Raw genomic sequence first — 52,211 nt, forward strand, 5'->3', positions numbered from 1 at the left:
CCATCGTCGGCGGGCTTCTGCTCGGCGCGGACAAGCGGACGGCGGCTGAGTTCTCTTTCTTCCTCGCCATGCCGACGATGGCGGGCGCCTTCGCCTTCGATCTCTACAAGAACTGGGGGCTGCTCAAGGTGGCAGACGCGCTTCCCATCGGCATCGGCTTCGTGACGGCGTTCCTCACGGCGGTGGTGGTGGTCAAGTTCGCACTCGACTTCATCAGCCGCCACGGGTTCGCCCCGTTCGCCTGGTGGCGCATTGCGGTGGGCTTCGTCGGTCTGGCCGCGCTCGCGGTCTATGGCTAGGGCTGCCTGCCCAAATATCCGGCAAAAAAGCAAAAATGGCTGCCTGTTAAATCAGGCAGCCATTTTCTTTTGTGGGTGCCGCGTCTTCACGTCGATTGTGAAGGCGGGGTACTTGGCCGGCGCTCAGGCGGCGTGAGAGGTCGCGGGCTGGAGAAGCGCGCGCTTCAGGCTCGCGAGATCCTTGGCGGTGCGCAGGCGCTCAAGGGCAGCCGGCTCGCGCACCAGGCGGGAGATGCGCGCCAGCGCTTTCAGGTGGTCGCCGCCCGCGTGCTCGGGGGCCAAAAGCAGGAAGATCAGGTCGACGGGCTCGCCGTCCTGGCTCTCGAAGTCGATCGGCTTCGTCAGCCGGGCGAACAGGCAAACAATGCCCTGAATTCCATTGAGTTTGACATGGGGAACGGCAATGCCGCGACCCAGGCCCGTGGATCCCAGACGCTCGCGCTGAAGCAGCGTGTCGTAGATCGTCCGGGGATCGAGGCGGGTCACCTCGGCCGCGTGCGCGGACAGGTCCAGGAGAGCCTGCTTCTTATTCGTTGCTTCGAATGCGGGGTAGATTCCGCCAGGTGCCAGAAGATCGCCTAAGTCCATGTGTCCGGTCCCATCGGGTCTGTGATCGCCAGTGTTCGGCTGTCGATCAACGTTTTCTCTTTGGCGCCTCGGTGCCCCTCGCTAGACGGGGACGCCGTCGTGCGTCTTACCGATCAACGCTCGATTTGCATCAATTTATGCACCAATCGTGCCGCCCGGCAGGCCGGGGCGGCCAAATCGATGTCTGCTGTCAGCTCCAAGACCGCGCTGCCCCTACCTCACTCGTAATGACGCTCAGTTACACGTCCGTCTCGACGAGATTTCAGGTGCTTCAAACGCGTGAGGCCCACCCCACAGTTTCCCCCGACATTGGATCAATCCAGCCGCTTGCCGGCTCGTCGATTTACAACGTTCAGTTCGCCGTGACCTGCGTTCCCTATCCGCCAATCATGGCGATTTGAGTAACATCGAATTCCGCGTCCGGTTCCCGCCGATCTTTTCGGCCTCTGGGGCTCCGGTGCGAAGAGGATACCAGTGTTCGCGGCTCCCGTCTCTCGGGTCATCCCCCGCTGTCTAGCATCAAAATCGGATAGCTTTCCAGCGGCGTCTCGCGTCTATTTTCTTTAATTATTCCAATTCTTTAGTTTTGGGTGTCCGCCTGCGCGGCGCACGATTGCGTCACGCTAGGCCGGGCTGCGGGGGGAGTCAATCTTGCGCCGCGGAACAGGTGATGTGTCGCGGCAACTCATGCGTACAAGCGGCCGTTCGCTTGAAACCAAGCCGGTTCGATTTACGCGCGAACTCAGAATCTTACGCAGTGGCCTGCGTATGTGTTCGCAGGCCCTGGGCGTCTGCGACTTGCGGTTGATAAGTCTGGGATACCCTTTGGGTTTCTGACGCGGGTCAGCGCGCCATGCGCTCGGCGAGCTGTTTTTCGCGCCGCCGCTGCACGGAGGACGGGATGCGCATGGCCTCCCGGTATTTGGCGACGGTGCGCCGGGCGATGTCGATGCCTTCCGCTCTCAGCTTCTCCACCAGCTTGTCGTCCGAGAGGATCGATTTGGCGCTTTCGCCGTCGATCATCTGCTTGATGCGGTGGCGGACGGCTTCCGAGGAATGGGCCTCGCCTTCACCGGATGCCTGGATGGCTGAGGTAAAAAAGTACTTGAGCTCGAAGATGCCGCGCGGGGTCGCCATGTATTTGTTCGAGGTGACGCGCGAGACGGTGGATTCGTGCATCGAGATGGCGTCGGCGACGGTCTTGAGGTTCAACGGCCTCAGATGCTGGACGCCATAGGTGAAAAAGGCGTCCTGCTGCCGGACGATCTCTTCGGCGACTTTCAGAATGGTGCGGGCCCGCTGGTCGAGGCTTTTGACGAGCCAGTTCGCGGTCTGCAGGCATTCGAGCAGATAGCCGCGATCCTTCTCGGTGCGCGTCGTCTTGTTGACCTGGGCGAAGTAGGTGCGGTTCACGAGAACGCGCGGGAGCGTGTCGCTGTTGAGCTCGATGATCCAGCCGCCGTCCGAGCCCTGGCGGACGAGCACGTCGGGCACCACAGGCTGAAGCTGGACGGAGCCGAACTTCAGGCCAGGCTTCGGATTGAGGTGCTTGATCTCCTCGATCATGTCGGTGATCTCGCTCATGTCCGCGCCCACGGCCTTGCGCAGGGCGGGCAGATTGTGAGCGGCCAGGAGATCGAGGTTGTCCAGCAGGGCAGCGATCTGGGGATCGTAGCGGTTCTGCTCCTTGAGCTGGAGGGCGAGGCACTCGGCCAGAGAGCGCGCGAACACGCCAGGGGGATCGAGCGTCTGCAACGTGGCGAGAACTTTCTCGACGAGAGCGAGGGGTGCGCCGAGCTTGGTGGCAAGTTGGTCCAGGTCGGCGTGCAGGTAGCCCGCCTCGTCGACCATGTCGATCAGGTGCTGGCCGATGAGGCGCTCGACGTGATCCTTGACGGCCAGCGGGAGCTGCTCGCTCAGATGATCGCGGAGCGACGGCTCGCTCGAGACGAAGGCTTCGGGATTGATGTCGTCGTCCGAGAACGAGTTGCTGCGCTGGCGCAGGCTGGCCCAGCCCGACTCGCCGCCGTCGGGGCCGTTGGGCGAGGCACCGTTGTCAACGAAAGCGCCGTCATAGTCACCGTCGATGCCGCCGTCGGCTTCGGCCACGGGTTTGCCGAGATCCAGCCATTCGTCGTCGCCCGCCTGCTCGCTGCGCTCGGACGGCGTTTCGGGCTCTGCTTCGCGCTCGGCCTTGGGGGCCGCCTCGGGCGTGTCGTCCATCTCCAGGAGGGGATTGCGTTCAAGCTCGGTTTCCACGAACTGGCCGAGCTCGAGATTGGAAAGCTGAAGCAGGCGGATGGCCTGCTGCAACTGGGGTGTCATCACCAGTTGCTGGCCTTGCCTCAGCTCGAGCTTTGCCGTCAGCGCCATGCTCAGACTTTCAATTCCGGCGGTCGCTCAGACAGCAGCCGAAGGCGCGATACTGCACGAAGAAAGCCCGGGGCGAATTTGTCCCGAGATGCGATGCGCATGCATCGCGGTGTCTGGGTGCGCAAGGCTTCGGGCCTATCCAGGCTCATCAGTCCACGGTCCAAGGCTTGTCCAAGGCCCAGGCTATACTCAACGTGTGTTAACGAACATATCTCCCAGATAGACGCGCCTGACATCTTCATTCGCTATGATTTCCGCGGGCTTACCTTGTGTCAAAACCTGACCATCGTAGATGATGTAGGCGCGATCGATAAGGCTCAGTGTCTCACGTACATTGTGATCCGTGATGAGGACGCCGATGCCGCGGTCCGTCAGGTGGCGGACGAGCTGCTGAATGTCGCCCACCGCAATCGGATCGATGCCCGCGAACGGCTCGTCGAGCAGGATGAACGAGGGGCGAGAGGCGAGTGCGCGCGCGATCTCGCAGCGGCGGCGCTCACCGCCCGAAAGCGCCATGGAGGGCGACTTCCTGAGGCGGGTGATGTGGAATTCCTCAAGCAGGCTGTCGAGCTGCTCTTTGCGCTGCTTGCGGTTCGGCTCCACCAGCTCCAGCACGGCCATGATGTTCTGCTCGACCGACAGGCCGCGGAAAATGGAGGCTTCCTGAGGTAGATAGCCGATGCCGAGGCGGGCCCGCCGGTACATCGGAAGCCGGGTTACGTCCTGGCCGTCGATGGAGATGCGTCCGGCGTCGGCGGGAACGAGGCCGGTAATCATGTAGAAGACGGTGGTCTTGCCGGCGCCGTTGGGGCCGAGGAGGCCGACGGATTCACCCCGGCCGACCGCGAGGCTCACGCCCCGCACGACCATGCGCTTCTTATAGCTTTTCTGAACGTTCTCGGCGACGAGCCATCCCTGGTGGGATGCCAAGGTCTGATCGTCGGCCGTGTATCCGTAGGGGTCGCCCGCTCCGTTTTGCGCGCCGTACGGATCGGCGTCCTGTGCAACGGGTGCGGAGCGGAAGGGCCACAATTTCATGCTGGCAATCTGCCGTGCTCAAAATCCAAAATAGGGCACCATCGACCTCGATGCTCGGTATTCGAGCCGGTTCCGATGGCAGATGTCAATTCGCCGGCGCGGTCGCGGAGTTGGGTTCCGCCGTCGCAGACCAGCCGTCGGTCGCCGCGCTTGGGGCTTTCGCCTTGCTCTTGGCGCCGCTGTCCTCGTCCTTCTTCAGCTCCTGCGGGAAGAACACGGCGCTGGCGCGGCCTTTCCCTTCGCCCGCGGGTTCTGCCGGTGTCTTCGTCACCCATCCGCCGCCCGAGGGGGCCGAGACGGTGTTCTGGGGCGCGGTGTCGATCTTGCTCTCGCCCGTCGTCATGTCGATCAGAAGGCGGGTGCCGCGTACCATGCTCTTGCCTTTCGACAGCACGACGTTGCCGCCCATCGTCACCTTGTTGGTCTTGGTGTCGAAATCGGCCCAGTCGCCGGTCGCCGTCTGGCCGTCCTTGGAGGTGACCTGAACGTCTTTCCGAGCCTCGATGCGGGTCAGCTCCGCACTCGATTTCTCGCCGTTGCCCGGGGTGGCGCCTGGGTTGGCGGCATCCATGAGACCGGCGGCGCCCTTGTAGTAGGCGGAGAGCTGCGCGCAGCGGATCTTGAACGTGTCCTGGGAGGCGTCCACGTCACCGCGGAAGACGGCGACCTTGCGCTGCTCGTTCACGTCGAGGCTGTCGGCGGTGATTTCGACGGGGGCGTTCGGATTGGTCTTGAAGGAGCCGAAAGCGCCTGCGCCATCCGCTTCTGCCTGATCGGATTTGGCCGGCTGCTTCTTGCGATTGGGCGTGTCGGGTCCGCGCAGAAGACGCGCGCTGATCCGTCCCGGTCCGTAGGAGGCTTCGGGAGGGGTGGTCAGCTCGGCCGTTCCCTGCGTGCGGTTGATGGCGAGGCGGCCGCCCCTCAGCTCGTTGCCGCCCTGGGTGACGACGACATCGCCGGTCAGCAGGATGGTTCCCGCCGTCTCGTTGATCTCGACGCGCTCGCTCGCGGCGCGCCGGTCGGTGCCGGAGGTCATGATCACCTCGCCGGTGAGAACGGCGGTTTCGGCCTGGGCATCGAAATCGGCGGTGTCGCTGGTGACGACGTCGCCGTTGGCGCGTTTCATCACCACGGGCTTCTTTGCCACGATACGGCGCACCTTACCGGACTGAGCTGCCGGGCCGGACTGAGACGGCGCGGCGCCGTCGGCGGCCTGCGGGCTCGGCGCCGTTGCGCCCATCATGCCCTCCCCCTCGTAGGAGACCTCGAGCTCGGGCGTGGTGATGTGCGAGTCGCCCTGGCGTGCGCGGACGCTTCCGGTGAACAGCGCGGTCTTGCTGCCGTCGTTGAGGTCGAGGCGGTTGGCGTCGATGTTGATCGGGCCGTTGGCAGGCGTGAACAGCGCGCTGTTGTTCGGATCCTTCGGGGGCGCGGCCTCGGCAGCCGGGTCTTTCTGTTTCTCGTCCGGCGGAGGCGTGAGCTCAACCAGGACGTCTCCGACGAAGGTGGCCTCGCGCGCTTTCTGGCGCAGCGTCATCTCCTTCGAGCGAACGGAGCCGCTCGGAAATTCCACCACCACCGGCTGGGGCGATTTCAGAAGATCCTCGTTGATAAGAATAGTCGCGCGCGTGAGCTTCGCCTTGAGGCCGCTTTGCGAGACGACGTTGATTTCGTCGAAGAGATCGAGCACGCGCTTGGTGTTGTTGAAGATGCCGCGGCTGGCGGCGATGTCGGTTCTTGTCTTGTCGGCCTGGTAGACCTCGCCCGTGATGCCGTTGAGCTTGATGACGTTCGGGGTCTTCAGATCCTGCTGGGCGGTCTTCGCCATGAAGACGTAGCTACCGCCGTCCTTGTTGTAGCCCTCGTAGCGCGGGTTCTTCATCGAGAGGTCTTCGGGGAGGATCTTGCGGACGGCGATCTCTGGCAAAGTCTCGCTGCCGACGAGCCCTGCGGTGCGCGCGATCGTCAGTCCGTAGATGCCGAGCAGGCCGATCGCAAGGATCGGACAGGCGAGGCGAAGCGTGCGAACGACAATGGTGCGGCGGCGTGCCTTGCGAAACTCGCGCGTGCGGTCGACCTCGGCCATGACGAGGCCATCGCCGGTGCGGCGGCCTGCCATCGGTGTCATGTTCTGGTCGGCAGTCATAACCATCGGGGTTTCCCGCGTTCGGACATCACGGACCTTGTCCGCGAGCAAACCGGCGGAGGGCTCCTATGCTCAAGTCCCTGGGTACACGCACACAGCCTATGGCGCGGCGGCTCAAGGCGGGCAGTGTTGCACGTGCGAAGGCTGGCGGACAATCGCGTGAAATTGGGGTGAGATTGGGACTGTAAAAGCGGCCAGCCCCCTGAAATCCTCAGATGTTTCCTTCTTTCAGATGCAACGCCTCCGCCGAGGCGGTACCCCCGCTCAGTGGGAAAAAATGTCCATCTCGCCGTAGCCTGCCAGATCGAGCTTGGCTTGTGTGGGCAGGAACTCGAAGGCGGCTTTGGCAAAATGGGTGCGGCCCTCGCGCTCCAGCATGGCGTCCAGTTTCGCCTTGAGGGCGTGCAGATGCAAAACGTCGGCGGCCGCATAGGCCAGCTGCTGCTGGCTGAGCGTTGCGGACGCCCAGTCCGAGCTCTGCTGCTGCTTGGAAAGCTCGATGCCCAGGAGCTCGGAGGTGATGTCCTTCAGGCCGTGACGGTCTGTGTAGGTGCGAACGAGCTTGGAGACGATCTTGGTGCAGTAGACGGGAGACACGGTGACGCCGAGGTACTTCTCGATGACGGCCAGATCGAAGCGCGCGAAGTGAAAAATCTTGGTCACCGAAGGGTCGGTGAGGAGGGCCTTGAGACGCGGGGCGTCGTAGCCGCCGGGATCGAGCTGCACGAGATGGGCGGTGCCGTCGCCGGCGGAGAGCTGGATGAGGCAGAGCCGGTCGCGCTGGGGGTTGAGGCCCTGCGTTTCCGTGTCGATGGCGACGCTGCCCTTGAACGTGACGTTGGCGGGAAGATCGCCTGTGTGGAGCGTGATGGTGGGGGCTGACATGGCTCGGGCCTCGGGGGTCGGAATGGCGGCACACCCACGAATACTCAACCCATTGAAATTTATCGTGGATTTTGCCCGGATCTGTTGCCGGGTGTAGCGGTTCTGCCGGTCAATTGCAAGGGAATGGCGCGCTTCATCCGCTAAATCCCCGTGCGGACGCAGTTATCCTCGCCGATGCGCGCGCCGCCATAGTGTCGATCCAACGCCCTCGCCGATGAGTTTTTGCGACCCATGGATCAGACCTCGAATCTCAAGCTGCCCTACATTCTCGCTGCGCAGTCGCAGAAGCATGTGACGCACAACGAGGCTTTGCGCGCGCTGGATGCGCTCGTGCAGCTGTCGGTGATGGACAAGGATCTCGCTGCGCCTCCGGGCTCGCCTGCGGAGGGAGCCCGCTACATCGTCGCGGGGGCTCCGACGGGGGCCTGGGTCGGTCATGCGACTCACATCGCGGCTTACCAGGATGGCGCGTGGGCCTTCCATGTTCCGCTCGAGGGCTGGCGGGCCTGGGTGGCGGACGAGGATACGGTCTACGCGTTCAACGGCACGACCTGGGTGGCGAGCGGCGGAGGCGTGAACCCGGTGCCGCTCGTGGGCGTGAACGCGACCGCGGATACAACCAATCGCCTTTCGGTCGCATCGCCCGCGTCTCTCTTCAATCACGAGGGGGCGGGCCACCAACTCAAGATCAACAAGGCCGCGGCTGCCAATACGGGAAGCGTGCTGTTCCAGACGGGGTTCTCGGGACGGGCGGAGTTCGGTCTCACGGGCGACGACGACTTTCATGTGAAGGTCAGTGCCGACGGGAGCGCCTGGCAAGAAGCCATCGTCATCAGCAGGAGCACGGGCGGCGTTGCGTTCAAGTCCGGTCAGGTGGATGTGGCGTCGGCGGCGACGTGCGACGTCGGGGCGGCGGGCTCTCAGCGCGTGCGCATCACCGGCTCGACGACGATCACGAGCCTCGGCACGGTTCCGAACGTGCTCCGCTGCGTTCTGTTCGCAGGGGCGTTGACCCTCACGCACAATGCGGTGTCGCTCATCCTCCCCGGTTCCGACAACATTCTCACGGAAGCGGGTGATACGGCCGTGCTCGCCTCCGACGCATCCGGCAACTGGACCTGCCATAGCTACACGCGCAGGCGGCAGGCTCCGCGCGCGAATCTGATCTCGAACTTCGCCATCAATCTCTATGCGGATAGCGGCCGCTTCGGCGGAAACTCGGCGGCATCGGAAACCATCGGAGCCTTTTCGTTCCCGTCCTATCTCTCCGTCTACAATGGCTCGGTTGCCGCCGATGCCGGGAAGTTCATCACCAACAACAACGATTATGGCGGTGCGGCAGGAGCGCTGAGCGCGAACATCAAGGCGCTGATCGACAAGATCCGGGGGGCTTCCTATCGCCGCTACGGCGTGGAGTTTCGCGTCGCGCAGATCACGATGGGATCCGGCACCGCGTCGTCGCCTCAGACGCTCGCGAGCACGAACTATTATCTCTCTCTGTTCCCGTCGTTCGGTCCCCGTCCGCCGGCCGCGACCTTTCATATGTACCTGCTCGCGCTCGATGCCCCGGTGCTGTGGCGGGTCGTCGACAATCAACGATCGTACAAGGATGGCGTTCTGCAGTCGGCGGGCAACTATCTCGTGAGCCCTGCCGATGGCTGGGTTTCGCTCTGCAATCAGGACAGCCAGCCTCCCTATCTCACGACCGGCTATCAGCCGTCGGCGATGAACATTTACGCAGCGCTGTCGGGGCACCGCTATCTCATTGCGTGCCCGGCGCTCATGGGCGGCTTGACCGATGTGGACACGAACATCGGAGTCATTCCGGGTGTCAATCGTTGGCTGGTGTAGGAGGCCCGAATGCAGAGACTGTGGGACGTGGACTTCGGCGGCGGCGCGAGCAACCTTTACACGGAGGAGCAGTATCTGGGTCTCGCGGCTGCGGGCCTGCTCGAAGGCGTTTCAGCGCAGGCGGTCGTCACGGCGGATACGGTGCGGGCCGAAGCTCAGCGTCGGATCATCGCGCTCACGGGCGGAGGCGACCTGCAATCCTGCATCATCAAGCAGCTCAACGCGCAGATGCGTGCGACAGAGCTCGTGAACAAGCGGGCGCTGGGTGACGTGCTGAGCTCAGAGGAGCTTGCGGAGGCCGCCGCGCTGCAGGCGCTGGCGGATGGGATCAAGAGAATACGCGCGCGCTCGAATGAGCTCGAAGCCGATCCGCCCTCCGACTACGCCGACGACAGCCACTGGTCGCCGTGACGGGCCAATAGCGGAGAGTTGGCTAAGCGTGTTAGATAAGGGCTTCGAGCGGAGACGCGAAGGCCTGTCATACTGAAGTTTCTCGACGATGCGCCTGTGCCGGTTTGGCTGTTTTTCTTGATTTATTTCGCGGGCTCACGGGATCAGCGCTGGCTGCCGTCAGAAGCTTCTCGGCCGATCAAGTTCTGACGGCGTTCGAAGCGGCTCCAAGGGTTCGGACTGATTGCCCGCTTACGCCGGCGGGCCGCGCGTCAGGCCCGTGAGGCCCGAGGGTCCGCTCGCCTATGGAGACGACTATGCGCGCTGGTCTTGCCGTTTTCGCGCCGCGTGTCCTGCTCTTGGCGCTGATCGCGTTCGCCGCCGGCCCGGCTTCCCTCCGGGCCGAGGACCCTCTATCGGATTTGCTGCCCTCCTGGAACGACGGCAAGTCGAAGACGGCGATCGTCGATTTCGTCGACCGCGTGACCCAGGAAGGCGGGCCGGATTTCGTGGCGCCAGCCGAGCGCATCGCCGTGTTCGACAACGACGGGACGCTGTGGGCGGAGCAGCCTGTATATTTCCAGCTCGCTTTCGCGCTGGATCGGATTGCTGCGCTGGCGAGCGAGAATCCTGAATGGAAGCAGAAGCAGCCGTTCAAGAGCGTGCTCGAGGGTGACATCAAGGGCGTCGCGGCGTCCGGGGAGCACGGGCTGCTCGAGATCATGGCGGCCACGCATGCCGGGCTCACGACAGAGAAGTTCGGCGACATCGTCGACGGCTGGCTCGAGAGCGCCGAGCATCCGCGCTTGAAGCGTCCCTACACGTCGCTCGCTTACCAGCCGATGCTGGAGCTTCTTTCCTATCTGCGCGCTCGCGGCTTCAAGACCTTCATCGTCTCCGGCGGCGGAGTGGAGTTCATGCGCCGCTTCGCCGAAAGGGTTTACGGGATACCGCCCGAGCAGGTGGTGGGCTCGTCGGGCGTCGTGAAATTCGATATCGGTCCGGATGGCATCGCGCGGCTGACGAAGGAGCCGAAGATCGAGTTCGTCGACGACGGTCCTGGCAAGCCGGTCGGCATCAACCGCTACATTGGGCGCCGCCCGATCCTCGCCTTCGGCAACTCGGACGGCGATCTGCAGATGCTGCAGTACACGGCAGCGGGACACGGTGCGCGGTTCATGGGGGTCGTCCATCATACCGATGCGGATCGGGAGTGGGCCTATGACCGCGCGTCCCATGTCGGGAAGCTCGACAAAGCGCTTGATGAGGCGACGGCGAAGGGCTGGACGGTCGTCGATATGAAGAGCGATTGGAAGACGGTGTTCCCGGACAAGTGAGACTGGGTTTCCTGACCGCCGCGCATGGCCGGCACGAATGGCGAAGTCTCGAAAATGCTCTCCAGGCTGCCGCTCGCGGGCGCAGTGCCAGAGCGCCGTGTTGAGGAACTGGCCGTAATAGCGGACTCCCAGAAAAAGAGTGCGCCTTCAGGCGACGCGCGCTGAAGTTCGGGTGCGCTCGCCTCTCAGCTCCCTTGTGTCACGCAGGGCTTGCGTTCCGAATTTATATCGTAATACGATATTTATTTCGAGGTGGCGCCGTGCGCGACAGGCGCGTGGAGGGTTTGAGATGATCAACCAGCAGTATGACGAAGATGCCAGCGAGCACGGCCTGTTCGCCTCCCCGCCCTGCCTCATGCACGATATCGATCCCGCGAGCGGCATGATCATGCCGGATGCCGCACAGGCCAGGGATGTCGCCCGATGGCGCAAGGGGGAACGAGAACGTCTCATTGCCGCCCGGCTCGCCCTCTCCCCGCGCGATCGAGAGCTCCATTCCGAGCGCGTCGCCCGTGATCTCGATGCACTCGTACCACGTGCGCGGCACCTGATCGTAAGTCTCTATTGGCCGTTCCGCGGTGAGCCCGATCTCAGGCCGTGGATGGAGAGGGCGTACGCGGCGGGCCTGCGCCCGGCCTTGCCGGAAGTGGCGGGAAAAGGGAAACCTCTACTGTTTCGCGCGTGGGCACCCGGCGCGCGGCTCGAACGGGGCGTCTGGAACATCCCCTATCCGGCCGACGGCGATCTGGTTGCTCCCGCTGTGATCATTGCGCCGCTCGTCGGCTTCGATCGCGCCTGTTACCGGCTGGGCTACGGCGGCGGATTTTTCGACCGCACGCTTTTCAATCTCAGGCCGCGACCGCTCGTCATCGGTGTGGGGCACGAGAGCGGTGCAGTTGCCACCATCTATCCTCAGCCGCATGACATTCCGATGGACTGGATCGTGACCGGGAACTCCGCTCCGCAGCGGCGGCATTTTCCATAGATTACAAACGGAAGGCGAAGGGCGATGTTTAACTTGGGGACTGACTGCTTCGGGGCCGGCTGATTATTTGCCGGCGTCCGGCAGCGAGCCGGTGTCGAGCAGATACTGCTGCAGGCCCGACGCGAAGTTCAGCGCCGCGCGAGCCGATGCAGGAGCCTGCTCGGGCCTGAAGCTCTCCCGGCTTACGAGGCGCGGGCCCTGCACAAGCCGGACGCCCCGGCTCACCGGCCGCGGGGGTGAGCGCAACATCATGAGCTCGCGGGCGAGCGACGGGGAGACAGCAAGTCTCGGCTTCGGCACCAGGGCGGCAATGTCGTCTGCCGCGTCCGCGGGCTGCTGCTCGCCATCCTCACGAACGTCGAGGCGCTCTTGCGCGGCCTCGATAGCCTTGTCGAAGGTCTCGTACTTGCCGAGATGGCCCGGAACGCTCGGGTAGACGCGCCGGCGCACGTAGCTCGCCTCGGCCTCGGTGGGAGATTGCAGAACGCTGATGACGAGTGCCGCCACTCCCTGACTGCGGAAGCCGAGCTTTTCCGCGGCCGCGCGCGAGACGTCGAGCTTGCGCTTTCCACTGTAGGGGCCTGCGTTGGTGATGCGCAGCACGGAGGCGTCGCCGGTCTTGGGATTGTAGGCGAGGATGACGGTGCCGTCCGGCAGCAGCGGGCTTGCGGCGTTGTCGGGAAGATCGGGGCGAAACACGGCGCCCGAGCTCGTCAGTCCGCACGGGTTCAAGCGGTCGAGCCGGCAGCTATCGTAGTAGGAAGCAAGCAGGTAGCCGCGCCATCCGACGAGTGTGTCGGTTTGCGCAAGCGTGCCTACGCGGTGACATAGGCCGTGGAAGCAATAGCGCGAGCCGGGAGACTTGGCATCGGCGGTGGTCACGGCGGCAGTTCCGCCGGTCAGGGCCGCGGCGACAGCTATCCAGGCCGGCAGCGTAAGCCGCCGATGCGTGGCAAAACCCGAGGCTGCTCTACGCAGCGGATGCATTTCCCGTGGCATGTGACGCGGGCCCGCTCGCTAAGACGAGTTTCTGACTTGCGAGACAACCGTGGCGAATGTTTGAGCAGCCTCGCTCACACACAGTAAACGCGCGCTTAACGGCCTCGCGCCAAGGCCTTCGTACATGGCCTCAAGTGTGCGGATTGCTGGCCAATTCCGGTGACGACCCCTGCTCAGCCATCCTGGCGGCGCGCCGGGGTGTCACTGCGGTAGGCTGATTGCCGACTTTCCGCTAGACTGGCAGCACACTGGACGAGTTGAGCGCAACGGGGGGCTGCCGATCGGAGGTACCGATGCTTCGCCGGACTACTCTCCTTGCCGCCCTTTTTTGTCTCACGCCCGCTGCCTACGCTGCCGAGCCGCCGGCCCTCACGCTCTTCGAGAACGTTCGTGTTTTTGACGGTAAGAGCGAGCGCCTCGAAGAGGGCATGAATGTCCTTGTTCGCGGCAACACGATCGAAAAGATCTCGAAGGACCCTCTTTCGACCGATGGCACTCCATCTGTTCAGGTCATTGCGGGTGGCGGGCGGACGCTCATGCCAGGTCTCATAGACGCGCATTGGCATGCGATGCTGGTCCGGCCAACGCCGGCCGCGTTGCTCACGGACGATGTCGGCTACCTGAACCTGGTCGCAGGCGCCGAGGCTAGGGATACCCTGATGCGCGGGTTCACCACGGTTCGCGATGTGGGCGGGCCCTCGTTCGGGCTCAAGCGCGCGATCGATGAAGGCATTGTCGCCGGGCCCCGCATCTTTCCATCTGGCGCCATCATCTCGGTCACGAGCGGTCACGGCGATTTCCGCCAAGCCAACGAGCTGCCCCGCGTCGTCGGTGCCCCTCAGTCACGCCAGGAGCAGACCGGGGCTTCCATGATCGCCGACAGCCCGGACGAAGTCCGCGTGCGTGTGCGCGAGCAGCTTCTGAAAGGCGCGTCACAAATCAAACTCACGGCGGGCGGTGGCGTCGCGTCACCCAACAGCCCGCTCGACGTCTCCACGTTCACGGAGGCCGAGCTACGTGCGGCGGTGGAGGCAGCCGAGAACTGGGGCACCTATGTCACGGTGCACGCCTACACGCCCGTCGCGATCCAGCGCGCGATCAGCGCCGGGGTGAAGTGCATCGAGCATGGCCACCTCATGGACGAGGCGACGGCGAAGCTGATCGCGGAGCGAGGCATCTGGCTCAGTACGCAAGCATTTCCGGATGAGATGGCGGATGCCTTTCCTCCGGGGTCTCAGGAGCGAGCCAAGGCATTCACGGTGTTTGCCGGCACGGACACGTCCATCACGCTGGCCAAAAAGTACAAGCTCAAGACGGCGTTCGGCACCGACATCCTGTTTTCAAAAAGGCTCGCGCAGCGCCAGGGCGAATTGCTCGTCAAGTTCACGCGCTGGTATACGCCGGCCGAAACGCTCGCCATGGCGACCGGGACCAACGGCGAGCTGCTGGCCTTGTCGGGCAAACGCAATCCCTACCCGGGCAAGCTCGGCGTCGTAGAGGAAGGTGCGCTCGCCGATCTTCTCCTGGTCGACGGCGATCCCGTTTCCAACATCGAGCTCCTTCAGGACCCGGCGAAGAACCTTCTCGTCATCATGAAGGACGGAAAGATCTACAAGAACAGCCTAGCTCCTTGAATGCGGTTGTTCGCCCTTGCTTCTGTATTGATCTGGCTTCGGGGCGTCCTGCGGACAAATCGCTCTCAGAGTTTTGAAATCCGCCCGTCGACAAGCTCGATGATACGGTCACAGCGCCGTGCCAAATCCAAGTTGTGCGTGACGATCAGGAATGCGGTACCTTCCCTTCGATTGACCACCCGCATCATCTCAAACACTTGATCGGCTGATTTGGTGTCGAGATTTCCAGTCGGCTCGTCGGCGAGGATGAGAGCCGGGTTCATCGCGAGAGCGCGCGCGATAGCGACACGCTGCTGCTGCCCTCCGGACATGTTGTTGGCGAGGTTGTTTTCCCAGGGCGTCAGGCCAACCTCGTGCAAGAGGGCCCGGGCGCGTTCACGGATCTTCTCGCTGGGGAATTCGTTCTCGACGAGCAGCGGCATCATCACGTTCTCGAGGGCCGTGAATGCGCTGATGAGATAGTGGTACTGAAACACGAAACCGAGACTGCGACCGCGGAGCCTGGTAATGGCCGCATCGTCGAGCGTGCTCGTTTCGCTTCCCTCGATAAAGAGGCGGCCCGATGTCGGGCGATCCAAGAGGCCGATGATGTTCAGAAGCGTACTTTTTCCCGACCCTGACGGACCCATGAGTGCGACGAACTCCCGGCGGCGGAGCACGAGGTCTATGTCGCGCAGCACCTCTACCTCGACAGGCGTTCCGACGTTGTAAGATTTGCAAACGCCTACGAGGCGCAAGACTTCCTGACTTTCCTCATCCACGGATCGCGACCACAGGATCAAGCTTTGCGGCCCCGAAGGCGGGGAACGCCGCTGCGGCCACTCCAGTCACGGCCGCTATCAAAATTGCTTCCACGAACAGCATGGGGTCGATGACTAGCGGAAACAGCTCGGTGCCGTCCGGTTGCCGCAAATAGCTGTGCCAGAAAACTATGGCGCATCCGCCTGTCGATGCTCCGACAATCGCACCGGCAAGGGCGAGAAGGCCGCCCTGCAGCAGAAAAATCCGGAGAATCTGACCCTGGGCTGTACCCATCGCACGCAGGATCCCGATATCCTTCGACCGCTGGATGACCGAGACGACGAGGACGCTGGCAATGCCGAAGGCAACCGACAAGCCGACGAATATCCGGATTACCGTGTTCGACAATGTCTGCGCGTTGACCGCGGTGAAGAACTGGGAATTAGTCTTGATCCAGCTGTCCGCCTCCACTCCGGTGGCCGCACCTATGGTATTGGCAATTTTGTCGGCCGCGTAGACATCCTTCACGGTCAGGTCGATTGTCGTAACGCCGCCGACAAGATTCGATAGGGTCTGGGCCGTTCTCAAGGCAACGAACGTCGAGCGCTGATTGGCGGCCTTGTTGCCAAGATCGAAAATGCCGGTAATCGTCAGAACGCGAGAGGCGCCGGTGGCCGCCGAGACGATCATCTTGTCGCCGAGCTTCACGCCAAGGTCGCGGGCAAGCTCGGTGCCGATCAAAATGTCGTCAGTCAGGACACGCGTCTGCCCCGCTACGATGTAGTCGGGGATCTTCACGATCCTGAAATAGATATCAGGGTCGATCCCGGTGACTGTAATCGACCGGTTTGAATCACCCCGGACGGCGAGTGCGGAGGTCACCATCGTTGGCGACACATTGGTGATATCGGGCCACGTCTTCAGCAACGCGGCGATCTTTTGCCACTGCTCGATGGAGCGAATCCGCTGCGCGGGGCGCTGGACCGTTGCGGCTACGGCCAGCCCTGGTCGATCAAAGCGCTGCGGCCGGGCGATCTCGTCGGGCGGAATAAGCTGGATATGCGGCTGAGATGTCAGCACGCGTTTGATGAAATTGGCTTGCAGGCTGGCCAGCAAGGCCGACATGAAAACAATGACGGCTACGCCAATCGCCACCGCGGTGATGATGAAAAGCGTCTGCGTTCGACCCTCCTTGAGAAAGCGGATCGCAGCAATCCATTCGAAGGGCAGCCATCTATTCATGTGGAAGGAGCCGCGATCTTTGCCCTCACTCGGCGCCCATCATAGTCCGATGGGACAGTCGTGGGGACGATCAGGTCATTCACGCTCAGACCGTCGAGGATCTCTGCCTTGCCGTCGCTGACGATACCAACCTTCACCCTTTGCCGCTTAACCCGTCCCCCGTCGATCTTTAAAACAAACGGCTCGATGTCAACGTTCCGCAAGCAGGCCGCAGGAATGATCAATGTGTTGGGATGCTCTGCAACAGCTATATCTACGGAGATCGTCATGTCCTCCCGCAGGTAGCTTGGCGGGTTTTTCACTCCGAGCTTAACCTCGACCGCTGCTGTCTGCAGATTGACCCCCGGATTGATGTAGACCACCTCGGCTGGGAATGACTGCTTGGGATAGGCATCGGCGGAGGCGATTGCCTTTTGGCCGAGTGCGAGGAGGCCGAGATTTCTCTCGTCTATCTGAACGACGAGCTGAGTATCGCCGAAAGGCGCTAGCTTCATGAGGACATTGGAGGGCTCGACGACATTGCCCTTTTCGACGGAGCGGGAAATCAGGGTGCCGTCGCGGGGCGCAGAAATGACGGTGTAGCTGAGGCGCGACCGGGCTGAAGCCAGATTGGCCGTGGATTGGTTGAGGAGCATCTCGGACATCGTGTAGTCGCTTCCCCCAGGGCGATTGGTGGCGACTTGAAATTCGGCATTGCGGGCCTGGGCCTTCGCGACATCGAGAGATTTCGTCGCGTCATCCAGGGCCGCTTGTGTCCCAAAGCCGTCTTTGGCGAGGGCTTGCGCCCGATCAAAGGACTGCTGTGCGTTGACGAGGTTTGCCTGCGCCTGCTTCAGAGCCTCCTCAGCTTGCGGCAGCGATAACTCGCGCAGCTGTCTCATGCGCGCATCGGCTGCCGACACGACATTCTCGGCCTGACTAACCGCGGCGCGCGCGTCCCGGTCGTCGAGCTCGATCAGTGTATCGCCCGCCTTGACCGTCTGGCCCTCCGAAACGGGAACATTGGCGACGACGCCGGTGATCTGGCTTCCAATATTGATCCGGAAGGGCGCTTCGACGTGGCCGCTCGCGACGACCGTCTGGACGAAATTAGCCCTGACGACGGGCCGCGTCTCGATCAGGGGGCCAAACAGCAAGAATGGGACCGCGTAGATGCCGGCGCCAAGAGCGGCGATTGCAGATGCCACTCGCCAGCGATGTGACCATACGCCTCGCAAAATACGCAGAGCAACGTGGGGGTGCGGTGGAGACGCTTTTGAAGGCTCCTGGTCGGTCCTAAAGTGCCGGCTCTTGCCGGGCGCCTCGATTTCCAGCCTCTGGTTCATGGCCAGCCGGTCCTGCATCGCTGCGAAACGCCCCGCTCAATGTTTCAATTAGCAATCGGCTCGGAGCGCTCTATTGACGTCGATCAAGGAGTGCCGCCGATGGACTGCATCCGAGCAGTGTGTCGGCAGCCTAACGTCCGACGCATAATGTCTTTTGTTGGGATCGGGATAGGCCGCAACGGCACGTTCGAATTGCTCCACAGAAACGCCGTGCCGAAGTTGGATCAGGGCCGCGTGTTCGGTGCGGAGCGACATCAGAATATCGGTTCCGGTCTTCGCACGGCAAGCCGCAGCAGAACGCGTTTGTCGAGAGTTTCAACGGTCGGCTTCGCGACACGCTCTTGAACGAGACGTTGTTCTCCACGCTCGACGAAGCGAGAGCGCTGCTGGCGGCATGGCGCGACGATTACAATCGTGTCTCACCCTCTGACTGGATGAGAAAAGGGCAAAAAGAAGGAATGGCGGCGAGTGATGCCGCCAATCCACTTCCTTTACTCCCAGCTCAGTGCGCCACCGTTCTGGTACTCGATGACGCGGGTCTCGAAGAAGTTCTTCTCCTTCTTGGGATCCATGACCTCGCTCATCCATGGGAACGGGTTTTCTGTATCCGCGAACACTGGCGCGAGGCCGAGCTGGCCGCAACGCCGGTTTACGATGAAGCGCATATACTGCTCGCAGAGCTTGGCATTAAGACCGAGAAGCCCTGTCGGCCATCGACGTCATCAATCAGATCAAGGCCGAAAAACCCCATCTCGCTGCGCGCGAGGGCGCGTGTGTCCGGTGACATACCATAAACTCATATTGCTCATTGCGTTGGCGTGACCTCTCGTGGCGCTCGGCGTCGGCAGGGTGACGATGGATGACGGTCCCAAGAACGGAAGCTGGTTCGCCGCGATCGGGGACGCCGCAGCCATCGCCCATCACGTCAGCTTTCTCGGCTTAGCCGTATCGAACTCCGGCACGGTCCATCGGCCACATCGAGGACGACTGTGCTGGCACGTGATCCAAACCAAGTGGCGGGGCGTTGTTGTGAAAACGACAAATGAGGTCCGCCGTGAACTATGCGCTCGCGTATGTCGCCTCTCTTCTTCTGTTTGCCGCTGTCGACATCACTTGGCTCATGACGATGGGCGCGCGTCTTTACAAGCAGACATTGGGCGACATTCTCCTTCCAACCGTCAATATTGCGCCGGCCATTGCCTTCTACGCTATTTATCCGGTCGCTCTCGTCTATTTCGCGATCATGCCGGCCCTGAAGTCGGGCTCGGTAGCACTCGCCCTCTTTAATGGCGCGCTGTTCGGATTTGTCGCCTATGCGACCTATGAGCTGACCAACTTCGCTACACTGCGCAATTGGACGCTCCAGATCACGGTAATAGATATCGTCTATGGGGCGGTTGCCTCTGGCCTGGTCTCCGCGGTTGTGGCCGCGGCACTTATGGCGTGGCGAGGCTAGCGGCGTGCAAGTGCCGGCTTGAGGCGGTAGTGGCTGACGCCCCATTCGCGGCCGCTGTCGAACCCGAACAAGCCAGACGTTGCCAGGAAGAAGTAGCGCCACCGGCGCTGCCAGATGTCCTGCTCTGTGCCGTAAGTCTGATGCAGGATCTGTGCGGCGGCATCGCGCCCCCCGTCCAGGTTCTTGAGCCAGTCTTCAGCCGTGCGCGCATAATGCGTTCCGGCCCAGTACCACTCTTCCTCCACATCGAATAGGTCTGGGAAGCTGCGGATGAGTGTGCGGCTCGGCATGCAACCGCCCGTGAAAAAGTGCTGTGCGATCCAATCGTCCTTCTCGGCGTGATCGAAGCGATACGGCGTGCTGCGGTGGGTAAACACATGCATGAACATGCGCCCGTCAGCCGCAAGCCAGTTCCGGCAACGTCTCAAGAGTTCGCGCCAGTTGGCCATGTGCTCGAACATCTCGATCGACACGACGCGGTCGAACTTTCGCTCGGTATCAAAATGGTTCATGTCGGCGGTGACGAGCTCGATATTGTCCAGACCTTCGTCACGCGCCTTGCCCTCGATGAAGGCACGCTGTGAATGCGAGTTGGAGACCGCCAGGATGCGCGCGCGCGGATAGGTCCGCGCCATCCAGAGGCTGAGGGAGCCCCATCCGCACCCGAGCTCCAGAATAGTCTGGCCGTCGCTCAGACCAGCGTGCTCGGCCGTCAAAGCGAGCGCGCGCTCCTCGGCTTGGGCGAGCGTCGTGTCTGATGCTTCGTAATAGCAGCAGGAGTATTTCCGTTGGGGGCCGAGCACGAGCTCGAAAAAGGAAGCAGGCACCTCGTAATGCTGTTCGTTCGCAGCATCCGTGTGTACCGCGATCGGGAGCAGCTCAAGCTCTCTGGCAAAGCTCTCGGTTGCGGTTTGCCCGGCCAGCGCAAGCTGGCGGCTCGTCCGACCGACAAGGGCCCCAATTCCGAGCCGGACGATGGCGTCAGGAATCGGGACGCGTTCTGCGAGATCGTATGCGCTTTTCCAGAGCGTCATTGAGATGCGTCTCCGTAAGTCGTCCGCTGCGGTAACGGAAAAAACGCGCTTGTGCGCGCCTGATAGCGGCGATAGGCGTCACCGCGCGAGCGGAGCATGTGCTCCTCGAGCGGGGGAACGCCGGAGACATGTCTGAGAAGCCAATACATGCAGATAGGCCCAGCGATGGCGACCCAGCCCAGCGGGTAGCCGCCCGTGATGTCGATGGCGATCAGCGGGTAGGCAATCCAACCCAGCCACTCGAAAAAATAGTTCGGATGGCGCGACCATCGCCACAAGCCCGCGTCGCACACTTTGCCGCGATTGGCAGGAGACGCGCGAAATCGGCGCAACTGATGATCGGCTAAGGCGGCTCCCGCGATTGCCATTAGAAACACGGCTACCCCGAGCCAATCCTGTGGGCGCAACTCTGCGGCTGGGTTGTGCGCAGCTAGGAGCATGGACGCTGCCAGCGGTATCGTTACAAGCGCCTGTTTCTGCAGCAGCCAGAACATCTGCCGGCTCGCGTCCGCACCCCAGCCCCTGATGAGTTCTGCGTACCTTGGATCGTCGGTGATGCGGAGAGACCGGTTCGCAATATGAACGCCGAGCCTCAGCGCCCAAAGCGAAACCATCGTGGCGACGAGAACCTGCCGCGAACCGGCTTCGCTGAAGCCATTCGGAGCGAATGCTGCGATGACGCCCACCAACCCAAGGCCGAAGGTCCAGATCGTATCCACCCAGCCCGAGTTTCCGCTTTTCTGCTGGACGATCCAAGCGCCAGCCATGATGGCCGATAAGGCAACCGACTGAAGCAGAACCGCGATGAGGACTGTCGAAATGGACATCGGTTCGTCACATCCGAACGAACGGCTGCATGATACGTCCCAACGGCCCCAGAAGCCTCAACTGCCCTTCCATCGCGACAAGACAGATACACTCCTCGCCCGGTTCGACGACCGGCTGGTGATCGACCGTTCCGTCCGCTTCTTCGAAGTCGCCGGCGCCGAACCTGCCACCCTCGTGCGCGTACGCGCCTTGCAGGATGAGCGTGAGTTCGGTCCCCGTATGCGTGTGATTAGGCAGGCTCGTACCCGGCGCCGCTTTCAGCATGAACACGCGCGCGCCGCGGTCGGCTGGCACCGAGACCGACCGCCAGTGCACACCAGGACCAATCCAGCGCCACGGACCGAGTTCATAGCTCGAAAGAGCGTTGAGGCCGAATGAGACGCCTTTTGCATTCTGCGCCGCTGGCCGACGCTCCTGGCCAGCCGCATTGGCGTCGATACGCGCGAGCGCGGTTTGCAGGGCATCGCTCCGAAGGGGCGCTGGCTGCGCTGCCTCCAGAATGGATCCCGCAATGTGATCGGAAGCCGCGACTAAGGCTGCACAGGACGCACAAAGCTCGACATGCGCGGCAACGAGCACATGCCTGCCTTCGTCCAGGCTGCCGCGGATGTATGCCGCGAGGGTCTCGTCGGAGGGATGGCGATGTGTGGTTTTCATTGTTCGTCCAACAATTCGCGTAGCCTCTGCATCGCGAGCCGTATGCGCGATTTCACGGTACCAAGCGGAATGCTCAACTCTTTGGCGATTTCTGAGTGAGGCTTCTCTTCAAAAAACGAGAGTGTGATCACGCGGAGCTGTTCGGGGCTGAGTGCTGCGATTGCAGTCCGTACGCGTGCTTCCATATACCGGTCCGAAACGATCGCGTCCGGCTGCGGGACGTCATCGTCCTGCACCGGCAGGTCGGCTATCGCGGCAGCGGATCGGTGGTCGCGGCGCAGTTCGTCGACATAGAGATTTTTCGCAATCCGATAGATCCATCCTGACGCGCTCGCTCCGGCCGGATCGAACAAGCCCGCCTTCCTCCAGACAGCAAGCATGGCGTCTTGCGTGATCTCTTCGGCCCGTCCAGACGACGCGCCGATACGCATGAGGAGCGTCTTGAGGCGAGGCGCAAAATATTCGAAGAGCTGCGCAAAGGCGGCCCGGTCCCCGGTCTGGGCGATCGCCACAATCAACGCCGCGTGGTCAGCCGGCACAAACGCCCCTTTCTCCTGGCTAGATGTCACCACCGGCCTCGCCTTTTTGACGCCCCAAACCATGGGTGTCGCCCCGGGCCGCTCGCGCGTTCGCGCTCGCGTTCGAGGTCGCCGCGGACCGATATGTCTTGCCTGAGACCACATGCGCAAAACAACGCTCGGGATCGTAACCTGGATCACCGGGCGCTTGTGATCCAACCCCCGCCGCCATTCGTTGGGTTTCTAGATTGTGGTACCGTGCGAGCATAAATGGACGTCTCATCAGCACCAGCTCTCCGGATCGCCGTCGTGGGATCTGGTGTTTCCGGGCTTTCCGCTGCGTGGTTGCTCAGCGCTCGCCATGACGTGACGCTTTTTGAGCAAACGGACCGGCTGGGAGGCCACGCCAACACGGTCGTCGTGGACGGACCCCAAGGGCAGATCGAGGTTGATACGGGCTTTATCGTCTACAATCATCAGACCTATCCAAATCTCGTAGCGCTATTTGACTGCCTCGGTATCGACTCCTACGAAACAGAAATGTCGTTCTCCGTCTCCCGGGATGCTGGGAGGCTCGAATACGCTGGAACGAGCGTTGCGGCGCTGTTCGCCCAGCCCGCAAATATCGTCCGGCCGGGGTTCTGGGCCATGCTGCTCGAGCTGCGCAGGTTCTACGCGAACGCCCCGCGCGACTTGCCGGAACTCGCCGTCCGGCCGCTCAGCCTGGGAGAATACCTCGATCTGCGAAAGTATGGAGCGCAGTTTCGCAACGACCACCTTTTGCCTATGGCGGCAGCAATCTGGTCGGCACCACCCGCTACGATGCTCGACTATCCCGCGGCGTCGTTTATTCGCTTCTACGAAAACCATGGTCTTCTGAAACTTCACGCGCGGCCAGCATGGCATACGGTCGTTGGGGGGAGCAAGGTATACGTCCAGAAACTGGCGCAGCGGCTCGGCGGGAATATCCGGAGCGGAAACAAGGTTGTGGGGGTGGCGCGGGACGCACGCGGCGCCGTTGTGCGCACGGCGGACGGACGAGCAGAGCGCTTCGACCATGTTGTCGTCGCCACTCACGCCGACGAAGCCCTCGCCCTGCTGGGCGATGCTACGGACAAAGAGCGCCGGCTTCTGGGCGCCTTCCGCTATTCGAACAACCGCGCGTTCCTCCACACCGACTCTCGCTTAATGCCCCGGCGCCGGGGCGTCTGGTCGAGCTGGAACTACGTTGAAAGCGGCGACGGCGCCTACGTGACGTACTGGATGAACCGTCTGCAACGCATACCGGCCGCTCCGCCGTTGTTCGTAACGCTTAACCCATCTCGCCCGCCGGAGCAGGCCTCGGTAGTGACAGTCGCTGAATATGCGCACCCAATCTTCGACGGGAAGGCGGTCGAGGCTCAGAAGCATCTTTGGTCACTGCAGGGCGAGCGAAACACGTGGTTCTGCGGGGCATATTTCGGGTCGGGCTTCCACGAGGACGGGCTCCAGGCCGGGCTTGCCGTCGCTGAGGATCTTGGTGGCGTTAAGCGGCCGTGGAGCGTGGAAAACGACTCCGGCCGGATCGTGCGCGGTTCACGTGTCACGCCCCTCGTACGTGAGGCCGTGTCATGAGCTTCAGATCATCCATCTACAGCGGATGGGTCATGCACAGCCGCCGTATGCCGCGCGTGCACGCCTTCCGCTATCGCGTCTGGTGGATGCTCTTTGATCTCGACGAACTCGAGGGTGTCGATGGCGCGTTGCGCCTGTTCTCCCACAACCGGTTCAACGTTTTCTCGCTGTACGACAGCGACTACGGGCACGGCAAAGGAAGTCTTCGCCGGTACGTAGAAGAGCGACTGAGCGAAGCCGGCTTATCGCATGCCGGGGCGCGCATCGAGCTTCTCACGATGCCGCGCCTATGCGGCTACGCGTTCAACCCGCTGAGCATCTATTTTTGCCATGACCATTCGGGCGGCGTCGCGGCGGTGATCTACGAGGTTCACAACACGTTCGGCGAACGTCATTCCTACCTTATCGAGGCATCAGCCGATCCTTCGGGTACGCTGCACCAGACCAGTTCGAAAGCGTTCTACGTCTCCCCGTTTCTCGACGATGAGCTGACCTACAAGTTTCGATTGCGCGCTCCGGACACGCGGATCGTCGTGACGATAACGGGGCTTGATGGCGGGTCCAAACCTGTAATCCACACGGCCATGCATGGGACGCGGATGCCGCTCACGAGCGCGGAACTGCTGCGCCGATGTCTTTCCCATCCCCTGCTGACGTTCAAAGTCATAGGCGCGATCCACTGGGAAGCTCTCAGAATTTTCTCCAAAGGAATTCGCATCCGGCCACGCACTCCCGTGGACGGTCATGGTGCAACAATTGGGAGCCACACAAGGTACGCGCAGGGGGACAATGGCTGACCAAGCGACGGTAAAGGCTCTGCCGAATAAGGCGTCTGACGCACGGTTGAGCACGGTCTGGGAATGGTTTATGCGCCGGATCGTCGGCCCCTTCCCAACGGGCTCGTTGAGTATCGATCTGCCGTCGGCACGGCGCATCGAGCTCTCAGGTGACCGGCCTGGACACAATGCGCATATCGCGGTGCATAGCTGGCGGGCACTTCCCCGCCTTGCGTTCGGAGGCGATGTTGGGTTTGCCGAGGCATTGGGAGACGGCGACTGTAGCAGTCACGACTTGAGCACGTTGCTGCTTTGGGGCATCGACAACACGGACCCCGGGCGCTCCGTTGGAGACTCGCATGTCGCGTGGCGCATGTTCTCCCGTCTTCGCCACGCGTCGCGTGCCAATACACGCTCGAACAGCCGCCGCAACATCGCGGCTCACTACGACCTCGGAAATGCATTCTATGAGGCATGGCTCGACGACGATCTGAACTACTCGTCCGGGATTTACGACGCCCCGGAAACCACGATCGAAGCAGCGCAGAAGGCCAAACTCAGGCGTGTTGCCGAGCTGCTTGACCTCAGGAGCGGCGAAAGCGTTCTGGAAATTGGATGCGGTTGGGGCGCACTCGCGCAGCTGCTCGTTTCGGAGCATCGCTGCCATGTAACCGGCCTGACGCTCTCCACACAGCAATTGAGCTATGCTCGCAGGCGCTTGAGCGCATTCGACGGTCGCGCCGACATACGCCTCCAAGACTACCGCGATGTGACCGGGACGTTCGACCGGATCGTCAGCATCGAAATGCTGGAAGCGGTGGGAGAAGCGTTCTGGCCGGCCTATTTTTCCAAGATTGCCTCGTGCCTTTCTCCGGGCGGCACGGCGGTGATCCAGGCTATCACAATTGATGAAGCGCGATTTGACGGCTACCGGCGTCAGCCGGATTTCATTCAGCTGGCCATCTTCCCCGGTGGCATGTTGCCGACCAAGACCATCATCGCTTCGCAAGCCGAGCGTGCCGGACTTTCTGTCGTGCGATCCGAGCATTTCGGACCGAGCTATGCGCGCACGCTAGCCGACTGGCGCATCCGCTTCGATCGAGCCTGGCCAGCGATCCAAGCCCTGGGCTTTGATGAGCGGTTCCGGAGGCTCTGGGATTACTACCTCGTCTATTGCGAGGTCGGCTTCGAGGCAGGATGGCTGGATGTCGGACTGTACCAGATCCGGCATGCCGCGCGATCGAGTTAATCCACGCCCATTCCTCCACGCCCGTCAATTCAGGAGCCGCCATGCAATTTTCTCAGAAGGAGTTTGACCTGGAAACTCGGAGGGTTCTCAATTCTGCACTCGAGACTGCGCGGGTCAGGCTCAAGCTAGCCCGCAGCGCCAAGCAGGAATTGCAGAGCTTGGCGGACATTATAGCCGCTCATGCCAAGCTAGGCCTTTTCGACGCCGAAGGATTGGCGAGACAGGCCGTACGAGGCTTTCGTGGGGAACACGACAAGTCGTCAGCCGCTTCGCAGAATTGTGAAGCGCCGTAGCTCTAGGCGGGCGCGTCACGGAAGCCCACGATGTTAAGCCTGAATACCTTGGGGCGAGATCTGGACTGGTTTGGTCTCGGACCCTTACCGATCCTGTTCGCTGTGGAGCCAATGCGCTGGTTCAAAGTCAGCTCACTTCAGCTTGGTGATGGGCAGTATTGAAGTCAGCTTTCTCGGCACTGCAGAAGTTTTTCGCGGTACTTCAGCAACGAATCGTCCACTCAGGGTTACCAGCAGACGGCTCTGCGATGGGGCCGGACTGCAACAGTTGACCCCTGCGCGCACCTGCTGGAACGTGATCGGACTTGTCCGGGGGCAGCGAGGTGCCCTATCAGGGCTGAAGCGATCAACCGGTTGCGGAGCGCTTATGGAATTGCGCGCAACGTGCTTGGCTTTGGCGGCCTACGTCGCTCTGCTTGCGGGGCCGGCGGAGGCGCAGTTCGTCAGCGACTCTGTCGCTGAACATGATGCGCAAATGCGGGAAGCGGAGCGCATTGAGCGCGAAGCGCGCCGTGCAGCCTACGAGCCCGTTATCTATCCCAAGCATATGGACGGCGGAGAACGGCCTGACATCGCGCCTGCCGCGCCGCCGGTTGTCTATTTCGACCGCAGCGAAGAGCCCGGCTCGATCATAATCGATACGCAATCGCGCAAGCTGTATTTCGTGCTGCCCAACAAGCAAGCCTACGAGTATCCCATCTCGGTCGGCCGCGAGGGCTTCACCTGGACCGGCACACAGCGCATCAGCCGGATCGCATCCTGGCCATCGTGGACCCCGCCGCCTGAAATGCACGAGCGTGTGCCGGGCCTGCCACTTACGGTCTCGGGCGGGCTCAAGAACCCGCAAGGCGCGCGCGCGCTCTATCTCGGCAATACCGTGTACCGTATCCATGGCACCAACAACGATCGCACGGTCGGGCGCGCGAATTCGTCGGGCTGCTTCCGCCTGACGAACGAGCACGTCGTGCACTTGGCCTCGATTGCGAAGGTCGGCACGAAGGTGAGCGTGCTGCAAGCTTATACCGGTGGCGTGAGCGAGACCATGCCGTTGTCTTCGCTGTTCGACTTCGGCCTTTTCAGCTCCCCTCCCGCAAAGCCCAAGGCGAAAAAGCCGGCGGCGACCAAGAAGAAGCCAGCGGTTACCACGACCGCGGCGACGCCTACGGCAACCCAGCCCGCCGCAGCGGGCGCGGCCGCCGCTCCCGCAGCGAAGAAGTGACCAGCGGGTAGCCGCTAGGTCAACGTGCAGTTTGCGGTAGATTTCTCGGTTTTATGCCCTGTTACGGGTTCGACGCGGCGCCGGCGAGCAGCTTGTTCCAATGCTGTCGCAGCTTGTGATCATGCTGGCGCACGATGATCTTGGCGCGGATCGCACGAGGGTCGTCGTGCACGGCGATGCCCGTGCTCCAGACAACGGTGCCGCGTCCGTCCAAACGTGCGAGGTGCTTCGGCACGCGTCGCACGAAGTACCGGACGCCATTGCGTTCGATGGGTCGTGCGTCTTTGAGCTTGTTGGCTATGTCCGTCCTTCCGCTGGTCGCGGCAATGTGGACGGATAAGCAGTCGACGCATATGTCGACGTAATAGTCCCGCGTTAGTACACTTAGAGCTTAAGTGATGGTGCCCAGAAGAGGACTCGAACCTCCACGCCTCGCGGCGCTAGTACCTGAAACTAGTGCGTCTACCAATTCCGCCATCTGGGCAAGCCGTAAGCTCGCGGGCGCCATGAGTTACGGGGAGTGGCCGCCGTTGTCAATGAGAGTACCGCCTCAAAGGGGGCAAGTGCGCATTTTGCGCGCCCGCGAGGTTGGACTCGTCACGTTTCGGGTCCATAAGCTAGTCCCTGACCTGAGCCGCTTTGGCCTTTGATCGAATCGGTGTCGCGCGCGCAAACGTGCTCTATGTCGTTGTTCTGGAGTCTGATTCACGCGTCTGGTGCGGACACGGAGGCTCGGCTGGCTTGGCGATCAGGTGAGGGCCGCTCTTGCGGATGCTCCGGTTTTGATCGGCGTGCGGGAACGGACTAGACCTTTGTTTTATCGTGCTTCCCGGTGGAAAGCGGGGCCTCGGTTTTCCGGAAGCATATGAGGGACTTACGGCTCCAAAGGCTGAGGCGCCGGGGCGGGAGAAGCGGAATGGCAGCGGGAAGCGGCAACAACAAGCTGGTCACGATTTTCGGAGGGTCGGGTTTCGTCGGCCGTCATACTGTCCGGGCGCTCGCGAGAGAGGGCTACCGCATCCGGGCCGCGTCGCGCCGCCCCGATCTTGCGGGCTATCTGCAACCCATGGGCAATGTGGGGCAGATCCAGCCGGTGCAGGCCAACCTGCGATTCCCCGAGTCGGTGGCCCGCGCGGTGGAAGGCGCCGACATCGTCATCAACGCGGTCGGTATCCTGGCAGGCAGCGGCCGGCAGACCTTCAAGGCCGTGCATGACGAGGGAGCCCGGGCTGTCGCCAAGGCGGCGCGGGCAGCCGGCGCGTCTCACTTCGTCCATATCTCGGCGATCGGGGCGTCTGCCTCCTCGCCCGCGCGCTATGCGCGTTCGAAAGCCGCTGGAGAAGCCGCGGTGCTCGAGGAGTTTCCTGGTGCGATCATTCTGAGGCCGTCGATCGTGTTCGGTCCCGAGGATGAGTTCTTCAACCGGTTCGCGGCGCTTGCGCAGATGTCGCCCGTGCTGCCGCTGATCGGGGGCGGACGCACCCGCTTTCAGCCGGTCTACGTGGGCGACGTCGCCGAAGCGGTCGTGCAGGTTCTCCAAAGCGCGAAGCCCGGCGCGGTCTATGAGCTCGGCGGGCCGGAGGTGCTCTCCTTCCGCGAGCTTCTGGAGCGCACGCTGTCCTATGCGGGACGCAAGCGCGGCTTCATCTCGCTGCCGTTCTGGCTGGCGAAGCTTCAGGCGCTCATGACGTGGCCGTTGCCGAACTCGCTTCGCCCGCTCACCGTCGATCAGGTGCGGCTGCTCCAATCCGACAACGTCGTGAGCGCCGAGGCCGCGAAGGACGGGCGGACGCTGGCTGGGCTCGGTGTCGTGCCGCAGCAGTCGATCGGATCGGTGGTGCCGTCCTATCTCGAACGCTTCAGACCGAAGGGGCAGTATTCGCACTACCGCGGATAGGGCCTGCGCCTGCCGTATTCCGGATGCCTCGGGGGGATCTCATGAGCCGATCGCGCGCACCAGCCACGGGAACGCCGGTTTCGCGGCTTTTCAAGATGCGATCGCTCGGATCGATCGGCTTCGTCGCCGTGCTGGCGTTCTATGTCGCCTGGCCGCTCTATGCGGGCTACGAGATCAAGTCGTCGCTCGAAGGCCACAACGTGGAAGGGCTGGTTGCGAGGATCGATTTTCCGAGCGTGCGGGCTTCTCTCCGCCCCGCCGTTGCGGCCAAGGTCGACAAGGTGATCACGGATACGCTGCACAAGGCGGGAACTGCGGGCGGTGCGCTGAGCGATCAGCTCAAGGCGCGCGTGATGCCCCGGATCGTGGACGGTGTGCTCGCGTCGCTGGTCACGCCGGAGATGCTCATCCGCATTCACGCTAGCGGGAAAACGTTCAAGGAGGCGCTGGACAGCCTCGTGATGGACCGGGCGTCCCGCGCAGATGGGCTCGGCGGGTTCCTTATCGTGTCCGAGGATCAGTCCGGAGGCGGGCGCAGCCGGCTCGACGAAATCGCCGGGAAGCTCGGCATCGATACGCATAAAGTTCTTGGCGGCGCGGATGCGAAGGCAACCGACGTGCAGCCGCAGCCGGGTGCCGAGATCGAGGTTCTGCCGGCGCTCAACGAGTCCCGCGCGCGGCCGAAGTACGGGCTCGGCAACATCAAGCACTTTTCACTGACGGGACCGTTGGGGCTCTCCGTGGGCGTGGCGCGCGACGCGACGGCGGGCAAGGCGGAGATCACGGCGGAGCTGAGCTTCGTCAACGGATCGTGGATGCTGACCGGTCTCGTGCCGCAGATCTGATCCTCATCCTGCCACGCTACGAGGTGGCGGCGCGGCATTCCTCATCGGCGGGAAGAGGATCGCAGGACGCGGAGGCGACGCAGATTTCGAGCGCTTTGCGCACATCGCGCGTGTAAAGGCCGTCGATCGGGCCGGAATAGATGCCCTGTGCCTCCAGTCCGCACTGGTAGAGTTTCACGAGGTGCTCGCCGCCGTAACGCATGGCCTGCTCGTAGTCGCGGAGCGCGGCCGTGCGCTCGCCGAGTGCCTGGCGGATGTGGGCGCGGGTGTCATGCGCGTGCGGACTGGCAGGGGCCAAGCGGAGCGAGCGCTCGACGTCGCTCATGCTCTCGGTCAGCCGGTCGAGCTTGTAGAGCACCCAGGCGCGGTTGTTGAGGGCCATGGCGGAGGCGGGGTCGAGCTTGATGGCTGCGTCGTAGTCGGGCAGGGCGTCGCTCAAGGCGCCGGTGAGCGACAGGGCGAGGGCGCGCATGGCGTAGGCGAGGCTCTTGGTGCCGGCGTCCAGGTTGGGGTTCTCGATGAGCTCCGTGCAACCGGCGATGCGGCGCTGGTTGTTCTCGCTGAAGCATTCGGCGACGGTGTTCGAAGACGCGACGGAGGGAGCCCCGCACACCGCGAGCAGGGCGGCGATGGCCAATACAAGTTTCCGGCTCTGGCGTTCCATCCTGAGGAGCCTCATCGGTAACCATCGTGGTCCGGTCGTTGAACCGGCAAAGCGCGTGATATGGTAGCATAAATGATAGGGTGCCGGCTGGCCGCAATTGCGGCATGTTTCGGCTTTCAGGGACCGGATGCGCGGATATGCTCGTGCCCGCGTCGTCCGTCCTGCCCTTAATATAGGCGCTCCATCGAGGTCGGCTTGGCTCGAAATTCCATGAAACGCGTGCTGCTCATCATCGGCGGCGGCATTGCCGCCTACAAATGCCTGGATCTCATCCGCAGGCTGGGCGAGCGCGGATTCGCCGTCCGGTGCGTCATGACCAAGGCCGCGCAGGAGTTCATCACGCCGCTGGCGGTGGGGGCGATCAGCAACGAGCGTGTCGCGACAGATCTCTTCGACCTCGAAGGCGAGCGGGAGATCGGACACATCCGCCTCGCGCGGGAAACGGATCTCGTGGCGGTGGCGCCGGCGACGGCCGACCTCCTCGCGCGGATGGCGCAGGGGCAGGGGAACGATCTCGCCACCGCCGTGCTGCTCGCCACGCGGGCACGCGTGCTGGCGGCTCCCGCCATGAACCCCGCCATGTGGAGCCATCCGGCGACGCAGCGCAACGTGCGCCAGCTCGAAGCGGATGGCGTCCAGTTCATCGGACCCAACGCGGGCGAGATGGCGGAGAAGGGCGAGGCTGGTGTCGGGCGCATGGCCGAGGTCGGCGAGATCGTGGCGCGCATCGAGAGCCTTATCGCCGACAACGAGGAGAGCGCGAGTGGCTTCGGCTTTCTCAACGTTTCCGGATCGCGCGCGAAACCAGAGCCGAGCCTTCCGCTGGCGGGGCGCCACGTGCTGGTGACGAGCGGGCCGACGCACGAGCCCATCGATCCGGTGCGCTACATCGCCAATCGTTCTTCAGGAAAGCAGGGTCATGCGATCGCTGTCGCCGCGCGGCGTCTTGGCGCGCGGGTGACGCTCGTCACGGGGCCGGTTCAGCTCGCCGATCCCGATGGTGTCGAGACGCACCGCGTGGAGACCGCGAACGAGATGCTGGCTGCCGTCGAGGCGGCGCTTCCCGCGGATGTCGCGGTGTTCGCTGCCGCGGTCGCGGACTGGCGCGTCGCCGCGCCGGGCCGGGGCAAGATCAAGAAGGCGCCCAACGCAGGGCCGCCGCAGCTCGAGCTCGTGGAGAATCCCGATATCCTGCGCACCATCGCCAAGCGTACATCGCGCCGTCCCACGCTCGTCGTCGGGTTCGCCGCCGAGACCAGCGCGGTGATCGAGAACGCACAAGGCAAGCGCAAGTCGAAGTCGGTGGACTGGATCGTCGCGAACGACGTCTCCGAGGAAACCGGGGTGTTCGGCGGCGAGCGGAACCGGGTGCATCTCGTCACACCGCAAGGTGTCGAGAGCTGGCCGGAGATGAGCAAGGCGGAAGTCGCGGATGCGCTGCTCGCGCGCGCCGCCGGTTTTCTGACGGAAGCGCGGGAGCAGGTGTAGCGGGGATGGCCAAGGGGGTTTCCAAGGGACGCGTGCGCATTCGTGTGGTGGTGCTGGCGCATGGCGAAGGATTGCCGTTGCCGGCCTATCAGTCCGATGAGGCGGCTGGGCTCGATCTTGTCGCGGCCGTTCCGGAGAGCGAGCCGGTGGTCATCAAGCCGCGCAAGCGCGTGCTGATCCCGACGGGCCTTACGCTGGAATTGCCGCCCGGCTTCGAAGGGCAGGTGCGGCCTCGCTCTGGGCTGGCGCTGAAGCACGGCATCACGGTGCTCAACAGCCCGGGGACGATCGATTCCGATTATCGCGGCGAGGTGAAGATCATCCTCGTCAATCTCGGAGAGGCGCCGTTCTCCATCCATCGGGGCGAGCGCATCGCGCAACTCGTCGTGGCGCCCGTCACGCGCGTGGCGCTGAAGCGCGTCGAAGTGGTGGGCGAGACCCGGCGGGGCGCGGGCGGTTTTGGCTCCACGCGCGGAGCCAAGGGCCTGGCGCGGCGCGCAGCCACTCCCGCAAAAAGCCAAAAAAAGGCATTGAAGCGTAAGGTTTAGCTGCCTATCTCCGCCATGATACGGAGAGGGTTGCCGGTGCAGGAAACGCGTAGGCAGCCCTTTGGATGGGCACGAATATGTGCGAAAAGAAACTTTAGGAAACCCCGGACCAATCGAGGCAGGCTAGAGCGATGACCGATGCGACCGAAATCAAGACCTTGAAGGCAACCCAGAGCTGGGGCCGCGGACGGGTCTTTTCCGATATCACGGAGACAATCGGACATACGCCGCTCGTTCGCCTGCAGCGCGTTGCCAAGCAGGCCGGTGCCAAGGCGGACGTGCTCGTCAAGCTCGAGTTCTTCAATCCGCTGTCGAGCGTCAAGGATCGCATCGGCGTCGCCATGATCGACGTGCTGGAAGCCGAGGGCAAGATCACGCCCGGCAAGAGCGTGCTGGTGGAGCCCACATCAGGCAACACGGGCATCGGCCTCGCGTTCGTCTGTGCGGCGCGCGGCTACAAGCTCATCCTGGTGATGCCGGAATCCATGTCGATCGAGCGCAGGAAGATCCTGACGCATCTGGGCGCGGAGCTGGTGCTCACTCCGGCGGCGGGCGGTATGCCCGGCGCCATCGACAAGGCGAACCAGATCCTGGCTGAGACACCCGGCGCCGTGCAGCCGAGCCAATTCGAGAACCCGGCCAATCCGCTCGTGCACGAGAAGACCACGGCCGAAGAGATCTGGACCGACACCCAGGGCAACGTGGACGCGATCGTGATCGGCGTCGGCACGGGCGGCACGCTCACGGGATGCGGTCGCGTGCTCAAGGCGCGCAAGCCGTCGCTCAAGGTGATCGCGGTGGAGCCCGAGGGCAGTCCCATTCTCTCTGGCGGCGCGCGCGGTCCGCACAAGATCCAGGGCATCGGCGCGGGCTTCGTGCCGAAGGTGCTCGATACGAAGTTCATCGACGAGGTGGTGCGGGTTTCGAACGAGAAGGCCTTCGAAACGTCGCGATCGTTGGCGAAACTCGAAGGGATTCCGGGCGGTATCTCCACCGGAGCGAATGTGGCTGCGGCGCTCGAGGTGGCGGCGCGGGACGAAATGCGCGGCAAGACGGTGGTGACGTTCGCACCCTCGTCGGCCGAGCGCTATTTCTCGAGCGAGCTCTTTGTCGAGCCGCCGCAGAAGGTGTGAGTCGGTTTTACGAGTTCTTTGGCAAAGGGGGTAAGGGTGCGGTTGCGGCCGTTTCTCAATGCGGGAGCTGTTGTGCTCGCTGCGGCGTGTGCCGTGGCGTCCCAACCTGCGCTCGCGCAGCGGTGGACACCGCTGACCGGCGTGCTGACGCCCGAGGGTGAGCCCACCGAGCGCCCCAAAGAAACCAAGGAGCCGGAGCGGAGCACCCCCGCCAAGACGCCGGCCGAGCCGGCCAAGAGCACGCCTTCCTCTTCAACGGACGTTGCGACGGAGAAGCTGTCGCTCAAGGTTACCCTGACGAAGACCGTGACGGACGGGCAACCGCATGGCGGTCTTGGGGTCCGGGTGACGACCGTCGACGCGGATCTCGCCGACGCGCTGGGTCTCGGCACCGAGCGCGGCGCGCTGGTTTCCGATGCGCCTCAGGGCAACACCGGGGTGCGTGCCGGCGACGTGATTCAGAAGGTCGATGGGCGCGAGGTTACGGATTCAGACACGCTGACGGCCGTGCTTCGCGGGCTCAACCCGGATCAGTCGGTCACGGTCGACGTCTGGCGCGCGGGACAGGGTGCGGCGGATCTCAAGCGCTTCCTGATTGCGCGGGCGGACGCGGGCAATGTCGGCGCCTCGGCGAGCCTCGGGCGGCTGTTGTCGCTCGGGCTGGTTCTGGGGCCAAAGGATTTCGCCGAAGCGGCCCGTTACTATCTCAAGGCCGCCGAGGCGGGGCACCTCGCCTCCATGACGCGCTACGGGCTGTTCGCGAAGGACGGCATCGGCATCCCCAAGAACGAGACGCTGGCCGCCAAGTGGTTCCTTCAGGCAGCCGAGGGCGGGCAGGAAGCCGCGATGACCAATCTCGGCACGCTCTACGAGACGGGGCGGGGCGCGACGCAGGATTACGCCGAGGCGGCGCGCTGGTACCGGCGTGCGGTGGACAAGGGGCATATCTTCGCCATGCACAAGCTCGCGCTCCTCTACGAGACGGGCAAGGGTGTGCCGAAGGACGACCAGGAGGCGGTGAAGCTTTTGCGTGAGGCGTCCGACAAGGGGCTCAGCGAGGCGACGTCATGGCTCGCGGAGAAGTATGAGCTGGGGCGCGGGATTCCCAAGGATGAGGCGGAAGCTTTCCGTCTCAATGCGCGTGCCGCCGATCAGGTGCGCCGCTCGGCGGAGCTCGGGAATGCGGTGGCGACCTTCAATCTCGGTGTTCTCTATCGCATCGGCAAAGGCGTGAAAAAGAGCGATACGGAGGCGGCCTATTGGGTGGTGCGCTCGCTCAAGCTCGGCGACAAGTATCTGGTCTCGGAGCTGATGCGCAATCCGAACGTGCTGTCACTCGGAGACCGGAAGTGGCTACAGGAAGTCCTTCGCGACGAAGGCGCCTACAAGGGGCCGATCAACGGCAGCTTCACGCCGGAGGTTCGCACCGCGATGGAATCGCTCGCCGGGCGGGCGTGATCTTCCTCGCCGAACGGGACAAAAGAAAAGCCCTCCGGCTGGTGTGCAGCCGGAGGGCTTTTTCGTTCGTGGCTGCCGATCAGGCGGCCTTGGCGAGGGGGCGTGCGCTGTCTGCGATGTAGGCCATCGCAGCCTGCACGCCGCCCTTCTTGTGCGGCACGCCAGCAAGCTCGAGACCCATCTCCACGCCGGTGAGGGCGCCGAGAACGGTGAGCTCGTTGGTGTCGCCGAGGTGAGCGATGCGGAAGGCCTTGCCGGCGAGCTTGTTCAGGCCGGTGCCAAGCGACATGTTGAAGCTTTCGAGCACGAGCTTGCGGAAGGCGTCGGCGTTGTGGCCATCGGGCATGAGCACGGTGGTCACGGCCGGGCTGTCGTATTTCTCGTCACGGCAGTTGACCTCGAGGCCCCAGGTGCGGACCGCGATGCGCGTTGCCTCGGCGAGACGCTCGTGGCGGGCGAGCACGTTCTCCAAGCCTTCCTCGTGGATCAGCTTGATCGACTCGTCGAGGCCATAGAGCAGGCCGGTCGCCGGCGTGTAGGGGAAGTAGCCGTCGCCGTTGAACGCGAGCATGTCGTCCCACGAGAAATAGGAGCGGGCGAGCTTCGCGGTCTTCGAGGCGGCGATGGCCTTGTCGGAAATGGCGGTGAACGACAGTCCCGGCGGCATCATCATGCCCTTCTGCGAGCCGGAGACCGTGACGTCGATGCCCCATTCGTCATGGCGCAGATCGGCGGCGGCAAGGCCCGAGATGGAATCCGTCATCAGGAGCGCCGGGTGGTCGGCAGCATCAATGGCGCGGCGCACCTCGTCGAGGCGCGTGCGGCAGCCGGTCGAGGTTTCGTTGTGCACGACGCACACGGCCTTGATGGTCTTGGCCTTGTCCTTGCGGAGATGGGCTTCGATCTCGTTGGCGTCGGCGCCAATGCGCCAGTCGGTCTGGATGACCTCGGCGCGCAGGCCGAGACGGTCAACCATCTGCTTCCAGAGAACGGCGAACTGGCCAGTCTCCACCATCAGCACGCGGTCGCCGGGCGAGAGCGTGTTGGTGAGAGCGGCTTCCCATGCGCCCGTTCCGGACGAGGGATAAATGATCACGTGGCCCTGCGTCTTGAACAGGGTCTTTACGCCGGAAAGAACGCGCTTGCCGAGCTTCTGAAATTCAGGACCGCGATGATCGAGGATCTGGCGGGCCATGGCCGCGATGATCCGCTCGGGAATGGGAGTCGGACCTGGAATTTGCAGGAAGTGCCGGCCCGGGCGGCGTGGCTCGTTCGACATATTCGTCCCCTTCTCCGCTCGCTGCGTAGCGGCCGCTTGTCCTGCGGAGGGTTGCTCCGAAGGAGGAGAGGCCTGCCATGTTTTTGGTTCATCTGCGCGAGCAGCGGCTTCTTAAAGATTGAAAGGCGGGGCGCCGTCAAGGCTGTTTGCCCCGGCCAAGGTGCCATACGGCCGCAGTTTTTCGTATTTTTCGACTTAAAGACGTTATGTCGCGAACGCGTTTTGCGAAAACGTCATTCGAAATAGAAAAAAATGCTGATCAGGTTTTTACGGGCTGGGGTTCTCGAACCGCCGATACGAGATAGTTCACGTCGGTGTCGTCGGCGAGGCTCCACTGATCGCGGAGGGGGCTGTAGACGAAACCCTTGAAGCGGGTCTCGCCGAGACCCGCGCTCGCGATGTGGCGGCCCAACTCGTCAGGCGTCACGAAGCGATCCCATTGATGCGTACCTCTCGGCAGCCATCCGAGCACGTACTCGGCGGCCACAATGGCGAGCGCGTAGGACTTCAGCGTGCGATTGATGGTCGACAGCACGAGCATGCCGCCAGGGCGGACCAGGCTCGCGCAGGTTTTCACGAAGGCGCCAACGTCGGGGACGTGCTCGACGACCTCGAGACAGGCCACAGCATCGTAAAGCTCGCCAGCGGCTACGAGCGCTTCCGCCGTCGTCACCCGGTAGTCGATGTCGAGGCCCTGAGGCGTGGCGTGGTCGCGGGCGATGGCGATGTTCTTGTCGCCCGGATCGATGCCGGTTACGCGCGCGCCGAGGCGGGCCAGGGGCTCGGACATGAGGCCGCCGCCGCAACCCACGTCGAGAACGCGGAGATCCTTCAGGGGGCGAAGGCCCGACGTCTCGCGTCCGAAGTGACGGGTCAGCTCGTCGCGGATGAAGGTGAGCCGCGCGGGGCCAATCTGGTGAAGCGGCCGGAATTTTCCGAGCGGATCCCACCAGGCCTTGGCGAGGCGCTGAAAGCGCTCGATCTCCGCGTCGTCGAGATTGGCCGGCCCCGCGCCAGGAGTGGCGCCGGCGGCTGCGGGGGAGTTCGGTTCGGTGGAGGTCTGGACGGGCTGGCTCATGGGCGCGAAGGTGACAGGGTGGACGCGATTGTCAATGTCGCGAGGTCGGCCGTCTGCTCCAGGCCGGCTTGCGGCCCTTCCGGCAGGCGAACCCCCAGGTGCTCCATCGGAAAATGCTTCGTTGCAGCGATCCGGCGTTCCCGGTAAGAGAACGGCCGAAACGAGGTCAAGTCCCCTTGCGGCTCCGCCAGTGGACAGGCCCTCAAGACGATCTTCCAGACAGAACCGGGTTTTTGTTCAGAACCGGGCTTCGAGCGGTTAGGCCATGGCTGTTGTCGTGATGAAATTCGGTGGCACCTCGGTTGCCAACGTCGAGCGCATCAAGAACGTTGCGCGCCACGTCAAACGCGAGGTCGACGCCGGCAACAAGGTTGCCGTGGTGGTTTCGGCCATGTCGGGTGCGACAAACCAGCTCGTCTCTTGGGTGAACGAGGCGTCTCCGCTGCACGACAAGCGCGAGTACGACGCGGTCGTTGCCAGCGGCGAGCAGGTCACGGCGGGTCTGACTGCGATCGTTCTCCAGTCGATGGGCGTCAAGGCGCGCTCCTGGCAGGGATGGCAGGTTCCGGTCGAAACCAGCACCGCCCACGGCTCGGCCCGCATCACGGGCATCGCGGGCGAGGATCTCAAGCGCTCGCTCGATGCGGGCGAGGTGGCGGTGATCACCGGCTTCCAGGGCGTGGAGCCCAAGTCCAAACGGATCGCGACGCTTGGGCGCGGCGGATCGGATACGAGCGCGGTGGCCATCGCGGTCGCGCTCAAGGCCGACGTTTGCGACATCTATACGGACGTCGATGGTGTCTACACCACGGACCCCCGGATCGTGCCCAAGGCGCGGCGCCTGCCCAAGGTGAGCTACGAAGAAATGCTCGAGATGGCATCCTCCGGCTCCAAGGTGCTGCAGACGCGCTCGGTCGAGCTGGCGATGGTGTATCAGGTCAAGACGCGCGTGCTGTCGAGCTTCGTCAAGCCCGACGACATGGCGCCGGTCAGGGCCGGCAATCTTGAGAATATCGGGACAATCGTTTGCGGCGAGGATGAGATCGTGGAAAGCCAAGTCGTCAGCGGCATCGCCTACGCTCGGGATGAGGCGAAAATCACCATGCTGAAGCTCGAGGACAAACCGGGCATCGCGGCGCGCATTTTCGTGCCGCTGGCCGAGGCCTCGATCAACGTGGACATGATCGTCCAGAACGTCGCCGCAGACGGCCGCCACGCCGATATGACGTTCACGGTGCAGGCCGCCGAGCTTCCCCGGGCGCTCGAAGTGCTCAAGGCGGCGCGCGCCGACATCGGCGATTTCGAGCTGCAAAGCTCCGCGGACGTGGCAAAGGTCTCGGTGATCGGCATCGGCATGCGCAGCCACGCGGGTGTTGCGGCGCAAATGTTCAAGGCGCTCTCCGAGAAGGGGATCAACATCCTGGCGATCTCCACTTCTGAGATTAAGATCAGTGTGTTGATCGATGCGGCTTATGCGGAGCTCGCGGTCCGGACACTGCACACGATCTACGGTCTCGACGCAGCCTGACCGACCGGCGCGAGCCGTTAAGGTCTGGCTATCGCTTTTCCGGCAGCATTTCCGCATTCGCGCTCAAATTAACGTATAACGGCGCATGACCCCTGGGGTACCTAGGGGGGTGCGGATCCATATTTCAACGGCTATTGCCTTATGCACTCGAGACGCGGCGACGAGCCCCGTGTGATGCCAACCGAGCCGGCGCTGCGTGTCATCATGCGCCGGCTGCGGGACATCATGGCCGAGCCGGCGGACGGGCAGCAGCGGCTCGACAAGATCGTGCGCCAGATCGCCGGCGTGATGGTGGCCGACGTCTGCTCGATCTACCTGAGGCGTCAGGACGGATCGCTCGAGCTGTTCGCCAGCGAAGGCCTCAACGCTTCCGCAGTGCACAATACGATGCTGAAGCGCGGCGAAGGCCTCGTGGGCCGGTGCGCCGAGCTCGGGGTGCCGATCAACGAGCCGGACGCCTCGAAGCACCCCGCCTTCTCCTACCGGCCCGAGACCGGCGAAGAGATCTACCACTCGCTGCTGGCGGTGCCGATCCAGCGCAGCGGGCAGGTGCTCGGCGTGCTGGTCGTCCAGAACCGCACGGTCAAGGAATACTCGGACGAGGACGTCGAGGTGATGCAGGCAACGGCGATGGTCGTTGCGGAGCACCTCGTGTCCGGCGCGGTGAGCGGGGTCGGATCGGCGATCGAGATCTCGCGGGCGCTGTCAAAGGTGGTGTCCGGCGAGCCGATCTCGGAAGGCATCGCGCTCGGCCACGTGATGCTGCACGAGCCCAGGATCGTCGTCACCAAGCTGATGGCCGACGATCCGGCGGCGGAGTTGCGCCGGCTCGAGGACGCCATCCTGGAGCTCAAGACCTCGCTCGACGACATGCTGAGCCACGAGCTTCTGTCAGGCGCGGGAGATCATCGCGACGTGCTCGAAGCCTATCGCATGTTCGCCCACGATCGCGGCTGGGAGCGCCGGCTCAGGGAGGCGGTGCAGAGCGGCCTCACGGCGGATGCGGCGGTGGAGCGCGTCAAGAACGGCACGCGCGCGCGGATGCTGAAGCAGGCCGATCCCTTTTGGCGCGAGCGCCAGCGCGACCTCGACGATCTATCGGACCGGCTCTTGCGCATTCTCGCGGGCGTTCCCACCGGCCTCATCAATCCGCCGGAAATGCCCTCAGATACCATTCTGGTGGCGCGGAACATGGGCCCGGCGGAGTTGATCGACTATGACCGCTCGCGGCTGAGGGGCCTCGTCATCGAGGATGGCAGCGGGCAGAGCCACGTGGCGATCGTCGCCAAGGCGCTCGGCATTCCGGCGGTGGGCCAGGCCGAGGGCATCGTGGAGCGGGTGACGGCTGGCGATGCGATCATCGTCGACGGCGTGATCGGCGAAGTGCACGTGCGCCCTTCGAGCGAGGTGGTTTCCGCCTATACCGACAAGGTGCGTTTCCGGGCGCGGCGGCAGAAGCAGTACGAGGCGCTGCGCGATCTTCCGGCCGAGACGATGGACGGCGAGCGCATCACGCTGCAGATCAACGCCGGTTTGCTCGCGGATATGCCCCATCTCAAGGAATCCGGCTCCGACGGCATCGGTCTGTTCCGCACCGAGCTCATGTTCATGCTCTCGCACAGCTTGCCGCGGGTGGACCGGCAGACGCAGGCTTACGAAGCCATTCTGACGGAAGCGGACGGCAAGCCGGTGGTGTTCCGGTCGCTCGACATCGGCGGCGACAAGGTGCTTCCCTACCTTAGCCACGTGCCGGAGGAAAATCCGGCGATCGGCTGGCGGGCGATCCGCATGTCGCTCGACCGGCCGGCGCTGTTCCGCATGCAAGTGCGCGCCCTTCTGCGGGCCGCAGCCGGCAAAGAGCTGCGCATCATGATCCCGATGGTCTCCGTCGCCACGGAGATGGACGAGATCAGGGTTCTGATCGACAAAGAGCGTGACATCGCCGCGGCGCGGGGCATCGCGCCTCCGAGCAAGCTCCTGATTGGGGCCATGATCGAGGTTCCGAGCGTCCTGTTCGAGCTGGACGAGCTTCTGCAGAGGGTCGATTTCGTCTCGGTCGGCAGCAACGATCTTACCCAGTTTCTGTTCGCGGCGGACCGCTCGAACCCGCGCGTGGCAAGCCGGTTCGACTCGCTTTCGGTTGCCTCACTCAGGGCGTTGAAGCAACTCGCGAGGGCCTGCCGCAAGCACGGGGTCGCGCTCACGCTCTGCGGTGAGATGGCCGGGCGCCCGGTTGAAGCCATGTGCCTCATCGGCCTCGGTTTCAGGACGCTCTCCATGGCGCCGGCGTCGATCGGTCCGGTCAAGACCATGATCCGCTCGCTCAATGCGGAGGCGATCACGCTGCTGCTCGACCGCCTGCTGGTCGGCCGGTCGGGCAGTCTCCGGAGCGAGCTCGAGGCGTTCGCGGCCGAGCACGGCGTCGAAATCTAGGCCGGTACTCCATCCGCCGAGGGAATTTGCTTGCAGGCCAGCCCGGTTGGCTGCATGTCGCGGGATTAGCGAAGGCTCCAATACAAGAAGACCATGAGTGTCATTCCCAAAGAGAAGCTCGCACGGCTCATCGAGCGCTACGAAACTATCCAGGCCGAGCTGAACGAGGGCGCCCCTCAGGCGACCTATGTGAAGCTTACCAAGGAGTTTTCCGAACTCACCCCGCTCATCACGGCGGTGCGGGAGCTGGAGGCGGCCGAGCAGGAGGTGCGTGATCTCGAAGCGCTGATCAAGGATCCCGCCCAGGACAGGGACGTGGTGGATCTCGCCCGCGAGGAGCTCACGCAGCTTGGCCCCCGGATCGAGGCGATGGAGCAGGGCCTACGGATTCTGCTGCTGCCGAAGGACGCCGCCGACGAGAAGAGCGCCATTCTCGAAGTTCGCGCAGGCACCGGCGGCGACGAGGCGGCGCTGTTTGCGGCGGATCTGTTCCGCATGTACCAGCGCTATGCCGATACCAAGGGATGGAAGACGGAGATCATCTCCGTGTCGGAAAACGATCTCGGCGGCTACAAGGAAATCATCGCGTCAATCACGGGGCGGGGCGTGTTCGCGCGGCTCAAGTACGAGAGCGGCGTGCATCGCGTGCAGCGCATTCCGGCAACCGAGAGCGGCGGGCGCATCCACACCTCGGCAGCGACGGTGGCGGTGCTGCCGGAGGCCGAGGACATCGACATCGAGATCAAGGACCAGGACATCCGGATCGACACCATGCGTGCGGGCGGAGCCGGCGGGCAGCACGTCAACAAGACGGACAGCGCCGTGCGCATCACGCATCTGCCGACCGGCATCGTCGTGGTTTCGGCCGAGAAATCCCAGCATCAGAACCGCAGGCTCGCCATGCAGGTGCTGCGTTCGCGCATCTATGAAGCGGAGCGGGAGCGTGCCGACAGCGAGCGCAGCCAGGCGCGCAAGAGCCAGGTGGGATCGGGAGATCGCTCGCAGCGCATCCGGACCTACAACTTCCCGCAGGGGCGCGTGACGGATCACCGGATCAATCTCACGCTGCACAGCATCGACAGGATCATGGAAGGCATCGGGCTGGACGAGATCATCGATCAGCTCATCGCCGAGCATCAGGCCTCGGAGCTTGCCGCGATGGAAGGCCATGGCGCGTGAAGCGGGCGATCCCGGCTTGTCTTTGTTCGGCGGGCTCGAAGCGCGCGAGGCGGTGACGACGCTGGCGCGCGTGCTGGCTGACGCCGGCATCGACGGAGCCGCGCGCGATGCACGCTTGCTGGTGCTGGCCGCGCTCGGTCTTTCGGCGACCGATCTCATGAGAGAGCCCGAGCGTGCCGTTCGGCCCGAAGAGGCCCGGAGGCTGGCGGAATTCGCCAACCGGCGCGCGGCTCACGAGCCTGTCTCACGCATTCTCGGCGAGCGCGGCTTCTACGGCAGAACCTTTCACATCACGCCCGCGACACTCGATCCGAGGCCGTGCACGGAGACCGTGGTCGAGGCGGCGCTGGAGGTCGTGGAGCGGGAAGGCTGGCGCAACAGGCCGATCCGCATTCTCGACGTCGGCACGGGCTCGGGGGCGCTGCTCGTCACGCTGCTCGCTGAGCTGCCTCTGGCGACGGGGCTCGGCACCGACATCAGCGATGCCGCGCTCGACGTGGCATGTGCCAATGCGGAGCGCCTCGGCGTGGGGGTGCGCGCCTCCTTTCAGAATCGCCGCTCGCTTGACGGCGTGGAAGGCACTTTCGATCTCGTCGTGTCGAATCCGCCTTATATTCCAAGCGGAGAGATCGGCGGCCTTGATGCGGATGTGCGCGACTACGATCCGCTCGGCGCGCTCGATGGCGGAGCCGATGGTCTCGCCATCTACCGGGAGCTGGCGGCTGGGGTGCCGAGGGTCGTGCCGGAGGGCTGGGTGTTGCTGGAAGTCGGAGCTGGGCAAGCCCCGGATGTCGAGGCAATTTTCCGCGAATCCCTGGGGATGGGTTCACTGGCGGAGACAAGGACCTGGCAGGATCTCGGGAAACACACACGCTGTGTTGCGGCTAGGACACATCGTTAGCCATGAAACTAAAATCACTTGGATTTGGTGGGCGGCAGGTTTAATGTGCGGTCTAGAGAATTTAATTTCATGCGCAGTTGGTTGTTGGCAGCGGCCCGTTCGGTAACCCGGCTGTCATTATTTAGCGCATGATGGAATGCGAAACAGGCGGATGAGTGCCGTCGATGGTGCCGCACTTAGCAGGCACACGGCAGCAACCTTGAGCGCCATTCGCATTCATGCTCCTCCCTTTCGGACATGCCACTGTCGTTCGAGCGCGTAAAGGAACACGGATCTGGGTGGCGGGCGTCGGGGTCCCGCATGAACCTGGTCGCTGCATGGATGCTGCAGCCTATTTGGGGGTTTTTGGAGTCTGCCGGGCAACCGGTTTAGCGAGGACGCGGGCCGAGGGGACCGCGAGGGAACGATCGTACTCACTGCTGCGGTTTGAGCGCGGCAGCCTATTTTCCACAACTGTCGAGAATGGAGCCCATGAGGCAGGGACAGCAGAACCGCAGAGGACGCGGCCGCAACAACAACAATAATGGTAACAATAATCAGAACCGCAAAGGTCAAAATCCTTTGACGCGAAGCTTCGAAAGCACGGGGCCGGACGTCAAGTTGCGCGGTACGCCTGCTCATATCGCCGAGAAATACATCGCGCTCGCGCGCGATGCCCAGTCTTCCGGCGACCCGGTTCTTGCCGAAAACTATCTTCAGCACGCCGAGCATTATAACCGCATTATCATGGCCTTCCGCGAGCAGCAGATGGCGCAAGGCGGCGGTGACATGCAGAACGGCATGGGCCGTCCGCGGCCGGCGGGCTTCGGTGAGCCGGTGTCGATGAACGACGATTTCGGCGACGAGGATGGCGACTTCAATGCCGAGGGCCAGCCGCAGCAGCCTTACGCGGCGCAGCCTTCGCGTGGAGAGGGGCAGAGCCGTCACGAGGGGCAGCGTTTCGAAGAGCGCGGCCCGCGCACCCAGCATGAAGGGGGCGGCCGTCAGTTCCACAATCGCGACCGTCACGGCGGGGACCGCGACCGGGATCGTGACCGCGGCGACCGTGGCTATTCCGAGCGGCACGACAGAGGAGATCGCGACCGTGATCGCGGCGAGCGCTTCCAGCGGGGCGAGCCGCGCGGCGACCGTCCCGAGCGTATAGAGCGTGTGGACAGGGCGGATCGTCCTGATCGTGCGCCCCAGCCTGACGTGAATATGGAAAGTGTTCCGGCACCGCGGCGAGAGCGTGCGGCGGCCGTTCCCCACCACGAGCAGCCCGAGTTTCTGCGCCGTCCTGTGCGCCGTCCGCGCCGCGAATCCGCGAGCGGATCGGGCGAGGAAGGCGGCGCGCCGACGCCGACCCCTGCCGTGGAAGGCAGCGGGGACTGAGCAACGGCTTCGCAACGATCGGGTTTACGGGGAGCCGCGGGCAGACGTCCGCGGCTTTCGCGTGTCTGGAGAGGCTGGGGACGTTCTTCTGCATTCCGACATGCGTGCTGCAGAGTCATTCCGCAGGGTTCGGAAAAAGACTTCATTTGCAGCGTGCTGATCTTTTGTGTTCCGCATACGGTCGTTTGCTCGCCTGCAACGCGATTGTGTACTAATTTTGTAGACAATGTTTCAGTGACCCGTTTTAATACCCCGCGAAGTTGTTGTTTCCCGGGGGGTTATAGGGATGAACGCAGTTAAATCGAGTTTATCGACGCTTGCACTGGCGCTTGTCTTGGGCGGGCCGCATCTCGCCTTTGCTCAGGAGGCGGTTCCGTCCACGGAAACGGAGGGATACACCGAGTTGCCGGGCCTGGTCGTCGAGGCGCCCGCCAAGCGCAACGTCAAGAAGGCGAAGCTGCGGAAGAGCGCGCCGCAGTCGGCCGGTCAGGCCGCCGGGGAAGCTTCCGATACGGCTCTCGAGCAGCAGGTCATCGAGGGCGAGAAGGTCGTCCGCACCCTCCGCGACACTCAGACCAGCGTCGCCGTTGTCACGGGGCAGGACATTTCCGAGCGGCAGATCCGCGATCTCGACGAGGCGATCGGGCAAGCCGCCAACGTCGTCACCACGCAAGACCCGAACGCCGGCTTCGCCGTGCGGGGTCTCAACTCGGAAGGGCAGACGGGCTTACAGCACATTTCCGGCGTGCCGGCGATCGGCGTCGTGGTTGACGGCGTGACCCAGAACCCCGATGCCGTGCGCCGCGGTGCGCGTGCGTTGTGGGACGTCGAGCAGGTCGAAGTCCTGCGCGGGCCGCAGTCGACGCTGCAGGGACGCAACGCGATCGGCGGCACGGTCGTCGTCAAGACCAATGATCCGACTTACAAGCTCGGCGGTGTCATCGAGGGAACGGTCGGCACCAACGATCTCTATGGCGCCGGGTTCGTTTTGAATGCTCCCATCGTCGCGGGGCAGTCGGCCTTTCGCATCTCCGGTTACAAAACCGAGCGTGATCGCGGCATCGACTATGCCGATCCCGAAAACCAGGACATGGGGATCGACGCGTACGATACGCTGCGCGGCAAGCTTCTGATCGAGCCCGACAGCCTGCCGGGCTTCAGCGCGCTGTTCACGGCCGCGCGCACGCACGATGCGCCGGGCAGCGGCCTCGTCTCCGGTCCCAATTTCCTCGAACGCAAGCTCAACTACACCTCCTCGTTCACGGACTTCCGCGAGGCGACGGTCGAGAACTATGCGGCCGATCTCTCATATGAGTTTGCGCCGGGGCTTACCGTTCGCAGCATAACCGCGTATGCGGAAACCGATTCCGAAATCTACACGGCCGCGGGCGCTGAACTTATCCGTGACGGCGACAACGTCGCGGGAACGGACTTCACGCAGGATCTGCGGCTCGAAATCGAAAACCGCGGCAACGGACTATCCGGCGTGCTCGGTCTCTTCTACGGGAATTTCGAGCGCACCGCGTTCAACGACACGTCGCTGCACATCCCGTTCCTGGGGGGTATTCCCAGCGTTCAATACCTCGTCAATCTCACAGGAAGGTCGCTTCCGGACATCACCCTGCCGTATCAGGACGGGACGTCGGGTTCCGACACGACCACCATCGCCGCCTATGCAGACCTTCGCTACCGGTGGGATCGCTGGGTCTTCAATGCGGGTGGCCGATTGCTGAGGGATGAGGTCAAGTCGACCGAGACCTCGGTTGGCATGAATGCCTTCAACTGGCTCTATAACTATTTCGGAATCCCTTTCCAGGGGGACATCTATTTTCCGACCGATACGAATTCGAAGGCGACGTTCGAGGAATTTCTGCCCAAGGCAGGTATTTCGTACGATGTAACGGACAATCAGACGATCGGCGTATCCTACAACAAGGGTTACCGGACGGGCTTCCAGCAGTGGATTGCGCTGCCTCCTCAAGCCGGCGGCGGGTGGCGTACCTCGACGGTCGCTCCCGAGTATCTCGATGCGTATGAGCTGTCCTACCGCTCGAACTGGCTCAGCAAGACGCTCGAATTCAACTCCAACTTTTTCTATTACGATTACACCGATCAGCAGGTCGTTGTGCTCGACAGCTCCTATCGCGTGAGTGAAGTTCTCAACGCGGCTGCCTCGCACGCCTACGGCGCAGAGTTCGAGGCGCGCTGGCGCCCGATCCCGCCGCTGCAGCTCTTCGCCTCTCTCGGCTTGATGCAGTCCAAGTTCGACGACTTCGTAAGGGGTAACAGACCGGGCGAGAACTTCACCGGCAACGAGTATCCGGAAGCGCCGGGCTATACGTTCGCGGCGGGCGCGATGTATCGCTCGGCTGCCGGTTGGTTCTTGGGCGCAAACGTGCGTCACACGGACGGCTACTACAGCACGGGCGATGTCGACAACAGCCCAACGCAGTTCGTCGATAGCTTCACCGTGGTCGACGCGCGGGCAGGTTGGGAGTGGGAGAACTACATGCTTACGGTGTTCGCCAAGAACCTGTTCGACGAGAAGTATCTTACGGCCGTCGAACGGACTGACGATCCGCCGCTCTACCCTGCGTACGGGATGGCGGGCGACGAGAGGCAGTTCGGCTTGACGCTGACAGGCCGGTTCTGAGCGGTTGTGTTTTGCGACGATGGCGTGCCGCCGGACGGTGGCATGCCTTCGTGCCTTTTTGGGCGGCGTATCGACGGCCGCTCAATCTTGAAGCCTGAGCGCATCGCCGATCGCGAGCTCGCCGCCGGTCAGGATCTTGGCGTAAACGCCGAAATCCATGTGGCCCCATTCGCGCTTGAGAGCCGCCGGGATGTCCATGTCGCGGTTGCCGGTCTTGGGGTCAACGTTGGGGGCGGCGCAGCGCGTGGCTTTTTCCAGAACCGCCATCCTGACCGGCCCAATCGTGATGTCTTTGCCGAGCCAGTCGAACTCCGACCACGGGGGGAAGCCGTCAACGATGATGTTCGGGCGAAAGCGGAGCGGGTCGATGGGGCGGTCCGAGACGCGTTCGAGATCGCGCACGGTCGCGAGGTTCACGATGTGGGCGACTTTGTCGCCGGTCTCGATGAAGGTGTGGCCGGGGGCGCTCACGATCTTGGGGCGGCCGCGAAGGCGGTCGGCCATGAAGGCCGCGAAAAACTGCTCGATGATCTGCCGGCCGGAGGGGGTGGAGAGGATGCCGCTGGCCACCTGCCGCCCGTTGCGCAGCAGGATGAGGCGCTGGGTCTCCTCCTCGAAGCGCGCTTCCAGCGCGGCGAGGCGCTCGTCGCGCATCAGGATGAGAAAGCTGATGTCAGGCACCGGCTTGGGGGCGGCCGGGTCGAAGCGGCTGGGGCCGTTCTCGATGGCCCACATGCGGTCAAAGGGAAAGGGCTCGCCCGCGGACAGAGCCACCCGTTCGAGCGGCTGAGCGGAGAGACCCTTCACGGGGTAGCGAAAGAGTCCGGAAACCACGCCTGCCATTCGATCCCCCGCGGTCCGTTGATCGTGCTCATACTACCTGACGGAAGCCCCTTTATACGCGAGGTACCCGCCCTATATCTCGCTGAGGTGGTTTGGAGCCGGGCGCCGGAATGGGTCCGGATCGGGCTACGAAACAGTCCATCGAGATGGCGTTTCGAACCGAGCCTCAGATGAGGGCGGCGAAGCGCGCTGAGGAGGTAATACCATGGATTTCGAAAGGTTTACGGATCGCGCCAAAGGGTTCGTGCAGTCGGCCCAGAACTTGGCGCTCCGTGAGGGACACCAGCAATTTTCTGCCGAGCACCTGCTCAAAGTTCTTCTGGAGGACAGCGAGGGGGCGGCCGCGGGTTTGATCGCGCGCGCCGGCGGGCGGCATAAAGACGCGTTGGATGCGGTGGAGCGTCTGCTCGCCAAGCGGCCGAAAGTGAGCGGCGGCGGGGCCGGACAGCTCTACCTCGCGCCCGAGCTCGCCCGCGTGTTCGACACGGCTCAGAAGATCGCCGAGAAGGCCGGCGACCGGTACGTCACGGTCGAGCGGCTGCTGCTGGCGCTTGCACTCGAGAAGGGCTCGGAGGCCGGCAAAATCCTGGCGGATGCGGGCGTCACGCCCGACCGTCTCAATGCGGTGATCAATGAAATTCGCAAAGGGCGCACGGCAGACAGTGCGAGTGCGGAACAAAACTTCGACGCGCTGAAGCGTTTCGCGCGCGATCTCACCGAGCAGGCCGCCAACGGCAAGCTCGACCCTGTGATCGGGCGCGACGAGGAGATCCGCCGCACCATCCAGGTGCTTTCGCGGCGTACCAAGAACAACCCTGTGCTGATCGGTGAGCCGGGCGTCGGCAAGACGGCGATCGCGGAAGGCCTCGCCTTGCGTATCGTTGCGGGTGACGTGCCGGAAAGCCTCAAGGACAAGAAGCTGCTCGCGCTCGACATGGGTGCGCTGATCGCGGGCGCGAAGTTCCGCGGCGAGTTCGAGGAGCGCCTGAAAGGCGTGCTGAACGAGGTGCAGGCCGAGAATGGCCGGGTCATCCTGTTCATCGACGAACTGCACACCATCGTGGGCGCCGGCAAAGCGGAAGGCGCGATGGACGCGGGCAACCTCCTGAAGCCCGCACTCGCTCGCGGTGAGCTTCACTGCGTAGGAGCCACGACGCTCGACGAGTACAAGAAGCACATCGAGAAGGATGCGGCGCTTGCGCGGCGGTTCCAGCCGGTGTTCGTCGATGAGCCGACGGTTCAGGATACCATCTCGATCCTGCGCGGCTTGAAGGAGAAGTACGAGCTGCATCACGGCGTGCGCATCACCGATTCGGCTCTCGTGTCGGCGGCGACGCTGTCGAACCGCTACATCACCGACCGTTTCCTGCCGGATAAGGCCATCGATCTCGTGGACGAGGCCGCATCGCGGCTTCGCATGCAGGTGGATTCCAAGCCCGAGGAGCTGGATGCGATCGATCGCGACCTGATGCAGGCCAAGATCGAGCGCGAAGCGTTGAAGAAGGAGAAGGACGCGGCCTCGAAGGACCGGCTCGAGAAGCTCGAGAAGTCCATCGCGGAGCTTGAGGAGAAGTCGCGTGCGCTTACCGAGCGCTGGGAGACGGAGAAGAACAAGCTCGGCTCGGCCCAGAAGGTGAAGGAGGAGCTGGACAAGCGCCGCACCGAGCTCGTGCAGTCGCAGCGCAAGGGCGACTATGCGCGCGCGGGTGAGCTCGCTCACGCCGTCATCCCCGAGCTCGAGGCGAAGCTCAAGACCATCGAGAGCAGCGAAGCCAAAGGTGTGATGGTGGAAGAGGCTGTCACGCCGGACCAGATCGCGGCGGTCGTGTCGCGCTGGACGGGCGTGCCTGTCGACAAGATGCTGGAAGGTGAGCGCGACAAGCTGCTCAAGATGGAAGAGGCGCTGGAGAAGCGGGTCGTCGGGCAGCCGGAGGCGGTTAAGGCCGTCGCCACCGCGGTGCGGCGTGCGCGCGCCGGCTTGCAGGATCCGAACCGGCCGATCGGCTCGTTCATGTTCCTCGGGCCGACCGGCGTCGGCAAGACCGAGCTGACGAAGGCGCTAGCCGCGTTCCTGTTCGACGACGAGAGCGCGATGGTGCGCATCGACATGAGCGAGTACATGGAGAAGCACTCCGTGTCGCGGCTCATCGGCGCGCCTCCGGGCTATGTCGGCTACGAGGAGGGCGGTGCTTTTACGGAAGCCGTGCGGCGGCGTCCGTATCAGGTCGTGCTGTTCGACGAGGTGGAGAAGGCGCATCCGGACGTGTTCAACGTGCTGCTGCAGGTGCTCGACGACGGGCGCCTGACGGACGGACAGGGCCGGACGGTCGACTTCAAGAACACGCTGATCATCATGACCTCGAACCTCGGCGCCGAGTATCTCGCTGATCCGCGTCAGCCGCTGGGCTTCGGTGCTCCGGGCGACAAGGACAAGGTGATGAGCGAGGAGGAGGCGTACGGTCTCGTCATGGACGCGGTGCGCCGTCACTTCCGGCCCGAGTTCATCAACCGTATCGACGAGATCGTCGTGTTCCACCGCCTGAGGCGCGAAGCGATGGCGGCCATCGTCGACATCCAGATCAAGCGGCTGCAGGCACTCGTCGCCGACCGCAAGATCACGATCGAGCTCGACGACCAGGCCCGCACGTGGCTTGCGAACAAGGGCTACGACCCGATCTATGGCGCGCGGCCGTTGAAGCGCGTGATCCAGAAGAACGTGCAGGATCCGCTTGCGGAGGAAATCCTGCGCGGGTCGGTGAAGGATGGCGATACGGTTCGCGTCTCGGTGCGCGACGGCGCGCTGACCGTGAACGGCACTCAGGTAAAGGCGGCTGCCGCCTAACGTCAGGCCGCAGGCCACCGGCAGCAGGTAGCAGACCCCTCCCCGTCCTCGGGGAGGGGTTTTCGTTTTTGGAGGTCTGGCTGTGGTTCGGCCCCGTCGCGCCTGCTATTTGCTGGCCGTGAGGACGGGTGCGCGGCGCATCAGCTCGTCGATGCGCATGCGCTCTTTATGGAACGCGATGAGATCCTTGCCTTCGAGCTGGCGCTCGCGCGGAACCTCGATCGAGAGCGGATTGACGAACTGGTTGTTGACCAGGATTTCGAAGTGAAGGTGCGGTCCCGAGGAGAGGCCGGTCGTGCCGATGTAGCCGATCACCTGGCCTTGGCGCACCTTGACGCCAGCCGCCGCGCCGGGGGCGAAGCGTGACATGTGGCTGTAGGCCGTCTGGTAGCCGTTGGCGTGACGTATACGGACATAATTACCATTATAGCCTTTGCGGCCAGCCTCTTCGATGGTGCCGTTGCCGGCTGCGAGAATGGGCGTGCCGGTGGGGGCGGCCCAGTCGATGCCGGTGTGCATCTTGTACTCACCGAGCAAGGGGTGGCGGCGAAGGCCAAAGCCGGAGGTGAGGCGGATATCGTCGCCGCGCACCGG

The 52,211-nt window shown here is 63.5% G+C and carries 43 protein-coding genes, 1 tRNA gene and 2 pseudogenes (2 of these 46 running past the window's edge); 25 read left to right on the forward strand and 21 right to left on the reverse strand.

Annotation, left to right across the window (positions count from 1 at the left end):
• Positions 1 to 299: the 3' end of an undecaprenyl-diphosphate phosphatase gene (locus tag F812_RS0100535; protein ID WP_020084000.1), read on the forward strand. 499 nt of this gene lie to the left of the window's left edge; 299 of the gene's 798 nt are visible here — the last part of the coding sequence; its start codon lies beyond the left edge, outside the window; it ends in the stop codon at positions 297 to 299.
• 123 nt (positions 300 to 422) lie between these two features.
• On the opposite strand, the gene F812_RS0100540 is transcribed toward F812_RS0100535, so the two are convergent.
• The 5 genes from F812_RS0100540 to F812_RS0100560 all read right to left on the reverse strand — a co-directional run bounded on the left by F812_RS0100540 (position 423) and on the right by F812_RS0100560 (position 7,329).
• The gene (locus F812_RS0100540; RefSeq protein WP_020084001.1) at positions 423 to 887 is read right to left on the reverse strand and encodes a PTS sugar transporter subunit IIA; all 465 of its coding nucleotides are present in this window, start codon (positions 885 to 887) and stop codon (positions 423 to 425) included.
• Positions 888 to 1,730: 843 nt separating this feature from the next.
• Positions 1,731 to 3,260, reverse strand: a complete 1,530-nt coding sequence (gene rpoN, locus F812_RS0100545) for an RNA polymerase factor sigma-54 (protein ID WP_020084002.1) — start codon at positions 3,258 to 3,260, stop codon at positions 1,731 to 1,733.
• A 189-nt stretch (positions 3,261 to 3,449) separates the two neighbouring features.
• On the reverse strand, positions 3,450 to 4,298 hold the full coding sequence (lptB, locus tag F812_RS0100550) for an LPS export ABC transporter ATP-binding protein (protein ID WP_020084003.1): 849 nt from the start codon (positions 4,296 to 4,298) through the stop codon (positions 3,450 to 3,452).
• Between the two features lie 85 nt (positions 4,299 to 4,383).
• Positions 4,384 to 6,450: an LPS export ABC transporter periplasmic protein LptC gene (gene lptC, locus F812_RS22020; protein WP_083929017.1), complete on the reverse strand. Its 2,067-nt coding sequence runs from the start codon at positions 6,448 to 6,450 to the stop codon at positions 4,384 to 4,386.
• Positions 6,451 to 6,708: 258 nt separating this feature from the next.
• Complete coding sequence (locus F812_RS0100560; protein WP_020084005.1) at positions 6,709 to 7,329, reverse strand: ribonuclease D; 621 nt, start codon at positions 7,327 to 7,329, stop codon at positions 6,709 to 6,711.
• Between the two features lie 231 nt (positions 7,330 to 7,560).
• Between F812_RS0100560 and F812_RS25130 the strand changes: the two genes are divergently transcribed.
• From F812_RS25130 to F812_RS0100580, 4 genes are all read left to right on the forward strand, one after another.
• On the forward strand, positions 7,561 to 9,180 hold the full coding sequence (locus F812_RS25130; protein ID WP_020084006.1) for a DUF2793 domain-containing protein: 1,620 nt from the start codon (positions 7,561 to 7,563) through the stop codon (positions 9,178 to 9,180).
• Positions 9,181 to 9,189: 9 nt separating this feature from the next.
• Positions 9,190 to 9,591, forward strand: coding sequence for a hypothetical protein (locus F812_RS0100570; protein WP_020084007.1), 402 nt, complete (start codon positions 9,190 to 9,192; stop codon positions 9,589 to 9,591).
• A gap of 296 nt (positions 9,592 to 9,887) precedes the next feature.
• Positions 9,888 to 10,907: an HAD family hydrolase gene (locus tag F812_RS0100575; protein WP_020084008.1), complete on the forward strand. Its 1,020-nt coding sequence runs from the start codon at positions 9,888 to 9,890 to the stop codon at positions 10,905 to 10,907.
• Positions 10,908 to 11,196: 289 nt separating this feature from the next.
• A complete protein-coding gene (locus F812_RS0100580) occupies positions 11,197 to 11,892 on the forward strand; it encodes a 5-formyltetrahydrofolate cyclo-ligase (RefSeq protein ID WP_020084009.1) in 696 nt (231 codons plus the stop codon).
• 63 nt (positions 11,893 to 11,955) lie between these two features.
• Here the strand turns inward: F812_RS0100580 and F812_RS0100585 are convergent, their stop codons facing one another.
• Complete coding sequence (locus F812_RS0100585; RefSeq protein WP_245257594.1) at positions 11,956 to 12,774, reverse strand: septal ring lytic transglycosylase RlpA family protein; 819 nt, start codon at positions 12,772 to 12,774, stop codon at positions 11,956 to 11,958.
• Between the two features lie 410 nt (positions 12,775 to 13,184).
• On the opposite strand from F812_RS0100585, the gene F812_RS0100590 reads away from it, so the two are divergent.
• Positions 13,185 to 14,525 (forward strand): metal-dependent hydrolase family protein, encoded by a 1,341-nt coding sequence (locus F812_RS0100590; protein ID WP_020084011.1) that lies wholly within the window; start codon positions 13,185 to 13,187, stop codon positions 14,523 to 14,525.
• Positions 14,526 to 14,590: 65 nt separating this feature from the next.
• Here the strand turns inward: F812_RS0100590 and F812_RS0100595 are convergent, their stop codons facing one another.
• From F812_RS0100595 to F812_RS0100605, 3 genes are read right to left on the reverse strand one after another with little or no spacing between them, the layout of a single operon-like run.
• Positions 14,591 to 15,286, reverse strand: a complete 696-nt coding sequence (locus F812_RS0100595; RefSeq protein ID WP_020084012.1) for an ABC transporter ATP-binding protein — start codon at positions 15,284 to 15,286, stop codon at positions 14,591 to 14,593.
• Positions 15,279 to 16,508, reverse strand: a complete 1,230-nt coding sequence (locus tag F812_RS0100600) for an ABC transporter permease (RefSeq protein ID WP_020084013.1) — start codon at positions 16,506 to 16,508, stop codon at positions 15,279 to 15,281. The genes F812_RS0100595 and F812_RS0100600 overlap by 8 nt, the downstream gene beginning before the upstream one ends.
• On the reverse strand, positions 16,505 to 17,833 hold the full coding sequence (locus F812_RS0100605) for an efflux RND transporter periplasmic adaptor subunit (RefSeq protein WP_083929057.1): 1,329 nt from the start codon (positions 17,831 to 17,833) through the stop codon (positions 16,505 to 16,507). The genes F812_RS0100600 and F812_RS0100605 overlap by 4 nt, the downstream gene beginning before the upstream one ends.
• 281 nt (positions 17,834 to 18,114) lie before the next feature.
• On the opposite strand from F812_RS0100605, the pseudogene F812_RS26280 reads away from it, so the two are divergent.
• Positions 18,115 to 18,258 (forward strand): annotated as a pseudogene (locus F812_RS26280) (integrase core domain-containing protein); the annotation flags it as partial.
• Between the two features lie 66 nt (positions 18,259 to 18,324).
• Here F812_RS26280 and F812_RS25865 read toward each other — a convergent pair.
• Positions 18,325 to 18,543: pseudogene (locus F812_RS25865) on the reverse strand (ribonucleotide-diphosphate reductase subunit beta); the annotation flags it as partial.
• 344 nt (positions 18,544 to 18,887) lie between these two features.
• On the opposite strand from F812_RS25865, the gene F812_RS0100615 reads away from it, so the two are divergent.
• Positions 18,888 to 19,289 carry a DUF2177 family protein gene (locus F812_RS0100615; protein WP_156827157.1) on the forward strand — a complete coding sequence of 134 codons (402 nt, stop codon included), beginning with the start codon at positions 18,888 to 18,890 and terminating at the stop codon, positions 19,287 to 19,289.
• On the opposite strand, the gene F812_RS0100620 is transcribed toward F812_RS0100615, so the two are convergent.
• The 4 genes from F812_RS0100620 to F812_RS0100635 are packed head-to-tail and all read right to left on the reverse strand — an operon-like array spanning position 19,286 to position 22,410.
• Positions 19,286 to 20,323: an SAM-dependent methyltransferase gene (locus F812_RS0100620; RefSeq protein WP_020084017.1), complete on the reverse strand. Its 1,038-nt coding sequence runs from the start codon at positions 20,321 to 20,323 to the stop codon at positions 19,286 to 19,288. The genes F812_RS0100615 and F812_RS0100620 overlap by 4 nt on opposite strands.
• Positions 20,320 to 21,150: a DUF1295 domain-containing protein gene (locus F812_RS0100625; protein WP_020084018.1), complete on the reverse strand. Its 831-nt coding sequence runs from the start codon at positions 21,148 to 21,150 to the stop codon at positions 20,320 to 20,322. The genes F812_RS0100620 and F812_RS0100625 overlap by 4 nt, the downstream gene beginning before the upstream one ends.
• Positions 21,151 to 21,157: 7 nt before the next feature.
• Positions 21,158 to 21,808, reverse strand: a complete 651-nt coding sequence (locus F812_RS0100630) for a ChrR family anti-sigma-E factor (RefSeq protein WP_020084019.1) — start codon at positions 21,806 to 21,808, stop codon at positions 21,158 to 21,160.
• Positions 21,805 to 22,410, reverse strand: coding sequence for a sigma-70 family RNA polymerase sigma factor (locus tag F812_RS0100635; protein ID WP_020084020.1), 606 nt, complete (start codon positions 22,408 to 22,410; stop codon positions 21,805 to 21,807). Before F812_RS0100635 ends, F812_RS0100630 begins: the two co-directional genes overlap by 4 nt.
• A gap of 186 nt (positions 22,411 to 22,596) precedes the next feature.
• Here F812_RS0100635 and F812_RS0100640 point away from each other — a divergent pair, with 186 nt between their 5' ends.
• The 4 genes from F812_RS0100640 (at position 22,597) to F812_RS0100660 (ending at position 27,477) form a co-directional block, all read left to right on the forward strand.
• Positions 22,597 to 23,940 (forward strand): NAD(P)/FAD-dependent oxidoreductase, encoded by a 1,344-nt coding sequence (locus F812_RS0100640; protein ID WP_020084021.1) that lies wholly within the window; start codon positions 22,597 to 22,599, stop codon positions 23,938 to 23,940.
• The gene (locus F812_RS0100645; protein WP_020084022.1) at positions 23,937 to 24,737 is read left to right on the forward strand and encodes a DUF1365 domain-containing protein; all 801 of its coding nucleotides are present in this window, start codon (positions 23,937 to 23,939) and stop codon (positions 24,735 to 24,737) included. The genes F812_RS0100640 and F812_RS0100645 overlap by 4 nt, the downstream gene beginning before the upstream one ends.
• A gap of 70 nt (positions 24,738 to 24,807) precedes the next feature.
• On the forward strand, positions 24,808 to 25,965 hold the full coding sequence (locus F812_RS0100650; protein ID WP_245257595.1) for an SAM-dependent methyltransferase: 1,158 nt from the start codon (positions 24,808 to 24,810) through the stop codon (positions 25,963 to 25,965).
• A 660-nt stretch (positions 25,966 to 26,625) separates the two neighbouring features.
• Entirely contained in the window at positions 26,626 to 27,477 is an 852-nt protein-coding gene (locus F812_RS0100660; protein ID WP_020084025.1) for a L,D-transpeptidase, read from the forward strand.
• A gap of 61 nt (positions 27,478 to 27,538) precedes the next feature.
• Here the strand turns inward: F812_RS0100660 and F812_RS26285 are convergent, their stop codons facing one another.
• Positions 27,539 to 27,712: a hypothetical protein gene (locus tag F812_RS26285; protein WP_156827158.1), complete on the reverse strand. Its 174-nt coding sequence runs from the start codon at positions 27,710 to 27,712 to the stop codon at positions 27,539 to 27,541.
• A gap of 164 nt (positions 27,713 to 27,876) precedes the next feature.
• Positions 27,877 to 27,961, reverse strand: a tRNA-Leu gene (locus F812_RS0100670).
• Positions 27,962 to 28,393: 432 nt separating this feature from the next.
• On the opposite strand from F812_RS0100670, the gene F812_RS0100675 reads away from it, so the two are divergent.
• Together F812_RS0100675 and F812_RS0100680 are read left to right on the forward strand one after the other, a co-directional pair.
• Positions 28,394 to 29,374, forward strand: coding sequence for a complex I NDUFA9 subunit family protein (locus tag F812_RS0100675; protein WP_020084027.1), 981 nt, complete (start codon positions 28,394 to 28,396; stop codon positions 29,372 to 29,374).
• 41 nt (positions 29,375 to 29,415) lie between these two features.
• Positions 29,416 to 30,219: a DUF2939 domain-containing protein gene (locus F812_RS0100680; RefSeq protein ID WP_020084028.1), complete on the forward strand. Its 804-nt coding sequence runs from the start codon at positions 29,416 to 29,418 to the stop codon at positions 30,217 to 30,219.
• 16 nt (positions 30,220 to 30,235) lie between these two features.
• Here the strand turns inward: F812_RS0100680 and F812_RS0100685 are convergent, their stop codons facing one another.
• Positions 30,236 to 30,898, reverse strand: a complete 663-nt coding sequence (locus F812_RS0100685; protein ID WP_156827159.1) for a tetratricopeptide repeat protein — start codon at positions 30,896 to 30,898, stop codon at positions 30,236 to 30,238.
• Positions 30,899 to 31,093: 195 nt separating this feature from the next.
• On the opposite strand from F812_RS0100685, the gene F812_RS0100690 reads away from it, so the two are divergent.
• From F812_RS0100690 to F812_RS25135, 4 genes are all read left to right on the forward strand, one after another.
• Entirely contained in the window at positions 31,094 to 32,371 is a 1,278-nt protein-coding gene (locus F812_RS0100690; RefSeq protein ID WP_020084030.1) for a phosphopantothenoylcysteine decarboxylase domain-containing protein, read from the forward strand.
• A 5-nt stretch (positions 32,372 to 32,376) separates the two neighbouring features.
• Positions 32,377 to 32,919 (forward strand): dUTP diphosphatase, encoded by a 543-nt coding sequence (gene dut, locus F812_RS0100695; RefSeq protein WP_020084031.1) that lies wholly within the window; start codon positions 32,377 to 32,379, stop codon positions 32,917 to 32,919.
• A gap of 131 nt (positions 32,920 to 33,050) precedes the next feature.
• Positions 33,051 to 34,052 (forward strand): cysteine synthase A, encoded by a 1,002-nt coding sequence (gene cysK / locus F812_RS0100700; RefSeq protein WP_020084032.1) that lies wholly within the window; start codon positions 33,051 to 33,053, stop codon positions 34,050 to 34,052.
• Positions 34,053 to 34,145: 93 nt separating this feature from the next.
• On the forward strand, positions 34,146 to 35,510 hold the full coding sequence (locus F812_RS25135; RefSeq protein WP_198011112.1) for a PDZ domain-containing protein: 1,365 nt from the start codon (positions 34,146 to 34,148) through the stop codon (positions 35,508 to 35,510).
• A 79-nt stretch (positions 35,511 to 35,589) separates the two neighbouring features.
• Here the strand turns inward: F812_RS25135 and F812_RS0100710 are convergent, their stop codons facing one another.
• The gene (locus F812_RS0100710; RefSeq protein ID WP_020084034.1) at positions 35,590 to 36,789 is read right to left on the reverse strand and encodes a pyridoxal-phosphate-dependent aminotransferase family protein; all 1,200 of its coding nucleotides are present in this window, start codon (positions 36,787 to 36,789) and stop codon (positions 35,590 to 35,592) included.
• A gap of 259 nt (positions 36,790 to 37,048) precedes the next feature.
• On the reverse strand, positions 37,049 to 37,867 hold the full coding sequence (gene ubiG, locus F812_RS0100715) for a bifunctional 2-polyprenyl-6-hydroxyphenol methylase/3-demethylubiquinol 3-O-methyltransferase UbiG (RefSeq protein ID WP_020084035.1): 819 nt from the start codon (positions 37,865 to 37,867) through the stop codon (positions 37,049 to 37,051).
• A gap of 265 nt (positions 37,868 to 38,132) precedes the next feature.
• Here ubiG and F812_RS0100720 point away from each other — a divergent pair, with 265 nt between their 5' ends.
• From F812_RS0100720 to F812_RS22040, 6 genes are all read left to right on the forward strand, one after another.
• Positions 38,133 to 39,395, forward strand: coding sequence for an aspartate kinase (locus tag F812_RS0100720; protein WP_020084036.1), 1,263 nt, complete (start codon positions 38,133 to 38,135; stop codon positions 39,393 to 39,395).
• Between the two features lie 174 nt (positions 39,396 to 39,569).
• On the forward strand, positions 39,570 to 41,828 hold the full coding sequence (gene ptsP, locus F812_RS0100725) for a phosphoenolpyruvate--protein phosphotransferase (protein WP_020084037.1): 2,259 nt from the start codon (positions 39,570 to 39,572) through the stop codon (positions 41,826 to 41,828).
• Positions 41,829 to 41,921: 93 nt separating this feature from the next.
• On the forward strand, positions 41,922 to 43,007 hold the full coding sequence (gene prfA, locus F812_RS0100730; RefSeq protein WP_020084038.1) for a peptide chain release factor 1: 1,086 nt from the start codon (positions 41,922 to 41,924) through the stop codon (positions 43,005 to 43,007).
• Positions 42,997 to 43,908 carry a peptide chain release factor N(5)-glutamine methyltransferase gene (gene prmC, locus F812_RS0100735; RefSeq protein ID WP_020084039.1) on the forward strand — a complete coding sequence of 304 codons (912 nt, stop codon included), beginning with the start codon at positions 42,997 to 42,999 and terminating at the stop codon, positions 43,906 to 43,908. The genes prfA and prmC overlap by 11 nt, the downstream gene beginning before the upstream one ends.
• Before the next feature lie 471 nt (positions 43,909 to 44,379).
• The gene (locus F812_RS25140; protein ID WP_020084040.1) at positions 44,380 to 45,279 is read left to right on the forward strand and encodes a DUF4167 domain-containing protein; all 900 of its coding nucleotides are present in this window, start codon (positions 44,380 to 44,382) and stop codon (positions 45,277 to 45,279) included.
• A gap of 286 nt (positions 45,280 to 45,565) precedes the next feature.
• The gene (locus F812_RS22040) at positions 45,566 to 47,932 is read left to right on the forward strand and encodes a TonB-dependent receptor (protein WP_020084041.1); all 2,367 of its coding nucleotides are present in this window, start codon (positions 45,566 to 45,568) and stop codon (positions 47,930 to 47,932) included.
• Positions 47,933 to 48,013: 81 nt separating this feature from the next.
• On the opposite strand, the gene F812_RS0100750 is transcribed toward F812_RS22040, so the two are convergent.
• The gene (locus tag F812_RS0100750; RefSeq protein ID WP_020084042.1) at positions 48,014 to 48,775 is read right to left on the reverse strand and encodes an MOSC domain-containing protein; all 762 of its coding nucleotides are present in this window, start codon (positions 48,773 to 48,775) and stop codon (positions 48,014 to 48,016) included.
• A 205-nt stretch (positions 48,776 to 48,980) separates the two neighbouring features.
• Here F812_RS0100750 and clpB point away from each other — a divergent pair, with 205 nt between their 5' ends.
• Positions 48,981 to 51,617 (forward strand): ATP-dependent chaperone ClpB, encoded by a 2,637-nt coding sequence (gene clpB, locus F812_RS0100755; protein WP_020084043.1) that lies wholly within the window; start codon positions 48,981 to 48,983, stop codon positions 51,615 to 51,617.
• Positions 51,618 to 51,722: 105 nt separating this feature from the next.
• Here the strand turns inward: clpB and F812_RS0100760 are convergent, their stop codons facing one another.
• Positions 51,723 to 52,211, reverse strand: partial view of a M23 family metallopeptidase gene (locus F812_RS0100760; protein ID WP_020084044.1) — the final stretch only. It continues 1,554 nt past the right edge of the window; 489 of the gene's 2,043 nt are visible here — the last part of the coding sequence; the start codon falls outside the window, past its right edge; it ends in the stop codon at positions 51,723 to 51,725.

This window comes from Hyphomicrobium zavarzinii ATCC 27496, assembly GCF_000383415.1.
Classification (GTDB): Bacteria; Pseudomonadota; Alphaproteobacteria; order Rhizobiales; family Hyphomicrobiaceae; genus Hyphomicrobium_C; species Hyphomicrobium_C zavarzinii.

Bases quoted from the DNA above. Each gene is read 5' to 3' on its own strand.
- ptsP (WP_020084037.1), top strand. From the start codon at position 39,570: ATGCCAACCGAGCCGGCGCTGCGTGTCATCATGCGCCGGCTGCGGGAC.
- F812_RS0100605 (WP_083929057.1), bottom strand. From the start codon at position 17,833: ATGAACCAGAGGCTGGAAATCGAGGCGCCCGGCAAGAGCCGGCACTTT.
- F812_RS0100650 (WP_245257595.1), top strand. From the start codon at position 24,808: ATGCGCCGGATCGTCGGCCCCTTCCCAACGGGCTCGTTGAGTATCGAT.
- F812_RS0100620 (WP_020084017.1), bottom strand. From the start codon at position 20,323: ATGACGCTCTGGAAAAGCGCATACGATCTCGCAGAACGCGTCCCGATT.
- F812_RS0100720 (WP_020084036.1), top strand. From the start codon at position 38,133: ATGGCTGTTGTCGTGATGAAATTCGGTGGCACCTCGGTTGCCAACGTC.
- F812_RS0100600 (WP_020084013.1), bottom strand. From the start codon at position 16,508: ATGAATAGATGGCTGCCCTTCGAATGGATTGCTGCGATCCGCTTTCTC.
- prmC (WP_020084039.1), top strand. From the start codon at position 42,997: ATGGCGCGTGAAGCGGGCGATCCCGGCTTGTCTTTGTTCGGCGGGCTC.
- F812_RS0100635 (WP_020084020.1), bottom strand. From the start codon at position 22,410: ATGGTTTGGGGCGTCAAAAAGGCGAGGCCGGTGGTGACATCTAGCCAG.
- F812_RS0100590 (WP_020084011.1), top strand. From the start codon at position 13,185: ATGCTTCGCCGGACTACTCTCCTTGCCGCCCTTTTTTGTCTCACGCCC.
- rpoN (WP_020084002.1), bottom strand. From the start codon at position 3,260: ATGGCGCTGACGGCAAAGCTCGAGCTGAGGCAAGGCCAGCAACTGGTG.
- F812_RS0100630 (WP_020084019.1), bottom strand. From the start codon at position 21,808: ATGAAAACCACACATCGCCATCCCTCCGACGAGACCCTCGCGGCATAC.
- F812_RS0100580 (WP_020084009.1), top strand. From the start codon at position 11,197: ATGATCAACCAGCAGTATGACGAAGATGCCAGCGAGCACGGCCTGTTC.
- lptC (WP_083929017.1), bottom strand. From the start codon at position 6,450: ATGGTTATGACTGCCGACCAGAACATGACACCGATGGCAGGCCGCCGC.
- clpB (WP_020084043.1), top strand. From the start codon at position 48,981: ATGGATTTCGAAAGGTTTACGGATCGCGCCAAAGGGTTCGTGCAGTCG.
- F812_RS25130 (WP_020084006.1), top strand. From the start codon at position 7,561: ATGGATCAGACCTCGAATCTCAAGCTGCCCTACATTCTCGCTGCGCAG.
- F812_RS0100625 (WP_020084018.1), bottom strand. From the start codon at position 21,150: ATGTCCATTTCGACAGTCCTCATCGCGGTTCTGCTTCAGTCGGTTGCC.
- F812_RS0100540 (WP_020084001.1), bottom strand. From the start codon at position 887: ATGGACTTAGGCGATCTTCTGGCACCTGGCGGAATCTACCCCGCATTC.
- F812_RS0100660 (WP_020084025.1), top strand. From the start codon at position 26,626: ATGGAATTGCGCGCAACGTGCTTGGCTTTGGCGGCCTACGTCGCTCTG.
- prfA (WP_020084038.1), top strand. From the start codon at position 41,922: ATGAGTGTCATTCCCAAAGAGAAGCTCGCACGGCTCATCGAGCGCTAC.
- F812_RS0100645 (WP_020084022.1), top strand. From the start codon at position 23,937: ATGAGCTTCAGATCATCCATCTACAGCGGATGGGTCATGCACAGCCGC.
- F812_RS0100685 (WP_156827159.1), bottom strand. From the start codon at position 30,898: ATGAGGCTCCTCAGGATGGAACGCCAGAGCCGGAAACTTGTATTGGCC.
- ubiG (WP_020084035.1), bottom strand. From the start codon at position 37,867: ATGAGCCAGCCCGTCCAGACCTCCACCGAACCGAACTCCCCCGCAGCC.
- F812_RS0100675 (WP_020084027.1), top strand. From the start codon at position 28,394: ATGGCAGCGGGAAGCGGCAACAACAAGCTGGTCACGATTTTCGGAGGG.
- F812_RS0100560 (WP_020084005.1), bottom strand. From the start codon at position 7,329: ATGTCAGCCCCCACCATCACGCTCCACACAGGCGATCTTCCCGCCAAC.
- cysK (WP_020084032.1), top strand. From the start codon at position 33,051: ATGACCGATGCGACCGAAATCAAGACCTTGAAGGCAACCCAGAGCTGG.
- lptB (WP_020084003.1), bottom strand. From the start codon at position 4,298: ATGAAATTGTGGCCCTTCCGCTCCGCACCCGTTGCACAGGACGCCGAT.
- F812_RS22040 (WP_020084041.1), top strand. From the start codon at position 45,566: ATGAACGCAGTTAAATCGAGTTTATCGACGCTTGCACTGGCGCTTGTC.
- F812_RS0100750 (WP_020084042.1), bottom strand. From the start codon at position 48,775: ATGGCAGGCGTGGTTTCCGGACTCTTTCGCTACCCCGTGAAGGGTCTC.
- F812_RS0100640 (WP_020084021.1), top strand. From the start codon at position 22,597: ATGGACGTCTCATCAGCACCAGCTCTCCGGATCGCCGTCGTGGGATCT.
- F812_RS0100570 (WP_020084007.1), top strand. From the start codon at position 9,190: ATGCAGAGACTGTGGGACGTGGACTTCGGCGGCGGCGCGAGCAACCTT.
- F812_RS0100690 (WP_020084030.1), top strand. From the start codon at position 31,094: ATGAAACGCGTGCTGCTCATCATCGGCGGCGGCATTGCCGCCTACAAA.
- F812_RS0100575 (WP_020084008.1), top strand. From the start codon at position 9,888: ATGCGCGCTGGTCTTGCCGTTTTCGCGCCGCGTGTCCTGCTCTTGGCG.
- F812_RS0100710 (WP_020084034.1), bottom strand. From the start codon at position 36,789: ATGTCGAACGAGCCACGCCGCCCGGGCCGGCACTTCCTGCAAATTCCA.
- F812_RS25140 (WP_020084040.1), top strand. From the start codon at position 44,380: ATGAGGCAGGGACAGCAGAACCGCAGAGGACGCGGCCGCAACAACAAC.
- F812_RS0100680 (WP_020084028.1), top strand. From the start codon at position 29,416: ATGAGCCGATCGCGCGCACCAGCCACGGGAACGCCGGTTTCGCGGCTT.
- dut (WP_020084031.1), top strand. From the start codon at position 32,377: ATGGCCAAGGGGGTTTCCAAGGGACGCGTGCGCATTCGTGTGGTGGTG.